The 46,530-nt window shown below is 60.0% G+C and carries 43 protein-coding genes, 4 tRNA genes, 2 pseudogenes and 1 riboswitch (1 of these 50 cut by a window edge); of the genes and pseudogenes, 17 read left to right on the forward strand and 32 right to left on the reverse strand.

The features are described 5' to 3' along the window. The 5 genes from asd to leuC all read right to left on the reverse strand — a co-directional run. Positions 1–92, reverse strand: the 5' portion of a protein-coding gene (asd, locus tag ACI77I_RS15015) for an aspartate-semialdehyde dehydrogenase (protein ID WP_094953218.1). 1,021 nt of this gene lie to the left of the window's left edge; only the first 92 of its 1,113 coding nucleotides appear in the window; its start codon is at positions 90–92; its stop codon lies off the left edge, out of view. A 64-nt stretch (positions 93–156) separates the two neighbouring features. Beyond that, positions 157–1,239: a 3-isopropylmalate dehydrogenase gene (gene leuB, locus ACI77I_RS15020; RefSeq protein ID WP_406997855.1), complete on the reverse strand. Its 1,083-nt coding sequence runs from the start codon at positions 1,237–1,239 to the stop codon at positions 157–159. Positions 1,240–1,291: 52 nt separating this feature from the next. Further along, positions 1,292–2,056 (reverse strand): class I SAM-dependent methyltransferase, encoded by a 765-nt coding sequence (locus ACI77I_RS15025; protein ID WP_094953215.1) that lies wholly within the window; start codon positions 2,054–2,056, stop codon positions 1,292–1,294. Between the two features lie 137 nt (positions 2,057–2,193). Continuing rightward, positions 2,194–2,838 carry a 3-isopropylmalate dehydratase small subunit gene (gene leuD / locus ACI77I_RS15030; RefSeq protein WP_094953214.1) on the reverse strand — a complete coding sequence of 215 codons (645 nt, stop codon included), beginning with the start codon at positions 2,836–2,838 and terminating at the stop codon, positions 2,194–2,196. A 10-nt stretch (positions 2,839–2,848) separates the two neighbouring features. Continuing rightward, positions 2,849–4,267, reverse strand: coding sequence for a 3-isopropylmalate dehydratase large subunit (gene leuC, locus ACI77I_RS15035; RefSeq protein WP_094953213.1), 1,419 nt, complete (start codon positions 4,265–4,267; stop codon positions 2,849–2,851). 147 nt (positions 4,268–4,414) lie between these two features. Here leuC and ACI77I_RS15040 point away from each other — a divergent pair, with 147 nt between their 5' ends. Both ACI77I_RS15040 and ACI77I_RS15045 read left to right on the forward strand, forming a co-directional pair. Beyond that, positions 4,415–5,305 carry a LysR family transcriptional regulator gene (locus ACI77I_RS15040; RefSeq protein WP_094953211.1) on the forward strand — a complete coding sequence of 297 codons (891 nt, stop codon included), beginning with the start codon at positions 4,415–4,417 and terminating at the stop codon, positions 5,303–5,305. Positions 5,306–5,371: 66 nt separating this feature from the next. After that, positions 5,372–8,650 (forward strand): EAL domain-containing protein, encoded by a 3,279-nt coding sequence (locus ACI77I_RS15045; RefSeq protein ID WP_406997856.1) that lies wholly within the window; start codon positions 5,372–5,374, stop codon positions 8,648–8,650. 3 nt (positions 8,651–8,653) lie between these two features. Here the strand turns inward: ACI77I_RS15045 and ACI77I_RS15050 are convergent, their stop codons facing one another. The 13 genes from ACI77I_RS15050 to uvrB form a co-directional block, all read right to left on the reverse strand. Next, positions 8,654–9,937, reverse strand: coding sequence for a hypothetical protein (locus tag ACI77I_RS15050; RefSeq protein ID WP_406997857.1), 1,284 nt, complete (start codon positions 9,935–9,937; stop codon positions 8,654–8,656). A gap of 109 nt (positions 9,938–10,046) precedes the next feature. Next, positions 10,047–11,030, reverse strand: coding sequence for a hypothetical protein (locus tag ACI77I_RS15055; RefSeq protein WP_406997858.1), 984 nt, complete (start codon positions 11,028–11,030; stop codon positions 10,047–10,049). A gap of 76 nt (positions 11,031–11,106) precedes the next feature. Next, on the reverse strand, positions 11,107–12,678 hold the full coding sequence (locus ACI77I_RS15060) for a hypothetical protein (RefSeq protein ID WP_406997859.1): 1,572 nt from the start codon (positions 12,676–12,678) through the stop codon (positions 11,107–11,109). A gap of 373 nt (positions 12,679–13,051) precedes the next feature. Further along, the gene (locus ACI77I_RS15065; RefSeq protein ID WP_242151267.1) at positions 13,052–14,011 is read right to left on the reverse strand and encodes a tRNA-dihydrouridine synthase; all 960 of its coding nucleotides are present in this window, start codon (positions 14,009–14,011) and stop codon (positions 13,052–13,054) included. A gap of 55 nt (positions 14,012–14,066) precedes the next feature. After that, a complete protein-coding gene (locus ACI77I_RS15070) occupies positions 14,067–14,501 on the reverse strand; it encodes an acyl-CoA thioesterase (protein ID WP_406997860.1) in 435 nt (144 codons plus the stop codon). A 37-nt stretch (positions 14,502–14,538) separates the two neighbouring features. Next, positions 14,539–15,372, reverse strand: coding sequence for an alpha/beta hydrolase (locus ACI77I_RS15075; RefSeq protein ID WP_406997861.1), 834 nt, complete (start codon positions 15,370–15,372; stop codon positions 14,539–14,541). A 15-nt stretch (positions 15,373–15,387) separates the two neighbouring features. Further along, a complete protein-coding gene (locus tag ACI77I_RS15080) occupies positions 15,388–15,927 on the reverse strand; it encodes a TetR/AcrR family transcriptional regulator (protein WP_094953198.1) in 540 nt (179 codons plus the stop codon). A gap of 182 nt (positions 15,928–16,109) precedes the next feature. Further along, positions 16,110–16,185, reverse strand: a tRNA-Glu gene (locus ACI77I_RS15085). A gap of 78 nt (positions 16,186–16,263) precedes the next feature. Further along, positions 16,264–16,339, reverse strand: a tRNA-Ala gene (locus ACI77I_RS15090). A gap of 50 nt (positions 16,340–16,389) precedes the next feature. Continuing rightward, positions 16,390–16,465: transfer RNA gene (locus ACI77I_RS15095), tRNA-Glu, on the reverse strand. A gap of 78 nt (positions 16,466–16,543) precedes the next feature. Next, positions 16,544–16,619: transfer RNA gene (locus ACI77I_RS15100), tRNA-Ala, on the reverse strand. 147 nt (positions 16,620–16,766) lie between these two features. Beyond that, positions 16,767–18,248 carry a glutamate--tRNA ligase gene (gltX, locus tag ACI77I_RS15105; RefSeq protein ID WP_406997862.1) on the reverse strand — a complete coding sequence of 494 codons (1,482 nt, stop codon included), beginning with the start codon at positions 18,246–18,248 and terminating at the stop codon, positions 16,767–16,769. Between the two features lie 217 nt (positions 18,249–18,465). Beyond that, a complete protein-coding gene (gene uvrB / locus ACI77I_RS15110) occupies positions 18,466–20,481 on the reverse strand; it encodes an excinuclease ABC subunit UvrB (RefSeq protein WP_406997863.1) in 2,016 nt (671 codons plus the stop codon). Between the two features lie 343 nt (positions 20,482–20,824). Between uvrB and ACI77I_RS15115 the strand changes: the two genes are divergently transcribed. Beyond that, positions 20,825–22,021: an amino acid aminotransferase gene (locus tag ACI77I_RS15115; protein WP_406997864.1), complete on the forward strand. Its 1,197-nt coding sequence runs from the start codon at positions 20,825–20,827 to the stop codon at positions 22,019–22,021. 167 nt (positions 22,022–22,188) lie between these two features. Beyond that, a complete protein-coding gene (locus ACI77I_RS15120) occupies positions 22,189–22,398 on the forward strand; it encodes a hypothetical protein (RefSeq protein ID WP_094952147.1) in 210 nt (69 codons plus the stop codon). 106 nt (positions 22,399–22,504) lie between these two features. Here ACI77I_RS15120 and ptrR read toward each other — a convergent pair whose 3' ends face one another. Continuing rightward, the gene (gene ptrR, locus ACI77I_RS15125; RefSeq protein WP_242151274.1) at positions 22,505–23,377 is read right to left on the reverse strand and encodes a putrescine utilization regulator PtrR; all 873 of its coding nucleotides are present in this window, start codon (positions 23,375–23,377) and stop codon (positions 22,505–22,507) included. A 183-nt stretch (positions 23,378–23,560) separates the two neighbouring features. Between ptrR and ACI77I_RS15130 the strand changes: the two genes are divergently transcribed. Next, the gene (locus ACI77I_RS15130; protein WP_406997865.1) at positions 23,561–24,952 is read left to right on the forward strand and encodes an aldehyde dehydrogenase family protein; all 1,392 of its coding nucleotides are present in this window, start codon (positions 23,561–23,563) and stop codon (positions 24,950–24,952) included. A 64-nt stretch (positions 24,953–25,016) separates the two neighbouring features. On the opposite strand, the gene ACI77I_RS15135 is transcribed toward ACI77I_RS15130, so the two are convergent. Genes ACI77I_RS15135 through ACI77I_RS15145 form a run of 3 tightly spaced genes read right to left on the reverse strand, consistent with a single transcriptional unit; the run spans position 25,017 to position 27,943 of the window. Then, positions 25,017–26,036: a sensor histidine kinase gene (locus ACI77I_RS15135; protein WP_406997866.1), complete on the reverse strand. Its 1,020-nt coding sequence runs from the start codon at positions 26,034–26,036 to the stop codon at positions 25,017–25,019. A 9-nt stretch (positions 26,037–26,045) separates the two neighbouring features. Then, positions 26,046–27,512, reverse strand: coding sequence for an ATPase domain-containing protein (locus ACI77I_RS15140; protein WP_094952143.1), 1,467 nt, complete (start codon positions 27,510–27,512; stop codon positions 26,046–26,048). After that, on the reverse strand, positions 27,509–27,943 hold the full coding sequence (locus ACI77I_RS15145) for a hypothetical protein (protein ID WP_263273604.1): 435 nt from the start codon (positions 27,941–27,943) through the stop codon (positions 27,509–27,511). The genes ACI77I_RS15140 and ACI77I_RS15145 overlap by 4 nt, the downstream gene beginning before the upstream one ends. A 116-nt stretch (positions 27,944–28,059) precedes the next feature. Beyond that, positions 28,060–28,254, forward strand: a riboswitch (cobalamin riboswitch). A 116-nt stretch (positions 28,255–28,370) separates the two neighbouring features. Between ACI77I_RS15145 and ACI77I_RS15150 the strand changes: the two genes are divergently transcribed. From ACI77I_RS15150 to ACI77I_RS15160, 3 genes are read left to right on the forward strand one after another with little or no spacing between them, the layout of a single operon-like run. Beyond that, positions 28,371–29,381, forward strand: coding sequence for an ABC transporter substrate-binding protein (locus ACI77I_RS15150; protein WP_242151282.1), 1,011 nt, complete (start codon positions 28,371–28,373; stop codon positions 29,379–29,381). Beyond that, a complete protein-coding gene (locus ACI77I_RS15155; RefSeq protein ID WP_406997867.1) occupies positions 29,378–30,382 on the forward strand; it encodes a FecCD family ABC transporter permease in 1,005 nt (334 codons plus the stop codon). Before ACI77I_RS15150 ends, ACI77I_RS15155 begins: the two co-directional genes overlap by 4 nt. After that, positions 30,379–31,143, forward strand: coding sequence for an ABC transporter ATP-binding protein (locus ACI77I_RS15160; RefSeq protein WP_242151285.1), 765 nt, complete (start codon positions 30,379–30,381; stop codon positions 31,141–31,143). The genes ACI77I_RS15155 and ACI77I_RS15160 overlap by 4 nt, the downstream gene beginning before the upstream one ends. Before the next feature lie 139 nt (positions 31,144–31,282). Here the strand turns inward: ACI77I_RS15160 and ACI77I_RS15165 are convergent, their stop codons facing one another. Both ACI77I_RS15165 and ACI77I_RS15170 read right to left on the reverse strand, forming a co-directional pair. Further along, entirely contained in the window at positions 31,283–31,780 is a 498-nt protein-coding gene (locus ACI77I_RS15165; protein WP_406997868.1) for a GNAT family N-acetyltransferase, read from the reverse strand. Further along, positions 31,777–32,001 carry a hypothetical protein gene (locus tag ACI77I_RS15170; protein WP_406997869.1) on the reverse strand — a complete coding sequence of 75 codons (225 nt, stop codon included), beginning with the start codon at positions 31,999–32,001 and terminating at the stop codon, positions 31,777–31,779. The genes ACI77I_RS15165 and ACI77I_RS15170 overlap by 4 nt, the downstream gene beginning before the upstream one ends. Positions 32,002–32,150: 149 nt before the next feature. Between ACI77I_RS15170 and ACI77I_RS15175 the strand changes: the two genes are divergently transcribed. Beyond that, positions 32,151–32,690, forward strand: a complete 540-nt coding sequence (locus tag ACI77I_RS15175) for a hypothetical protein (protein WP_094952137.1) — start codon at positions 32,151–32,153, stop codon at positions 32,688–32,690. A gap of 63 nt (positions 32,691–32,753) precedes the next feature. After that, positions 32,754–33,188: a DUF6678 family protein gene (locus ACI77I_RS15180; RefSeq protein ID WP_176462976.1), complete on the forward strand. Its 435-nt coding sequence runs from the start codon at positions 32,754–32,756 to the stop codon at positions 33,186–33,188. On the opposite strand, the gene ACI77I_RS15185 is transcribed toward ACI77I_RS15180, so the two are convergent. The 3 genes from ACI77I_RS15185 to ACI77I_RS15195 form a co-directional block, all read right to left on the reverse strand. Next, positions 33,164–34,117 (reverse strand): alpha/beta hydrolase, encoded by a 954-nt coding sequence (locus ACI77I_RS15185; RefSeq protein ID WP_406997870.1) that lies wholly within the window; start codon positions 34,115–34,117, stop codon positions 33,164–33,166. The two genes, ACI77I_RS15180 and ACI77I_RS15185, sit on opposite strands and share 25 nt — an antisense overlap. Beyond that, complete coding sequence (gene tspO / locus ACI77I_RS15190) at positions 34,117–34,557, reverse strand: tryptophan-rich sensory protein TspO (protein ID WP_094952134.1); 441 nt, start codon at positions 34,555–34,557, stop codon at positions 34,117–34,119. Before tspO ends, ACI77I_RS15185 begins: the two co-directional genes overlap by 1 nt. A gap of 71 nt (positions 34,558–34,628) precedes the next feature. Further along, complete coding sequence (locus ACI77I_RS15195; RefSeq protein ID WP_406997871.1) at positions 34,629–35,198, reverse strand: nucleotidyltransferase family protein; 570 nt, start codon at positions 35,196–35,198, stop codon at positions 34,629–34,631. Positions 35,199–35,322: 124 nt separating this feature from the next. Here ACI77I_RS15195 and ACI77I_RS15200 point away from each other — a divergent pair, with 124 nt between their 5' ends. Further along, a complete protein-coding gene (locus ACI77I_RS15200) occupies positions 35,323–35,928 on the forward strand; it encodes a hypothetical protein (protein WP_242151297.1) in 606 nt (201 codons plus the stop codon). 262 nt (positions 35,929–36,190) lie between these two features. After that, positions 36,191–36,462 (forward strand): annotated as a pseudogene (locus ACI77I_RS15205) (DUF6124 family protein). A gap of 79 nt (positions 36,463–36,541) precedes the next feature. On the opposite strand, the gene ACI77I_RS15210 reads toward ACI77I_RS15205, so the two are convergent. The 5 genes and pseudogenes from ACI77I_RS15210 to ACI77I_RS15230 form a co-directional block, all read right to left on the reverse strand. Beyond that, positions 36,542–36,841, reverse strand: a complete 300-nt coding sequence (locus ACI77I_RS15210) for a hypothetical protein (protein WP_263273611.1) — start codon at positions 36,839–36,841, stop codon at positions 36,542–36,544. Positions 36,842–36,927: 86 nt separating this feature from the next. Further along, positions 36,928–37,161 carry a hypothetical protein gene (locus ACI77I_RS15215; RefSeq protein ID WP_034136025.1) on the reverse strand — a complete coding sequence of 78 codons (234 nt, stop codon included), beginning with the start codon at positions 37,159–37,161 and terminating at the stop codon, positions 36,928–36,930. Positions 37,162–37,356: 195 nt separating this feature from the next. Continuing rightward, on the reverse strand, positions 37,357–42,048 hold the full coding sequence (locus ACI77I_RS15220) for a toxin (RefSeq protein ID WP_406997872.1): 4,692 nt from the start codon (positions 42,046–42,048) through the stop codon (positions 37,357–37,359). A gap of 162 nt (positions 42,049–42,210) precedes the next feature. After that, positions 42,211–43,572 (reverse strand): hypothetical protein, encoded by a 1,362-nt coding sequence (locus tag ACI77I_RS15225; protein WP_406997873.1) that lies wholly within the window; start codon positions 43,570–43,572, stop codon positions 42,211–42,213. Positions 43,573–43,681: 109 nt separating this feature from the next. Continuing rightward, positions 43,682–43,921 (reverse strand): annotated as a pseudogene (locus ACI77I_RS15230) (hypothetical protein); the annotation flags it as partial. 11 nt (positions 43,922–43,932) lie between these two features. Here ACI77I_RS15230 and ACI77I_RS15235 point away from each other — a divergent pair. From ACI77I_RS15235 to ACI77I_RS15255, 5 genes are all read left to right on the forward strand, one after another. After that, positions 43,933–44,388 carry a VOC family protein gene (locus ACI77I_RS15235; RefSeq protein ID WP_406997874.1) on the forward strand — a complete coding sequence of 152 codons (456 nt, stop codon included), beginning with the start codon at positions 43,933–43,935 and terminating at the stop codon, positions 44,386–44,388. 68 nt (positions 44,389–44,456) lie between these two features. Beyond that, a complete protein-coding gene (locus ACI77I_RS15240) occupies positions 44,457–44,822 on the forward strand; it encodes a LysE family translocator (protein WP_406997875.1) in 366 nt (121 codons plus the stop codon). 67 nt (positions 44,823–44,889) lie between these two features. Then, positions 44,890–45,300: a hypothetical protein gene (locus ACI77I_RS15245; RefSeq protein ID WP_242151317.1), complete on the forward strand. Its 411-nt coding sequence runs from the start codon at positions 44,890–44,892 to the stop codon at positions 45,298–45,300. A 17-nt stretch (positions 45,301–45,317) separates the two neighbouring features. Then, positions 45,318–46,013 carry a DUF1963 domain-containing protein gene (locus tag ACI77I_RS15250; protein WP_094952127.1) on the forward strand — a complete coding sequence of 232 codons (696 nt, stop codon included), beginning with the start codon at positions 45,318–45,320 and terminating at the stop codon, positions 46,011–46,013. A 49-nt stretch (positions 46,014–46,062) separates the two neighbouring features. After that, positions 46,063–46,413 carry a hypothetical protein gene (locus tag ACI77I_RS15255; RefSeq protein ID WP_094952126.1) on the forward strand — a complete coding sequence of 117 codons (351 nt, stop codon included), beginning with the start codon at positions 46,063–46,065 and terminating at the stop codon, positions 46,411–46,413. Positions 46,414–46,530: the final 117 nt, after the last annotated feature.

Raw genomic sequence — 46,530 nt, forward strand, 5'->3', positions numbered from 1 at the left:
TCAATAAGATCGAAATCCTGCTCTTCCAGCATCCGCTGCATGAGCACGGAACCGACCATACCGCGCCAACCGATCAGACCTACACGTTTCATCGCAACTACACCTTGTTAAAAAGTGGGCCGCCTTGCAGCAACAACTGCAAGCGGGCCGGAGAGATTACAGATTCCGCAGCGCGGCGACTACTGCGTCGCCCATTTCTTGCGTGCCGATTTTGGTGCAACCCTGTGACCAAATGTCACCGGTGCGCAAACCTTGATCCAGCACCAGGCTTACAGCCTTCTCGATGGCATCGGCCGCGTCACTCAGGTTGAAGCTGTAACGCAACATCATCGACACCGACAAAATCGTCGCCAACGGGTTGGCAATGCCATGCCCTGCGATGTCCGGCGCCGAACCGTGGCACGGCTCGTACATGCCTTTGTTGTGGGTGTCCAGGGACGCCGACGGCAGCATGCCGATAGAACCGGTGAGCATCGAGGCCTGGTCGGACAGGATGTCGCCGAACAGGTTATCGGTGACGATCACGTCGAACTGCTTGGGTGCACGCACCAGTTGCATGGCGGCGTTGTCGACGTACATGTGGCTTAGTTCGACGTCGGGGTAGTCCTTGGCGACTTCTTCGACGATTTCGCGCCACAGCTGGCTGGAGGCCAGTACGTTAGCTTTATCGACCGAGCAGACCTTTTTGCCGCGCACACGGGCCATGTCGAAACCGACACGGGCGATACGGCGGATTTCGCTCTCGCTGTACGGCAGCGTGTCGTAGGCCTGGCGCTCGCCATTCTCAAGCGTGCGCACGCCGCGTGGCGAGCCGAAGTAGATACCGCCGGTCAGTTCACGCACGATCAGGATGTCCAGGCCTGCAACCACTTCCGGCTTGAGGCTCGACGCATCGGCCAGTTGCGGATAGAGGATCGCCGGGCGCAGGTTGCCGAACAGGCCCAGTTGCGCACGGATCTTGAGCAGGCCGCGCTCAGGGCGGATGTCGCGTTCGATCTTGTCCCATTTCGGGCCGCCCACGGCGCCGAGCAGCACCGCGTCAGCCGCACGGGCGCGGTCCAGAGTCTCGTCGGCCAGCGGCACGCCGTGCTTGTCGATGGCGGCGCCGCCGATCACGTCGTGGCTCAATTCGAAGCCCAGGCTGTACTTGCTGTTGGCCAATTCCAGGACCTTGACCGCCTCGGCCATGATTTCCGGACCAATACCGTCGCCAGGAAGAATCAGAATCTGCTTGCTCATGCGTTCCTCATTTCATCAAGCGACCCGCCCGCAGGCAGGTCGGGAAAATTAATCAGCGTTCGGCAAAGACCACCAGCACGTCGGTGCTGAAGGTGCCGTCGGCTTGAATCTCGTAGTAATCGCGTACTTCCTGGCCCATCGCCTTTTGCAGCTCAAGGATTGCAGCACGCAATACCTCTGGCGTGCGCATGCGCTCGACCCACGAGGTGTATTCCAGGCGCAAACGCTGACGGCTGCTGTTGCGCACGTGCAGGCCGGCCTCGCTGAGCTGGCGCATCCACTCGCCGGCGGAATAATCGCGCACGTGGCTGGTGTCGCGCAGCACTTCGACGGTTTGCAGGTAAGTGTCCAACAGCGGGCTGCCCGGTGACAAGACATCCACAAACGCCGCCACACCGCCCGGCTTGAGTACCCGACGGACTTCACGCAGGGCCAGGCCCAGGTCGCTCCAGTGGTGGGCTGAGTAACGGCTGAACACGAAGTCGAACTCGCCATCGGCGAACGGCAAGCGTTCGGCGGCGCCGTGCACGGTGCGGATGTTGTCCAGCCCACGGTCTTTTGAAGCGGCCGCGACCACGTCGAGCATCTGCTGGGAAAGGTCGTAGGCCACCACTTCTTTCACCAGCGGTGCCACATGAAAACTCACATGCCCGGCACCGCAACCCAAATCCAGCAGGCGTGCCGCACCGGCCCCGGCCAGTTCGGCCTGCAGCAGCGCGAATTCGGTGCCTTGGGCGTGCACGGCACTGCTCAGGTAAGCCGAGGCTTGCTCGCCGAATTGTTTTTGCACGACTTGGGTGTGGGCGGTGTTGGTCATGGTGAGCTTCCTTGGGTTTTGTGGTGTTGGTACGGGCGCTATCGCAGGCAAGCCAGCTCCCACAGTTGACCGTGTTCACAGGTCAACATGTGGGAGCCGGGCTTGCCCGCGATGGGGCCCGCACGGCCTACCGCAAATCAGGCGTCGCGAAACAACCAAGGCTGGCTGGCCCGGTGCTTGGTTTCAAAGGCGGCAATCGCATCGCCGTCCTGCAAGGTCAGGCCGATATCGTCCAGGCCGTTGATCAGGCAGTGCTTACGGAACGCGTCGACTTCAAAGTGGTACACCTTGCCGTCCGGACGGGTCACCGTCTGCGCTGCCAGGTCAACCGTGAGCTGGTAGCCCACATCGGCTTCGACTTGTTTGAACAGCTCGTCCACTTCGGCGTCGCTCAAGATGATCGGCAGCAAGCCGTTCTTGAAGCTGTTGTTGAAGAAGATGTCGGCGTAGCTCGGCGCGATGATGCTGCGAAAGCCGTATTCTTCCAGGGCCCACGGCGCGTGCTCACGGCTGGAGCCGCAGCCGAAGTTTTCCCGGGCCAGCAACACGCTGGCGCCTTGGTAACGCTCGGCGTTGAGCACAAAATCCTTGTTCAACGGGCGCTTGGAGTTGTCCTGGTAGGCGTAGCCCACGTCCAGGTAGCGCCACTCGTCGAAGAGGTTTGGGCCGAAACCGGTGCGCTTGATCGACTTCAAGAACTGCTTGGGGATGATCTGGTCGGTGTCGACGTTGGCACGGTCCAACGGCGCGACTAAACCTGTGTGTTGGGTAAAAGCTCTCATCGGGTTTTCCTCAGATCAATTCGCGAACGTCGATGAAACGACCGTTGACGGCAGCGGCAGCGGCCATGGCCGGGCTGACCAAGTGGGTACGCCCACCGGCGCCCTGACGCCCTTCGAAGTTACGGTTGGAGGTGGACGCGCAATGCTCGCCCGACTCCAAACGGTCCGGGTTCATCGCCAGGCACATGGAGCAGCCCGGCTCGCGCCATTCAAAACCGGCTTCGAGGAAGATCTTGTCCAGGCCTTCGGCTTCGGCTTGAGCTTTGACCAACCCCGAACCTGGCACCACGATGGCTTGCTTAATGGTCGAGGCGACTTTGCGGCCCTTGGCGATCACCGCCGCAGCGCGCAAGTCTTCAATCCGCGAGTTGGTGCAGGAACCGATAAACACGCGATCCAACTGGATGTCGGTAATCGCCTGATTGGCTTTCAAGCCCATGTATTTCAAGGCGCGCTCGATGGAGCCACGCTTGACCAGGTCGGCTTCTTTGGCCGGGTCCGGCACGTTTTGATCAACGGCCAGAACCATCTCGGGCGAGGTGCCCCAACTGACTTGCGGCTTGATCTGGGCAGCGTCGAGCTCGACCACGGTGTCAAACACCGCATCGGCGTCGGAGACCAAGTCTTTCCAGGCTTCGACGGCGGTATCCCAATCGGCGCCTTTCGGCGCGAATGGACGGCCCTTGACGTATTCAACGGTCTTTTCGTCCGCTGCTACCATGCCTACGCGGGCACCGGCTTCGATGGACATATTGCAGATGGTCATGCGGCCTTCAATAGACAGGTCGCGAATCGCGCTCCCGGCGAACTCGATGGCATGGCCGTTACCGCCGGCGGTGCCGATCTTGCCGATCACGGCGAGCACGATGTCTTTGGCGGTCACGCCGAAGGGCAGTTGGCCTTCGACCAACACCAACATGTTCTTCATCTTTTTGGCGACCAGGCACTGGGTGGCGAACACATGCTCCACCTCGGAAGTGCCGATGCCATGGGCCAAGGCGCCGAACGCACCATGGGTGGAGGTGTGGGAGTCGCCGCAGACCACGGTCATGCCCGGCAAGGTCGCGCCCTGCTCCGGGCCGATCACGTGAACGATGCCTTGACGCACGTCATTCATCTTGAATTCGGTGATGCCATATTCATCGCAATAGTCGTCGAGGGTCTGCACCTGAAGGCGCGACACGGTGTCGACGATCGCGTCGATGCCGCCTTTACGCTCAGGCGTGGTCGGCACGTTGTGGTCCGGGGTGGCGATGATGGAGTCGACGCGCCAAGGCTTGCGCCCGGCCAGTCGCAGGCCTTCGAACGCTTGGGGCGAGGTCACTTCATGGATGATGTGACGGTCGATGTAGATCAGCGACGAGCCATCGTCGCGCCGTTTCACTTCATGGGAATCCCAAAGCTTGTCGTAAAGCGTTTTGCCGGCCATCAGTCGGTCCTCATCATCGGTCTTTCTATGCCCCGGGTCTTGAGCAATTCAATAACCCTTTGGCTTGTGAGGCTGATGGTATGGCGCTACATTAAATAACTCAAATTCATATTTTTTATGCTTTGGATTACCAACTGGAATACCACCATGGACTTGGCCAACCTCAATGCCTTTATTGCCATCGCCGAGACCGGCAGCTTCTCCGGTGCAGGTGAACGCCTGCACCTGACACAACCGGCCATCAGCAAGCGCATTGCCGGGCTGGAACAACAATTAAAGGTACGTTTATTCGACCGTCTGGGCCGTGAAGTCGGCCTGACCGAGGCCGGGCGCGCCCTGCTGCCACGTGCGTATCAGATCCTCAATGTGCTGGACGACACCCGCCGCGCCCTCACCAACCTGAGCGGCGAAGTCAGCGGTCGCCTGACATTGGCCACCAGCCATCACATCGGCCTGCATCGCCTGCCGCCGATCCTGCGCGCCTTTACGCGCGAGTACCCCAATGTGGCGCTGGATATTCAGTTCCTCGACTCGGAAGTGGCCTACGAGGAAATCCTCCACGGCCGCGCCGAAGTGGCGGTGATCACCTTGGCGCCCGACCCGCACAACCTGGTCCGTGCCACGCCGGTGTGGGACGACCCGCTGGATTTCGTGGTCGCGCCGGAACACAGCTTGACCGGCAATGGCACGGTCAACTTGGCCGATATTGCCAAGCACCCGGCGGTGTTCCCGGGCGGCAATACCTTTACCCACCATATTGTCAGGCGCTTGTTCGAAGCCCAGGGCCTGACGCCGAACATCGCGATGAGCACTAACTACTTGGAAACTATAAAAATGATGGTATCCATCGGCCTGGCCTGGAGCGTGTTGCCGCGCACCATGCTCGATGATCAGGTGGCAAGTATCGCTTTGCCGGGCATACAACTCAGTCGCCAGCTAGGCTATATCGTGCACACCGAAAGGACGCTGTCGAACGCTGCGCGGGCTTTCATGAGCCTACTGGATGCACAGGTCGATCTGCCAGCGATACCGGCATGAAGCTGTGCGGCCTCAAGGTCTGATTAAAGCCGCGCCGAACGCCCATTGAGCCAAGGCCCATTGATAATGCGCAACCCCGTCGATTCCGTGCCACCCCTGCCCCGTATTTACGCCTTGGACCCTCAAGAGGCGGAACAAAGCTGGGACAGCGCCCCGCAATTGCTGGCAGCCCTCAATGCTGCCCGCCTGGGCGCGTGGTGGTGGGAAATCGATACCGGGCGGATAAGTTGGTCACGCGGCACCCAAGCGCTGTTCGGTTTCGACCCCCGCCAACCTTTACCCACTGACCTGGACTACCTGGACCTGCTGGCACCGTCAGATCGTGCGCGAGTGGTGCGGGCCTTTCACGCCGTGCTGGCGGGCGAGCCGTTCGAGCAAGCCACGCACCACCACATCCAATGGCCGGACGGCAGCCATCATTGGCTGGAAATCAATGGCAGCCTGGCGCCGGACAAGACCGGTCGGCGCCGCATGATCGGGGTGATCCGCGAAACCACCCGCCAGCGCGAGCGCGAGCACGCCCTCAGCCACTCGGAAAAACGCTTCGCCACGTTGTTTCACCTGTGCCCCAATATGGTTCTACTGACGCGCCAATCTGATGGCCGGATCAGCGAAGCCAACCAGTATTTCGAGATGCTCTTCGGCTGGCCAGTGGCCGATGTCATCGGCCGCACCACCCTGGACCTCGGGCTGTGGCGCGACCCCGAACAGCGCGCGCTGCTGGTCAAGGCCACCCAGCGCAAGGGCGAGCCGATCACCATGGAGGTGCAGTTCTGCGCCAGTAACGGCCAGATTCACGATGGCACCCTCAGCGCGCAGAAAGTCGAGTTGGAGGGCGAGGCCTACCTGATCAGCACGTTCCTCGACACCACCGAACGTAAAAACGCCGAGCAAGCCTTGAAAGACAGCCAGGAACGCCTCGACCTGGCCCTGAACTCGGCGCAACTGGGCACCTGGGACTGGCACATCCCCACGGGCATGCTCTACGGCTCGGCCCGCGCCGCCCAACTGCATGGCCTGCCGCCGGAGCAATTCCACGAATCCTTCGACGCGTTTTTTGAGGGCATGTCCGATGAAGACCGCGAGGGCATGCGCAACGCCTATCGCAGCTTGCGTGAAGGCTCGGACGGTAACTACCAGTTGACCTACCGCGTGCTGACGGAATGCGGCAGCCCTCGCTACCTGGAAAGCCGCGCGCGCCTGTATCGTGACGAAGCCGGCAAACCTCTGCGCATGGCCGGCACCTTGCTCGACATCACCGACCAAGTGGAACGCGAACAGCGGATCACCGCGTCCGAAGAGAAATTCGCCAGCCTGTTCCAGGCCAGCCCCGACCCCATCTGCGTCACCTGCCTGGACGGCGGCACCTTTATCGAAATCAACCCGGCCTTTACCCAGACCTTTGGCTGGAGCGCCGCCGAGGTCATCAACAAGAGCGCCGAGCAGATCGGTTTATGGGACGACTCCAGCAAACGCCTGCAACGTATCGAACAGGTGATTCGCGAGCAGGCACTGAGCAACGTGGCCATCGTGGCGCGTCACAAAAACGGCCAGAGCCTGACCTGCATGATCTCTAGCCGCTTGATCAAGGTCGGCGACCAGCCATGCATCGTCACCACGCTTCGCGACATCACCCAACAGCAGCGCTCGGAGGCCGCGCTGAAGGCCAGTGAAGAGAAATTCGCCAAGGCCTTCCACTCCAGCCCCGACGCCATTTCTATCACCGAGCGCGACACCGGCCGATATGTGGAGGTCAACGACGGCTTCTGCCGCCTGACCGGTTATCGCGCCGAAGAGGCCATCGGCCTGACGCTGTACCAGATCGGCATCTGGGCCGATGAAAACCAGCGCGCCGCGCTGTTGGCCGAGCTGCAGATCAAGGGCCGCATTCATCACTTGGAAATGCTCTGGCACAACAAACGCGGCGAGTTGTTGGCCGTGGAGGTCTCGGTAGAGCCGATTACGCTGAATGAAACGCCGTGCCTGCTGCTGACCGCGCGAGACGTGAGCCTGCTGAAAAACGCCCAGGCGCAGATTCGCCACCTGGCTTATCACGACCCGTTGACCAACCTGCCCAACCGCGCCTTGCTGATGGACCGCCTGAGCCAGCAAATCGCCCTGCTCAAACGCCATAACCTGCGCGGCGCCCTGTTGTTTCTCGACCTCGACCATTTCAAGCACATCAACGACTCCCTCGGCCATCCGGTGGGCGACACCGTGCTGAAAATCGTCACCGCGCGCCTGGAAGCCAGCGTGCGCATGGAGGACACGGTGGCGCGCCTGGGTGGCGATGAGTTTGTGGTGCTACTTAGCGGCCTGGACGGTACGCGGGCGCAAGTCAGCGCCCAGGTGCAGGAACTGGCCGACACCCTGCGCGAATTGCTCTCGGAACCGATGTTTCTCGATGGCCAACGCTTGCAGGTCACGCCGAGCATTGGCGTGGCGCTGATCCCGGACCATGGCTCCACCCCGGCGGACCTGCTCAAACGCGCCGACATTGCGCTCTATCGGGCCAAGGACTCGGGGCGTAACACCACGCAGATGTTTCACAACAGCATGCAAAAAACCGCCAGCGAGCGCCTGCGCATGGAGACCGACCTGCGCCTGGCGCTGTCGCGCGGTGAGTTCAGCGTGCATTACCAACCCCAGGTGGATGCGCGTGGCAACCGTATCATCGGCGCCGAAGCCTTGGTGCGCTGGCAGCACCCGCAACTGGGCGCGCAGTCACCCACGGAATTTATCAAGGTGCTGGAGGACAGCGGCCTGATCCTGGAAGTCGGCACCTGGATTCTTGATGAAGCGTGCGGCGCATTCGCGCAGTTGATCGCCGAGGGCCTGGTGGACCCACTGAATTTCAGCTTGTGCGTGAATATCAGCCCCAGGCAGTTCCGCCAGAGCGACTTCGTGGAACGGGTGGAACACAGCCTCACACACCATAAGCTGCCCTATAACTTGCTGAAACTGGAGATCACCGAAGGCATTGTGATCCAGAACCTGGACGAAACCGTGGCTAAGATGCGCCGCCTTAAAAAGCTCGGCGTGAGTTTTGCTATGGATGATTTCGGCACCGGCTACTCGTCGCTGACCTACCTCAAGCGCCTGCCGGTGGATGCGCTGAAAATCGACCAGTCCTTTGTGCGCGATGCAACCCACGACCCCAACGACGCCGAAATCATCCGCGCCATTGTGGCCATGGCCCACAGTTTGAACCTGGAAGTGATTGCCGAAGGCGTGGAAACCCCGGAACAACTGGCGTTCCTGCAGAAGCTGGGCTGCCATTTGTACCAGGGCTATTTGCACAGTCGGCCACTGTCGATCGAGGGGTTCAGGCGCTTGCTGGGGTAAGCGTCACACCAGTTTCAATACGTGAAACCCAGTGTTCATCCAGTGCGATGACGCCAAGTCCTGCTTTTGCCCATAGTAATCAAGCGACCCGTTGACCACTGCGACTGAGTGTACGTTGTCCCCCAGCGTGCCAATCGCCCCCCTGACCAGCTCATCGAGCGTGCTGTTACGTATATAGCCAAACAACCCCAGCCGCCGAAGCGCCTCCCCTGGGGCCTCGCCGTCATTGAGGGTATCCAACGCCTTCGCAAAACTCTCCCCGGCGCGAAAGTCGTTGTTTTCCATCTGCGCACGTTTGGCACTGACCGCGTACAAGAAGATGGCGTAATTGAGCAGCTTAGGACTACTGCCATGGAAGTTCGACGCGGCGGCAGCTTGGTTCATTTCCTCATGGGTCACCTGCAGCCTGAAGGAATCCCTCATGACCACCTCAAAGCCGTCCGGGGTGACCTGAATGCGCTCGAAGATTCCCTTGGGATCCTGCCAGAACCGAATGATGGCGGCCTTGATCGCCGATACCGTAACGCAATTGTCTTTCTCGCCTTGATAAAAACCATCCCAGATCTGCGCGGGCGACATGCCGGAAACGATATCGTTGACCCGTCTGGCGTCGTCGGCAGGGCTCGGCTTGTCATCAAACAAGACATACCCGTAACCCCGATCCGCCTTACGTTGTTCGCCGTACTCATGCCTCACACCCTCCACAACCAACGCAGAGCCAAAGTTATGTGTTTCCAGGACGCCCGCCCCTCCCTTGGCCGCCATGTCACTCGACGAAACGTATTGAGAAAGGCCGTACATCCCCATGCCCTGCAGGCACCGCTGGGTGGTCTCACCCTCCAGCGTCTTTGCCAGCGCCGCTGCAAATGTCGGGTACCCCCCTATAAGTTGCTTGCGCTTTACAAAGGCCGCAAACACAAAGTTGGCGTCCTTTACCGCACCGGCATCGTTTCCATTGAAGCGTGAGGCTTGCGTGGCCTGCTCCAGTTCCTGGTGAGACAGCTGAACCTTGAACTCGTCCTTCATGGTGATGTGATACCCATCACCGACGGCGGTCAGCGTTTTGAACATGCCTGCCGGATGTTGACCCAAGGTTTGCATCATCAGCTTGATGACGGCCTCGTGGGTGCTGCTGTCAAAGTTCTCACCAAATTGCCTTTGCCCCGAGTTGAATGCCCGCGTGACATCCGCGGGCTTTTCCCCTACTTGCTTTGACGAAAACACCGAAGCCACGTAGCCCTGCCCTTTGGCGGGCGCGCCTGGATAATTACTTACTGGGATATTCATTCACTGGTTTCCTGAGACTTTACAAAGCAATAACCTGCAAAAAAAAGCCGGGCCGCGGTGAAGTGAGTCGCGCCAAAACTGCATCGCCTATGGCCCAACCCGTCGACCACTAGACAAGCGCTATCGCTTGCCCCCAAACCGGCGCCGAGCCCGGGCGCCCCCATAACTCTTCACGACCGTTGATAACCGCCACCGAATGCCTCCTGCGATTGCACATGCCCACTTGTCCACGGGCGAGATCTCTTACAGGGACGGTTCTCATGTGCTGACGCAACCCCAGTCGTAGAAACCCCTCCCCCGGCCCGTCTTCATCCTCACCATCATTCAGGCTGCGAATCGCAGCCTGATAACTCCTGCCTGCCGTGTGATCGTTGTTTTCCATCTGCGCGCGCTTGGCACTGACCGCAAATAGAAAGTGCGCATCCTTGAGCATCTCGTGGTCTCGCCCGATGAATTTCGAGCTCCGTGCAGCTTCGGCCAATTCGCTATCAGTCAAGGTGAGCTGAAAGCCATCGCGCATTACCACTCGGTAACCATCGCCCACCCTGGTCACTTGCTTGTAGATATCTGTGGGGCTTTGACCAAATCGATACATCGCCGCCTTGATCGCAGATACCGTCACGCAATTGCCATCAGGGCCCTGGCGGAATCCACTCCAGATATTGTCCGGCTTCGCGCCGCCTTGTTTGCTTGAAAGTCCCGGGATGTTGGCTGCGACGCTGGGCGTGTTGTTGGGCACTACGGGTTCGGTCACAACCAGCGGCGGAGTAACCTGCGGTGAGGGTGTGGGAGCAGGTATGACAGGCACTGGTGTAGCTTGCTTATCCGATACCAAACTGAGTAGCCGAGTAAAAAAGGAAGTAAGCAGAGCCGCCAGCGAATGAGCTGCGCCTGAGACATTGGCGACCGCCAGCGTGCTCTCCGGTACGCCGAGGAAGGGATCACGAAAATGCGGAGCAGCTTCTTTCATGAAGAGTTTTAGTTGAGGCTCTAGTTCATTACTGGGCGGACGCGAATCAATGTTTATTACCCGCCTTACATCGACGACAGGCGCAATATTATTAATTGAACAACCAGACATATGTTCCCCCATCAGCAGGCACTTCCTCGCGGGTCATAGCCGAAGAAGTACCTGCACTACTCAAGAAGTTAAAACAGAGTCGACACTATCAGCGCCTGAAATTCGGCCTGAATTTTGGCTGCCAATGGCTTAGATCAAAATGATCTTCCGCGGGGCCTGGGCTGGTGGGGGCTTCAGGCGATGGCCGTGGATTTACAACCGTAAGAGGGGTCGCGGCTGGTGGGTGGGTCTTGTCCGTAGGCGTCTGGATCAGCGGCGCGCTTGGGCGCTCGGTCTTGTCCTTAGGCGTCTGGATCAGCGGCGCGCCTGGGCGCTCGGTCTTGTCCGTAGCCGTCTGGATCAGCGGCGCGCTTGGGCGCTCGGTCTTGTCCGTAGCCGTCTGGATCAGCGGCGCGCTTGGGTGCTCGGTCTTGGCCTTAGGCGTCTGGATCAGCGGCGCGCTTGGGTGCTCGGTCTTGTCCTTAGCCGTCTGGATCAGCGGCGCGCTTGGGTGCTCGGTCTTGTCCTTAGCCGTCTGGATCAGCGGCGCGCTTGGGTGCTCGGTCTTGTCCTTAGCCGTCTGGGCCGGCGGCTGGCTTGGGAGTTCGGCCTTATCCTTAGGCGTCTGGGCCGGCGGCTGGCTTGGGAGTTCGGCCTTGCCCCTAGGCGTGATAGTGGTCGTCACGATTGGCGGGTGGTCCGTCCCGTGCGCAGGCGTAACGGTGGTCGAAACCTCAGGCTTGGGCCTTGGACCGTTATCCGACAACGCCTTCGCATCAGGACAGTGGCAAGAATTGACGTTAACGTTCAAATGGACGTTTGTCCTGGCATCATTGGTTACGGTGACATCAGGGCTCGGTGCTGGCGGGTAGGATGTCGTCAAGTGCTGCGTGCGTGCATCCGGCACATTCGTACGCTTACCTGCTGGAGGATTCACCGGTGCGTCCGCCTGCTTATCGGCATCCGCTTTCACCAGTACAATCGCCTTCTTGCCGGCTTCAGGATTCAACGGCAAATCCGTCTTCTTGCCCGCTTCAGGATTCAACGGCAAATCCGTCTTCTTGCCGGCTTCAGCATTCACCGGCACATTCGCCTTCTTGCCCGCTTCAGGATTCAACGGCAAATCCGTCTTCTTGCCGGCTTCAGCATTCACCGGCACATTCGCCTGCTTGCCCGCTTCAGGATTCAACGGCAAATCCGTCTTCTTGCCGGCTTCAGCATTCACCGGCACATTCGCCTGCTTGCCTGCTTCAGCATTCAACGGCACATTTGCCTGCTTACCTGTTTCAGAATTCCCCAGTAACCTGCCCGCACCCGGCATATTCGTCTGCCTGACTGCATCAGCATTCGCCGGCAAACCGAGCACCTGCGGCTTACCGTTCGGCAATTGACCTGACCCGGTCAAAGTGTCGGGCGTCAGGTTTTTCCCGTAAACCATCTCCCGCATGGCTTTGAAGACCATTTCAAGCATGTCAAACAACTTGGTGAGCGCTGCGCCAGGGATCATGACTTCATTGGGCGAGAACCGTGAACTGTCATTGTGCAGTGGTGTGATGTTGGCATTTGAACTCGGGGCCTGGGTGTTATCTCCCCCGCCAACTTTAGAGGCCGAGACAGCGTTCCGATCGAGAGAAGGGACATCAATCTTTACAAGCGACGGGTTATTAACCGATAGAGACATTAGTAGTTCCTTATTCAACAAAGCCCGACCGTATTAACGGATCAGAACATCAATAGTTTATTCGCTGGAAACAACAGCGCTGCTTCACAGTCCTGACATAGGTGGAAAGTTAGGCTATCGAGTTCCGAAATTCGGCGTTCATATAAGGAAACCAATGGGCATTATCAGACTTTGCCCCATGGACTTTTCTGACAAGGCCGCGATTTAAGCCGCTCTTGACGACGAGGAAGCGTCACACGCGTTAATACACTGAAAAAGCGCAACTAAACGACAATAATAAAACACCTATTCGCCAAACTTTTGTGCTAACTCGCGAGCGAAAAAAAGGGCGCCAGTGGCGCCCTTTTCAGGTGAAATAAGAAAACTTAACGCCTCAGACCGCGATGGGGTGCGGCATGCCGAGCAGACGGCTGACCTGCTCCAACTCGGTTTCCCGGCGCATCGCGGTAAACAGCTCCACCGCCTCGGGGTAATTGCGCGTCAGCATCGCCAACCACTGCTTCAAACGGCCCGGCGCCTGCTTTTCCGTCAGTTGCGCCACCGATTGGCGCCAGAACTCGTGGAGCATCGGCTGCATCTGCGCCCAAGTCATTTCCACCACCTCTTCGCCCGCCCGCGCCGCCGCGATCTGCCGCGCCAGGTCAGGGCGTGCCACCAGACCACGGCCGAGCATGATGTCTTCGACGCCACTGATTTCACGGCAGCGCCTCCAGTCTTCGACGCTCCAGATATCGCCATTGGCGAATACCGGCACCTTAACCACGTCCTGCACCCGTGGGATCCACTCCCAATGCGCCGGCGGCTTGTAGCCATCGGCCTTGGTGCGCGCATGCACCACGATGTGCGCTGCGCCGCCTTCGGCCAGGGCCGTGGCGCACACCAGCGCACCGTCGGGGCTATCGAAGCCCAGGCGCATCTTGGCGGTCACCGGGATATGCGCCGGGACGGCACGCCGCACATGCTCGACGATCTGGTTAAGCAGCTCCGGTTCCTTGAGCAATACTGCGCCGCCACGGGACTTGTTGACGGTCTTGGCCGGGCAACCGAAGTTGAGGTCGATCACTTGTGACCCCAACTCACAAGCCAGCGCGGCGTTTTCCGCCAGGCACACCGGGTCGGAGCCCAGCAACTGCACGCGCAGCGGCACGCCCGCTGCGGTATGGGCACCGTGCAGCAGTTCCGGGGCGAGCTTGTGGAAATAGGCAGGGGTGAGCAGGCGGTCGTTGACGCGAATGAACTCGGTCACGCACCAGTCAATACCGCCCACGCGGGTCAGCACATCGCGCAGGATGTTGTCGACCAACCCCTCCATGGGCGCCAAAGCAATTTGCATGGAAAACACTCAACAAAAATCGTGGCGCAGTTTACTGGGTTTCCCACAGTAAACGTTAACCCCCCGTCAGCGCAGGGCCATAGCCGTCGAGAAATTCGGCCGGCATACGCTTGGGCTTACCCGTGGACAGCTCGATGCAGACAAAAGTAGTTTGCGCGCGCAGCAATGTCGCGCCGTCGCGAGGGCGTACCAACTGGAAGCGACGCGTCATTTTCAAACGCTGATCCCAGTCGACGATCCAGGTGGCCAGTTGCAACTCATCGCCCTCGTAACCCGCCGCCAGGTAGTCGATCTCATGGCGAACGACGGCCATGGCGCGGTCGAGGCGGCGGTACTCGGCAAGGTCCAACCCCAGGCGCTGAGAATGGCGCCAGGCGCAACGCTCCAACCAGGACACGTACACCGCGTTATTGGCGTGCCCCAGGCCGTCGATGTTTTCAGCGCCGACCTGCAGGTCGATGATAAACGGCGTTGCCAAATCCCAGCCCATGCCTTGCTCCCGTCGCTTAATGTCGACGGGAAGTGTATCAGGCGGTCTGCCGCTCCTGTAAACGGCGGCCCGCCAGCAGCGCCAACACGGCATCGATCACCCGAGGGTCAGCCAGGACTCGTTGGTGGCCACCCTGCTCCAAGCGCAGCAGGCGGCTGTCGAACCAAGCGTCATGGATGGCTTGCGAGGCCTTGACCGGAACGAAGGTGTCGTCTTCGGCGTGCACGATCAGGCCGGGGATATTCATCTGGTAGTGCGCCACATCCAAGTGCTTAAGCGGGATACCAAGGGTCAACTCGACCTCTTGGATGAACGCCGAGCGCGCCCGTGGCGGCAAACCGACCATGCCGGCAAAACCACGCAGCACATCGAGGACGCGCGACGGCGCGGCAATACTCACCAAGGCCTCGGTACGCAGCCCCAGTTGCAGCGCCAGCATCGCACTGGCGCCGCCCATGGAATGCCCCACCACCGCGCGCAACGACGGCAGCTCAGCGGCGGCTTCGAGCATAGCGCGTGCGAACAGCAGCACATGTGCTTCACGCCCCGGCGAACGACCATGAGCCGGGCCATCCAAGGCAATCACTGAATAACCGTTATCCACCAACGCTGTAATCAGGCTGGCGAACTGCGTGGGACGCCCTTCCCAGCCGTGCATCAGCAGCACCGCAGGGCCTTGGCCCCAACGCAACGCCGACAACCCAAAGCGCAGGGTGATGCGCTCCGATTGCGCCAGCGACGACAGCTCCCACTCACGCAGCGGCAGGTTACGAGGCGTCATGAAGGTACCGCGCAACTTGTTGGCCACCATGCGCGGCGCCAAGCGGCCGACGGTGCCATTAAAGCCACGGATCCAGGTTAATGCGCCCATCATGCGCCTCCTTTTTCAGCGCACCGCCGACTTGGCAGCACGCAATACACGGTCGGACAACTCACACGGCCCAAGGGCGCGGGCCAAGGCTAGGCCACCGATCATCAACGCCATGTCGGCCAGGGCCTTGTCGGTGTCTTCGGGGCTGGCAGCCAACTGGGCAGCCATCAACTCCGTATGCTCGTTGAGTGCCTGGCGAAACTCATCCGGCAGGCGGCTCATCTCGCCCACAGTGGCCGGTATCGGGCAGGCTTGATCCGTAGAGTCACGGTGCTTGCGCGACAGGTAAAACGCCGCCACCAGGCCTCTGCGCTCCTCACCGGTCAGTTGCGCGTCCATGTCGTCGACGGACGCGCGCCGCCGAGCCAATAATTGGGTGAAGGCCTCCAGCATCAACGCGTCCTTGCTTTCAAAGTGCGCGTAGAAACCACCGACCGTAAGCCCTGCCGCGCCCATGACTTCGCCGACACTCGGCTCGGCCGGGCCGCGCTGGATCAACGCCGCGCTGGCGGCCCGCAAAATGCGTTCGCGGGTTTGCGCTTTTTTATCGCTCATGGTTGCCTCCGTCTCTCATGGGTTGAATATTATTACCATAATAATATTTAGCAAGCGACAGGCATGACCACTGGTCAGGACAGAAAATTGGAATTGAGGAGAGGATTGGCCAAACGCCAGACAAACAAAAGGGCCATTCAATAATTGAATGACCCTTAAAAATCCCGCAGAGCGGGTAATCGTGGCGTCCCCTAGGGGACTCGAACCCCTGTTACCGCCGTGAAAGGGCGGTGTCCTAGGCCACTAGACGAAGGGGACACAAACCTTCTATACACTGACCAGGCTGAGACTGGTCGATCCAAGGACGGTGTGGCCGGAACCTTGAACCTGTAAAATTGGTGGAGCTAAACGGGATCGAACCGTTGACCTCTTGCATGCCATGCAAGCGCTCTCCCAGCTGAGCTATAGCCCCAGATTTTTCGTCTCGCGACGCAGCAGACCTTTCGAGCTGCTTGTTGAAACTGGCGTCCCCTAGGGGACTCGAACCCCTGTTACCGCCGTGAAAGGGCGGTGTCCTAGGCCACTAGACGAAGGGGACAAAACCTTCTGTACAACCGATCAGAGCTGAGACCTGATCAATTCAAGGACGGTGTGGCCAGACCTTGAACCTGTAAATTGGTGGAGCTAAACGGGATCGAACCGTTGACCTCTTGCATGCCATGCAAGCGCTCTCCCAGCTGAGCTATAGCCCCTCATCGGTGAGGACGGGGCGAATCTTAATGGCGGTTTGAAAGGCTGTCAAATTTATTTTCAACAATTTCCAAAATTTTTTGCCGGGATAACAATCACTTACCGTTAAAACCCCGGAAAACCGGGGTTTTATCGTTACCGCAGGTTGCTTAGGCGATAGCACCCAGCAGCTTTTCCCACTCTTTGTTTTCTTTCTTCGACACACCACCAAGCAAATCAAGGGCTTGGCGCAGACGGAAACGCGTCAGGTCCGGGCCGAGAATTTCCATCGCATCGAGTACCGACACCGAACTGGCCTGCCCGGTGATCGCAGCAAACATCAGCGGCATGGCATCGCGCAATTTCAGTTCCAGGGACTCGACCACCGCCTGAATCGTCGCGGTGATCGCATCCTTCTCCCACTGACGCAGGCTTTCGAGCTTCCACAGGATCAACTGCATCAACTGGCGAACCTGATCGCCCGAGAGCTTCTTGGATTCAAACAGCTTGGCGTCCGGGTTCACGCCACCGGCAAAGAAGAAGCTGGCCAACGGCGCGACCTGGCTGAACGTCTCCACCCTGCCCTGCACCAACGGTGCAATCTTCATCATGTACTCGGGGTTCAACGCCCACTGCTGCACGCGGCTGGCGAATTCTTCCACCGGCAGGTCACGCAGCCATTGGCCGTTGAGCCACGACAGCTTCTCGACGTCGAAAATCGGCCCGCCGAGGGAGACGCGGGACAAGTCGAAGTTATCGACCATTTCCTGCAGCGAGAACTTCTCGCGCTCGTCCGGCATCGACCAGCCCATGCGGCCCAAGTAGTTGAGCATCGCTTCGGGCATAAAGCCCATGCGCTCGTAGAAGGTTACCGAGGTCGGGTTCTTGCGCTTGGACAGCTTGCTCTTGTCCGGGTTACGCAGCAGCGGCATGTAGCACAACTGCGGCTGTTCCCAGCCAAAGTACTCATAAAGCAGGATCAGTTTCGGCGCCGACGGCAGCCATTCTTCGCCGCGCAGGACGTGGGTGATGCCCATCAGGTGGTCGTCGACCACGTTGGCCAGGAAGTACGTCGGCAGGCCATCGGTCTTCATCAGCACCTGCATGTCCATGCGGTCCCACGGGATCTCGACGTCACCGCGCAGCATGTCCGGCACCACGCACACGCCTTCACTCGGCACTTTCATGCGGATAACGTGGGGCTCGCCGGCGGCCAGGCGCTGGGCCACTTCTTCTTTGGACAGCAGCAGCGCGCGGCCGTCGTAGCGCGGGGTTTCGCCACGCGCCTGTTGCTCGGCGCGCATCTGGTCCAGTTCTTCCGCGGTGCAGAAGCACGGGAAGGCATGGCCCATGTCGACCAATTGCTGGGTGTATTGCTTGTAGATGTCGCTGCGCTCGCTCTGGCGATACGGGCCGTGCGGGCCACCAACGTCCGGGCCTTCTGCCCAGGTAATGCCCAACCAGCGCAACGCATCGAAAATCTGCTGTTCCGACTCACGGGTCGAACGCACTTGATCGGTGTCTTCGATCCGCAGGATGAATTCACCGCCGTGCTGCTTGGCGAAGCAGTAGTTGAACAAGGCGATGTAGGCAGTGCCGACGTGGGGATCCCCAGTAGGCGATGGCGCAATGCGCGTGCGGACGGTGGTCATGGCAGGTCTCGAGTGGGCGATAAAGCTGAAAATTGAAACAAGGGGCGAATGGTAACAGCCTGGGGTGCTTGGGCTCCAGCGTGGGTGATTCTGGTGGACCGCGGCGCTGCCATTCGCGAGCAAGCCCGCTCCCACATTTGACCGATTTCCAACATGAGAATGCGGTCGAATGTGGGAGCGGAATTGCTCGCGAAGAAGCCATCACAGCCTCTACATATCAAACAGCCAACAACCGCTCCCGCAGCTTGCCGATCTCATCGCGCGTCTGCGCCGCCGCTTCAAACTCAAGATCGCGCGCCAACTGGTACATCTTCTCTTCCAACTGCCGGATGCGCTTGGTGATCTCACTTGGCGAGCGCAATTCGTTCTCGTACTTGGCGCTTTCTTCGGCCGCCTTGGCCATGCCCTTGCGCTTCTTGCTGCGCGAGCCGGGCACGGTGGCGCCTTCCATGATGTCGGCGACATCCTTGAAGACACCTTTGGGGATGATGCCGTTCTCCAGGTTGTAGGCAATCTGCTTGTCACGGCGGCGCTCGGTCTCGCCAATCGCCCGCTCCATGGAGCCGGTGATGCGGTCCGCGTACAGAATCGCGCGACCATTGAGGTTACGTGCCGCACGGCCGATGGTCTGGATCAGCGAGCGCTCGGAACGCAGGAAGCCTTCCTTGTCGGCATCTAGGATCGCCACCAGCGACACTTCCGGCATGTCCAGGCCTTCGCGCAGCAGGTTGATCCCCACCAGCACATCAAAGGTGCCCAGGCGCAGGTCACGGATAATTTCCACACGTTCCACAGTGTCAATGTCCGAGTGCAAATAGCGCACGCGCACGCCGTGGTCGGCCAGGTAGTCAGTCAAGTCTTCGGACATGCGCTTGGTCAGCGTGGTGACCAGCACCCGCTCCTCCAAAGCCACGCGCTTGGTGATTTCCGAAAGCAAGTCATCGACCTGGGTCAGTGCCGGGCGGATTTCGATTTGCGGGTCCACCAGGCCGGTCGGGCGCACCAGTTGCTCAATCACGCGCCCCGCGTGTTCGGCTTCGTAGTTACCCGGCGTGGCGGAGACAAAAATCGTCTGCGGGCTGATGCTTTCAAACTCGTCAAAACGCATCGGCCGGTTATCCAGCGCCGACGGCAGGCGGAAGCCGTACTCCACCAAGGTTTCTTTACGCGAGCGGTCACCTTTGTACATCGCACCGACCTGCGGCACGCTGACGTGGGATTCGTCGATCACCAGCAAAGCGTCGTCCGGCAGGTAATCAAAAAGAGTGGGCGGCGCCTGCCCGGATTCGCGGCCCGAAAGGTAGCGCGAGTAGTTTTCGATGCCGTTACAGTAGCCCAGCTCCAGGATCATCTCCAGGTCGAAACGCGTGCGCTGCTCCAGGCGCTGGGCTTCCACCAGCTTGTTGTTGGCGCGCAAATACTCTAGGCGCTCAACCAACTCGCCCTTGATGCCTTCAATGGCGCCCATCAGGGTTGCGCGCGGGGTCACGTAGTGGCTTTTCGGGTAGAAGGTGAAGCGCGGCAGCTTGCGGATCACCTCACCGGTCAACGGGTCGAAGGCCGACAGGCTCTCGACTTCATCGTCAAACAGCTCGATGCGGATCGCTTCCAGGTCGGATTCGGCAGGGTAGATGTCGATAACGTCGCCGCGCACACGGAAGGTGGCGCGTGCGAAGTCCATGTCATTGCGGGTGTACTGCAAGCTCGTCAGGCGACGCAACAGCTCGCGCTGGTCGAGTTTATCGCCGCGATCAACGTGTAACACCATCTTCAAATAGGCTTCGGGGCTACCCAGACCGTAGATGCACGACACCGTGGTGACGATGATCGCGTCCTTACGCTCCAGCAGCGCCTTGGTCGCTGACAGCCGCATCTGCTCGATATGGTCGTTGATCGACGCATCCTTCTCGATGAAGGTATCGGACGACGGCACGTAGGCTTCGGGCTGGTAGTAGTCGTAGTAGGAAACGAAGTACTCCACCGCGTTGTTCGGGAAGAACGCCTTGAACTCGCCGTACAGCTGCGCGGCCAGGGTTTTGTTCGGCGCCAGCACCAAGGTCGGACGATTGATCTGCGCAATCACGTTGGCGATGCTGAAGGTCTTGCCTGAACCGGTCACCCCGAGCAACGTCTGGTGCGCCAGGCCGGCCTCGATGCCTTCAACCATCAGGCGAATAGCTTCGGGTTGATCGCCGGCGGGTTCAAAGCGGGTGACGAGCTGGAAATCCGACATAACGTACCTCGTGAAGTCACCCCAGACTCGAAACCGCCAGGGACGAAAAAGCTCAGCAACCCGCGAATAGTCATCGCAGGTTGCAGGAAAAAACCATGATAGCTGTAGAAGTGGTGCCGAATGTCACGGGTTTCAAGGTAATCGTCCTACCTGCCGTCGTGGCCCCATGTTGCAATAAGACTAATGGTCGGCAAATAAACCGAAAAACTTGGCCGAAAAGCCGTTTCGGCTGTCGCCCTCAGCCTGGATGGCCTCTATACTAGCTCCCCGTTTGTGCACCGCTCTAGTGCATTCGGCTGGAGCGCGACACGTCCCTCCATTCCCCCATAGAGCTGCCGCAAAAATGAGCCTGTTCTCCGCTGTCGAAATGGCACCACGCGATCCAATCCTGGGCCTCAACGAAGCATTCAACGCCGATACACGAACCACCAAGGTCAACCTTGGCGTGGGCGTTTACTGCAACGAAGAGGGGAAGATTCCACTCTTGCGTGCCGTTGCCGAAGCGGAAGCCATTCGCGTGGCGCAACACGCCGCCCGTGGCTACTTGCCGATCGACGGGATCGTCGCCTACGACCAGGCCGTGCAAAAGCTGCTGTTTGGCGCTGACTCGCCGCTGCTGAGCGCCGGCCGTGTCATCACCGCACAAGCGGTCGGCGGCACCGGCGCGCTGAAAATCGGCGCTGACTTCCTCAAGCAACTGCTGCCCAATGCCGTGGTTGCCATCAGCGACCCAAGCTGGGAAAACCACCAGGCACTGTTCGAAAAAGCCGGCTTCCCGGTGCAGACCTACCGCTACTACGACGCCGCCACCCACGACGTAAACCGTGCCGGCCTGCTCGAAGACCTCAACGCCCTGCCGCCACAGTCCATCGTGGTACTGCACGCCTGCTGCCATAACCCGACCGGCGTCGACCTGAGCCCAGCCGACTGGCAACAAGTGCTGGACGTGGTCAAGGCGAAAAACCTGGTGCCATTCCTCGACATGGCCTACCAGGGCTTTGGCGACGGCATCCACGAAGACGCCGCCGCAGTAAGCCTGTTCGCCGAGTCGGGCCTGACCTTCTTTGTGTCCAGCTCGTTCTCCAAGTCGTTCTCGCTGTACGGCGAACGCGTGGGCGCGCTGTCGATCGTCAGCGAATCCAAGGAAGAAAGCGCGCGCATCCTGTCCCAGGTCAAGCGTGTGATCCGCACCAACTACTCCAACCCGCCGACCCACGGCGCAGCAATCGTGGCTGCCGTGCTGAACAACCCTGAGCTGCGCGCCCAGTGGGAAGCGGAACTGGCCGAAATGCGCCTGCGCATCCGTGGCATGCGTGAGCAGATGGTGGCGGAACTGGCCAAGGCAGCCCCGGGCCACGACTTCAGCTTCGTCGGCCGCCAGCGCGGGATGTTCTCCTACTCCGGCCTGACCGTTGAGCAAGTCACCCGCCTGCGCACTGAGTTTGGTATCTACGCACTCGACACCGGCCGCATCTGCGTGGCGGCGCTGAACCAGGCGAACATTGGTGCCGTGACAAAGGCGATTGTTCAGGTGCTGTAAGCCTGTAATGGTTGTGATGAAGGGGAAGCCATTTAGTGGCTTCCCCTTTTTTGTGGCGAGCGGGCTTGTCGATTCGACAAGCCCGCTCGCCACAGGAAGAAAACCTCGCTGCTTGCCGCAACCAGCCCTAGACTGAACCCCGACTGCCCCTTTGCTGTGAGAGCCCTATGAGAAACGACGACCTGGACCTGCGCGCTGACCGCGACGAACTGCATGACTACACCCCGCGCGCCCCGCAAGCCAAGCGCGAGAAAAGCCTGGTGCTGCAAGTGGCCCTCGGCGTGTTCCTCGGTGGACTGGCCTTGTGGCTGGTGCAGTTGGGTGCGACGGCGATCATGGCCAAATTGGCGATGGGCACCTTCCAGTTCGGCGGTTAACAAAGATCAACGGTGGGAGCTGGCTTGCCTGCGATAGCGTCAGGCCTGCTGATACCGCTATCACTGATACACCGTTATCGCAGGCAAGCCAGCTCCCACACGGGATCTACTTCGCCTGCAGAACGCTCTCCTCCAACAACTTCACAAAACTGTTCAAACTCTGCGACACCGTGCCCCGGCGCCAGATCAGCCAGGTATTCAGGATGCGGAACGCGTCGCTCAACGGCCACACACTCACCGCGGTAAACCCCGGCATGCTCTCCAGCATGCTGCGCGGCATCAGCGCCAGGCCGGCCCCGGCGCTGACGCAGGCGAGCATGCCGTGGTAGGACTCCATCTCGAAGATCTTGCCCGGCACCGCGCCGTCCTGTGAGAACCAGCGTTCGAAGTGATGCCGATACGAGCAGTTCGAGCGAAAGGTGTAGATGCTCTCCCCCGCCACATCCTGCCCGCGCGTGATCGGCGCGTGGTGCAGCGGTGCGATCACCACCATCTCTTCCTCAAACACTGCCACGCCCTCCAGCGTCGCATGCAGCACCGGCCCATCGACAAACGCCGCCGCCAGGCGCCCGGACAACACGCCCTCGATCATCGTGCCCGACGGCCCGGTGCTCAGGTCCAGCTCGACCTTGGTGTGCTTCTGGTTGTACGCCGCAAGCAACGCGGGGATACGCACCGCCGCCGTGCTCTCCAGCGACCCCAGGGCAAAAGCGCCCTGGGGCTCCTCCCCCGCCACCGTGGCGCGGGCTTCTTGCACCAAATCAAGAATACGCCGCGTATAGCCGAGGAAATTCCACCCGGCCGGTGACAAGCGCAGGCGGCTCTTCTCGCGGATAAACAGCTCTACGCCCAGGTCCTGCTCCAGCTGCTTGATGCGCGTGGTCAGGTTCGACGGCACGCGATGAATCAACTGCGCGGCCGCGCTGATGCTGCCTTGCTCGGCAACGGCCTTGAAGATTTCCAGCTGCACCAAGTCCAAGTCATTCTCCCATCGTGAAGGTGATCGTTCGCACGCTCTGCGTGGGAATAGAGCCCGGAGCGCTGCGTCCCAACCCAAACATCATTCTCAATTTGAGAACGAACCCCTCGATATTATTCAGTTTCCAGAAAACATACATCCCCGTAGGCTCAATCCATTCCACTCATTCAGCCGGACGGTGCCATGAACGCTATCACTCACCAGACCCACGCCTTGTCGATCAACCCCGCCAACGGCGAAACAGTCGCCAGCTACTCCTATGAAACCGAGGCGCAACTGGACGCCGCGCTCAACCGCGCCACCGCTGCCTTCCGCACCTGGCGCCGCCAGCCGGTGAGCCAACGCGCCGAATGGCTGATGGCCTTGGCCGCTGCCCTGCGTGATCAAGCCGAGGACATGGCGCAGATGATCACCCTGGAAATGGGCAAACCCATCGCCCAGGCGCGTGCCGAAATCGAAAAATGCGCGCAACTCGCCGAGTGGTATGCCGCCCAAGGCCCGGCCATGCTGGCGCCAGAACCGACGTTGGTGGACAACGGCAGCGCGCAGATCGAATACCGCCCGCTGGGCCCGATCTTCGCCGTAATGCCGTGGAACTTCCCGGTGTGGCAAGTGCTGCGCGGTGCCGTGCCGACCTTGCTGGCCGGCAATACCTACGTGCTCAAACATGCACCCAACGTGATGGGCAGCGCCTACCTGATCCAGCAAGCGTTCCAGAAAGCCGGTTTCGCCGAAGGCATTTTTGAAGTGGTCAACGTGACGAACAACGGCGTCTCCCAGGCCATCGCCGACCCACGCATCGCCGCCGTCACCCTCACCGGCAGCGTACGCGCCGGCATCGCCATCGGCTCACAGGCTGGCGCGGCGCTGAAGAAATGTGTGCTGGAACTGGGCGGCTCCGACCCGTTCATCGTGCTCAATGACGCCGACCTCGACGCCGCCGTGCAGGCCGCTGTGATCGGGCGCTTCCAGAACAGCGGCCAAGTCTGCGCCGCCGCCAAGCGCCTGATCATCGAAGAAGGCGTGGTGGACGCCTTCACCGCCAAATTCCTCGAAGCCAGCCGCGCGCTGGTGATGGGCGACCCGACTGCGACCAGCACCTACGTCGGCCCAATGGCCCGCTTCGACCTGCGCGACGAGCTGCATGGCCAGGTCCAGGCCACCTTGGAAGAAGGCGCGACCCTGTTGCTGGGCGGCAACAAAGTCCCCGGCGCCGGCAACTACTATGAGCCGACCGTGCTGGCCAACGTCACCGACCAAATGACCTCGTTCAAACAGGAACTGTTCGGCCCCGTGGCCTCGATCATCACCGCCCGCGATGCCGACCACGCCGTGGCCCTGGCCAACGACAGCGAGTTCGGCCTGACCGCCAGCATCTTCACCACCGACTCGGCCAAGGCACGGGATATCGCCGACCAGCTGGAAACCGGCGGGATCTTCGTCAACGCCTTCAGCGTGTCCGACCCTCGGGTGGCGTTTGGCGGTGTGAAAAAGAGTGGGTTCGGGCGGGAGTTGTCGCACTTTGGCGTGCGGGAATTCTGCAATGCACAGACGGTTTGGTTGGATCGCAAGTGAGTCAAATCCTTCTGTGGCGAGCGGATTGTTGTGGCAAGCCCGCTCGCCAAAAGGATGGCGCTAATCAGGCATTCAACAACGGCAACGTCACCACAAACTCACTGCCACAGCCCTTGCCCTCGCTGATGGCGGTGACCTTGCCGCCATGCGCCTCCACCAGCTCGCGAACCACCGTCAAGCCAATCCCCAAGCCAGAGCCGTTAAAGCCGATGGCGTGCTCATCCTGCACATAAGGATCAAAGATAAACGGTAGCGCCTTGGCCGACACACCAATGCCGTTGTCAGCAATGCTGATCCTCAACTCATCCGCCACGCTGACAGACATCACAATGGTACCGCCCACCGCCGTGTATTTGGCTGCATTCGCCAGCAGGTTATGCAGAATTTGCGCAAGGCGCCCCGCGTCACCCATGAGCATCAAGCTGCCGTCAGGCAGGTGGGCATCGAACCGCTGATTTTTCGCGCGCATCACCGGGCCGCACGCATCAATGGCGCTTCTCAGAATCTGCAGCATGTCGACCTCCCTGCGTTCGATGTGCAGCTTGCCCGTGCTGACGCGGGACACGTCCAGCAAATCGTCCACCAGTTGTGAAATATGCTGCACCTGGCCTTCGATCAGCTCACGCATGCGCGGCAGCTGGTCGCTGGGCAGCCGGACCATGCGCTCGGCGATCATGCTGATCGGTGTTAACGGGTTACGCAGCTCATGCGCGACCATCGCCAGGATGCTTTTCTGCTGGCCCAGCGCACGCTCGGCGGTCGCCTGCAGGTCTTGGGCGCTGAGTGCCGCGATCACCAATTGCGCATTCGCCTCGCGAAGCTCCTGGTACAGGCGCTGCTCCTCCACACGCGGCAGATTGACCGCGTCTGACTGCGCGAGAAGAATCGCCAGCACCAATTGCTGATTGGCCTCGATCACCTGCTCGACGTGCTGGGTATCCACCAGACGGCTGCTGGCGTCAGTCAATTGCTGTTGCAGGGCGGCGAGTACGGCGCGCGCCTCCACGGTTTTTTGCCCAAGCAGGAACAGTTCGTGAGCAGCATTCTTCAGCTCACTGTCATTCTTACGGCCGCCGTCACTCATGAGTCGGGCTCACACATGTTTGGCTCCCGTCGAAATTTTCTTGGTCGGCCGCCCGCCCAGCAACCCTTCCTGCTCGGGCAGCATGTCGCGGATCTGCAGGCCGTTATCGTCGATGTGGTACTGGCGCAGTTGATCGGAATGGGCACTGGCGCGCACCTTGACCACCGCCATGATGCGCAGTAAACGGCTCTCGACTTCGATATAGCGCTGCACAATGATCGCGTCGGTCAGGAACGCGGTGCCGTAAGGGCTGAAACGCAGGTCGGTGTAGCGGTCTTCCAGCTCCGAGGTCATCAATACACTGACCCCCACAGCGGTCAGCGCAGTCACCATGCGTGACAGCGACTCGCGAAAGTCCGCGCGAAAGGTCGGCGCCAGCGCCAGTTCAAAGCCCGACAGCGAGTCGATGACGACGCGGGTGGCGTTCAAACGGCTGATTTCGCCGAGCAGCAATTGCACGATTTCGTCGATGGACAGGTCCGGCGAGCGGCTGTCCACCAAGCCAATCTTGTCGCGCTTGATCAACTCGGCCAATTTAGGGTTTTGCGAATGGTTGGGCCGTTGCTCAAACACCGCAATCACCCCGGTTTCGCCGTTGCGCGCGCCTTCGGCCAGGAAGGTCGCCGCCAGGATGCTCTTGCCCGAGCCTGATGGCCCGGCCACCAACAGCGAATACCCGCGAGGCAGGCCGCCGCCGAGCATCTCATCGAGTGCCGGCACGCCCATTTTCAGGCGGGTGATCGGGAACGTCGATGGCGCGTCAACTGCGCGATTGATAGCAGCCGGCGGGAACACCTTGACGCCCGAAGTGGCAATACGGAAGGTGTGCAGCCCCGGCAAGGTCGGTTGGCCACGCATCTTCATAATTTCCATCTTGCGCACCATCGAGTTGCGCTCGACGCTCTGGCGCAGCCAGATCAGACCGTCGGCCACGGTGAAAATCGGGTTGGTGTCGGTTTCGGTGAAGTATTCGCCGATCAGGAAGGTCGTCGCCTGCCACGTGGTCATCAACATGCCCAGTTGCTGGATGAACTGCGGCAGGTTGTTGTTCGGGTTGTGCTGGGTCTGGCTGGCCAGCACCACGGAGCGAAACGAGTCAACAAACACCAGCGACGGCGAATGCGCCTCGACCTCGCTGACGATGCGCCGCAACACTTCGTCCAGGTCGCCGGCCAAGGTGTCGTCGGCCAGATTGATGTAGCGAATCGACTGGTTGATCGCTTCGCTGTCGAAAAAATCGAATTGCTGCTGATAACGCAGCATCTTCAGCGGCGGCTCCCCGAGGACGGTAAAGAACAGCGCTGGGCGCTCTGGTGTGGCCAGGGCAAACATCATCTGGTGCGCCAGGGTGGTTTTGCCACACCCAGGAGGGCCTGCGATCAAGTTGAACGAAAACTCCGGCAGGCCTCCGCCCAGGACCTCGTCCAGTCCTGGCACACCCGTGGCCAGACGGTTGATAGTCACTTTGGTGCTCATGGCGAAATTTCCTGCGAAGAGGTGTCGCTCGAAGAAGGCTTCCACACGTCAACCAGCAGACGTGCGGTGAGTGAAGGCCCGATCAGCGTGGTCAGAAGCTCGTAGAGGGTTGTCAGCAACACCTCACCGAAAAACAGCGCATCGGTTTCGTTCTGCTCGACGAGTACGGATTTGAGGGCAATCAGGTCCATCGCGGCCGGCACGCTGTCATAGGTGCCGGCCAGGCGTGGACGGGTCGAGACGCACAGATGGAAGCTGCGGCGGTACAGCGCGGCGACGCCTTGCTGGCCGATAATGGGCGCCAGTGCTGCGCCCATATCCTGCAAAATGGAAACAATCGCCGTGGCGATGCTTGCAGTGTCAGCGTGCGGACCAACACGGTGCGCCAGAGAAGCTACGATCCGGCGGCTCTCTTCGCTATGCGTGGGCATGTCTGACTAATATCTGATGAACAGAGACTGATGGTACACCCTATGCCAAGGGATAGAGACCCCAGTGGCTGCAACAGGCCAATTGCGCGGATCAGGCTCCCCCTCGTTGCCATGATCGACTACCATACCGCGCCGGTTCCCAAACGGGACTAATAGGGAATTCGAAGCGCAGCCCATCGCGCCAATCGAAACTGCCCCCGCAACTGTAGGTGCTGAGCCTGCTCCACATCGCCACTGGGCATTGCCCGGGAAGGCCGGAGCGAGGCGACGACGCATCAGTCAGGAGACCTGCCGGCCCAGCTACATCACTGACCGGCGGGGTGTCCGGGAAGGCCATCCGTGCCCTGCAAAACCTGCAGCGTCCGTGGGTGTATTTCCGAGCCGTACCTCCCCTGTTGTCACGTACGGTTCTCCCGGAGATTGCCCCATGCTGCCACGCGTTACCGCCCTGATCACCGGCCTCGCCTTCTGTGGCCTGGCCCACGCCACACCGACTGCTTACCCGCTGACGGTGCAGAACTGCGGCAGCACCCTCACCTTTCAGCAAGCGCCCGCGCGCAGCGTGACCATCGGCCAGGCCGCCACCGAGATGCTCTATGCCTTGGGCGTCGCCGACACCGTGGTTGGCACTTCACTGTGGTTCAACAGCGTATTGCCGCAATTCAAGGCTCAGAACGACAACATCGAGCGCCTGGCCGACAACGAGCCGAGCTTCGAAGCGGTGATCGCCAAGCGCCCGCAACTGGTGGCCGCAGAGCTGGAATGGGTGGTCGGCCCGCAGGGCGTGGTCGGCACCCGCGAGCAATTCCACGAATTGAAAATCCCCACTTACCTGCTGCCCTCCGACTGCGAAGGCAAGGACAACCTCGTCGGCGCCGACGGCACGCGGCTGGAGCCGTTTCGCATCGACACTGTCTATAAGAGCATCAGCCAACTGGCCGAGATCTTCGACGTACAAGCGCGCGGCCAGCAGTTGAACGACGCACTCAAGGCGCGCCTGGCCAAGTCCGTCGCCACAGCCCAAGGCAAAGGCCTCAAGCAGGCCAGCGCGCTGGTATGGTTCTCCAGCGCCGAAATGGCCAGCGACCCGTACGTGGCTGGTCACAAGGGCATTCCCGAATTCATGCTGCAAACCCTCGGTCTGCGCAACGTCGTACAGTCCGATGAAGAGTGGCCAGCCGTCGGCTGGGAAACCCTCGCCAAGGCCAACCCGACCTTCCTGGTGATCGCCCGCATGGACCGCCGCCGCTACCCGGCCGACGACCATGAAAAGAAACTCGCCTTCCTGCGCAGCGACCCCGTCACGCGCAACATGGACGCGGTGAAAAACAACCGCATCATCATTATTGACGCCCTGGCGCTGCAAGCCAGCATTCGCATGTTCGACGGCCTGGAACAACTGGCCGGCGCCATCGACGGCTACGACCTGCACAAATGATCCGCTCCCTACTCGCCCTGACACTGCTGTTGCTCGCCGTACTCGCCGGCGTGGCCATCGGCGAAACCGCCATCGAGCCGCAGGTGGTGTTGCAAGTACTCGCCAATAAACTGCTGGCCGCCGGCTACGTGCTGGACCCGATCGACGAAGGCGTGGTGTGGAACTACCGCCTGACCCGCACCCTGGTCGCCGCCGCGTGCGGTGCGGGGTTGGCCACCTGCGGGGTGATCTTGCAATCGTTGCTGCGTAACCCGCTGGCCGACCCTTACTTGCTGGGCATCAGCGCCGGCGCCTCGACCGGCGCGGTCTTGGTGGCACTGATCGGCGTGGGCGGCGGGCTGATTTCACTCTCGGCAGGTGCCTTTGTCGGGGCGATGGCGGCGTTTGCACTGGTGATTTTGCTGGCGAGCGCCAGCGGTTCTTCCAGCGGCACCGGCCAGATCATCCTCGCGGGCATCGCCGGCTCGCAGCTGTTCAATGCCCTCACCGCGTTCCTGATCACCAAGTCGGCCAGCTCCGAACAGGCGCGCGGCATTCTGTTCTGGCTGCTGGGCAACCTCAGCGGCGTGCGCTGGCCGTCGGTGTGGCTGGCGGTGCCGGTGGCGGTCGCAGGCTTGGCGGTATGCCTGTGGCACCGCCGCGCGCTGGATGCGTTCACTTTCGGCACCGACTCGGCAGCGTCGCTGGGCATTCCAGTGCGCCGCGTGCAGTTTGTACTGGTGGGCTGCGCGGCGCTGGTGACGGCGGTGATGGTGTCGCTGGTCGGCTCTATCGGCTTTGTCGGGCTGGTGATCCCCCACGCCGTACGCCTGCTGGTCGGCACCGGGCATTCGCGGTTGCTGCCGGCCAGCGCCTTGGGCGGCGCGTTGTTTTTGATTGCCGCCGATGTGCTGTCGCGCACCTTGATCAAGGGCCAGGTGATTCCGGTCGGCGTGGTCACGGCATTGGTCGGCGCGCCGGTGTTTGCGTTGATCCTGATCGGCCGGAGGAATGCGCGATGACGGTACTCAGTTGCACGGGCCTGGGTTTTAAGGTGCGCGACGCCGAGTTACTGCGTGATGTTCACCTGGACGTGGCCTTAGGCGAAACCCTCGGCATCGTCGGCCCAAACGGCTCCGGCAAATCCACCCTGCTCAAACTGCTGGCCGGGTTACGCACGCCTGGCAGCGGCGAAGTGCGCCTGGGCGGCCAACGCCTGGGCGACCTGTCCCGGCGCGCCATTGCACGACAGCTGGCGGTGGTGGAACAACAGGCCGACACCGACGACGCCATCCGCGTGTTCGACGCCGTGGCGTTGGGCCGCACGCCCTGGCTGTCGGCGCTGAGCCCTTGGGCCGGCGCAGACGACGCCATCGTCAACCAGGCCCTGCATGACGTGGACGCCACCCACCTGAGCCACCGCGCCTGGCGCAGCCTCTCCGGCGGCGAACGCCAACGCGTGCACATCGCCCGCGCCCTGGCGCAACGCCCGCAGATTCTGCTGCTGGATGAGCCGACCAATCACTTGGATATCCAGCATCAACTGGCGATCTTGAAAGGCGTGCAGGCGCTGCCGGTGACCACCCTGATTGCGCTGCATGACCTGAACCAGGCGCTCACGTGTGATCGGCTGGCGGTGCTGGATCGCGGGCGGTTGGTGGCACTGGGCAAGCCGTTGGAAGTGCTGACGCCGCAGCGTTTGCAAGACACGTTTGGCGTGCAGGCGCATTACCTGACAGACCCGTTTGATGGGGCGCAGATCTTGCGGCTGCGCTCGAACTGATGAGCTAACAGCGGACCTCAAAACAACACAGTTGAACTGTGGGAGCTGGCTTGCCGGCGATAGCGGTGGATCAGTGCCATATCCTTAGCTGACACACCGCCACCGCCGGCAAGCCAGCTCCCACATCAGGTCTTCGGCGCTATAGATACCGCTGCATATGCGTCGTCTGCCACACCGGATCGGCTTCGACATCGACAATCTCAAACCCCTGCCGCAGCCAAAAATCAATCGCCCCAGGAAGAAACGGATGGGTATGCAGGTAAACCACCTCCACTCCATCCGCCCGCGCCTTGGCCTCCAGTGCGCGGTATAACTCGCCTGCCAGACCAGAACGGCGAAACGCTGGAAGTACGAACAGGCGCACCACCTCCACCGTCTTGAGGCCTTGGTAATCCAACTGCGGAAAACGGCCGTCGTAGGGCAAGTAGCCAATGGCTGCGACCATCTGGCCCTCGGCGCGAGCGATCAGGAACTGGCCGTCGCCTTGAAGGTAGGTCGCATCAAACCGTGCCAGGTCGTCCGGCATTCCCGTGGCGCTGAGCTTGGGGAAAAGCTCGGCGCGGGCCTCCAGCACGAAGGCCAGCACCGCAGTACTGTCCGCGGCAGTGACTGCCTGGAGGACGGGCCGTTGGTTCATAAAACCTTGATCTGGGTGATCCCCACCACCTCTGCCTGCTCCAGAATCTCCTCGGGCGTCGCATCCGCAGGCGGCAGGATCAGTCCATTCTCCGCATCGCCAAAATGCAATTGCAACACATGCATCGCCGCCTCATGCAATGGCAGTTCAGGCTGTTTGAGTTCAAACACGTGGGTACGGGGCTCGCCGTTGAACAGGTAGTTCAGGGTGTATTCGCGCATGGTGACATCCTTGTGAGGGGAGAGAAGCAGCTGCTTATCCTGACTTATTGATCAGGTTTTAAGTTCAACCACTTCACAAATCCGTCAGCGGGCAAGCCAATGTTTAGTCTAATGTACCGTTCCATGCCATTCGCAGAAAAGGCCCCCCTATGGTTAACCGTCATACCCGCTCTCGCGAGAGAATCGGCCAGGACCTAAGCCATGCACGCTTGCTGGTCGGCCAACGGCTTCGCGAGCTTTCGCATGACCAGTATTACTTCAACGATGAGAAAAGCGTCGACGACATAGGTTCGCTCGAGTGGCGATGCGACGACCTTGCGCACGTTACGATGTACCTGCTAAGCGATGGCGAAAGTGTCGGGGCGGATCTATCTGCGCTGGAAATAGCTGAGGCCTTTGAGCTTGATGACGCGAGCAGTTGCTCGTGGCGTAGGGAAAACCTGTTTGCCAGCTTATCCGTGCCGTCTCTGGTGGGTAAGGTCATCACCGAGGTTCACGGGGTTATCGATGTAGCAAGGGACCAGACAGCCTCGCTTGTTGGGTTCAACATCACCTTTGAGACGGGTGATTACCTGACCTATCTGAATCAGGGTGACGATGCAGCCGTACTGATCAACGAACCGCCAAAGTGCCTAGTTGGTATGGAAACCAGATGGGTGACTTCATTCGACGCCAGGCAGCACGACTAATGCCCTGCGGCGGCTGGGCGCTAAGATAGCCGCCCCGATGCACAGGGGCCAAAAGGGCTGAATATGCACGAACTGCCAATGGCAGACGCAGGCCAGAATGATAAAAAACGCAAGCAAATACAGGCCGCTGTCGCGGCAAGAAACCTGGCAAGCGCGGCTAACAACACCAAGTGGAATGAACTGATTAACCACTTTCGCCAGCTTGAGGGGTGGCGGCCATCCTTTCGATCCAAATCCGTCACAGGCTATATTTCGGGCTGGGATACCGAGTGGTTTTACCACCTGCCGTTTCCATTTGCTTACGTCGAGTGGTTCGATATCGGCCTGCGGAGCATTGCACCCGCCAAGGGAATGCTGCGCCCGGACACGCTCATTGACCACACGGAAGAAATATCCCAGGCCGTTGCACACATCGGGTTCGAGTTTGAAGTTCGGGCTGACGTACTCAGAATTTGGGGCTACCTGCCAAAATCCTACGAAGACTTTCCACCTGTGTAGCGGCCATTGATCTGTTGAGTGATCCACGCCCTGCTGTAGACCAGCACACTATTCGCCAGCGCCACCGGAAAATGAATAAACCCATGGGCAGCTTCCGGCAGCAAGTGCGCCTCAACCTGCGCCACCGCCCCCCACCGCTCAGCCAGCAACAGCGTGTCATCCTTCAGCGGGTCCAGCTCGCCGACAAACATCAACGCCGGCGGCAACCCCGTAAAGTCGCCATACAACGGTGACAACGGCGGCTGCCGCCTTTGCTCATCACTCAACCCCGGCGTGAGCATACGCAAGGCCTCGACCATCCCCGGACCGTCCAACAACAGCGTGTCCGGCCCGGCTGCGCGTACGCTCGGCGTACCGGTCAAATCATAAACCCCGTAATACAACACCGCCCCGCTCACCCGCGCGAGCAACTGCGGCCATTGCTTGAGCGCCAGTAACGTCGCCGCCGCCAGATGGCCGCCCGCTGATTCACCAACAATGATCACCGGCAGGTCGGCAAACTCAGGACAGTCGCCCAACAGCCAGCGAGCGGCGGCCAAGCAGTCTTCCATCAACCCCTCGACCGGCGTATCGACCGCCAGCCGATAATCCACCGACACCACCGCCACGCCGCACGCCTGCACCATGCCCAGGTTCAGGTCATCGTCCATCTGCGCATTGCCGATCACCCAGCCACCGCCGTGGATATCCAGCACCACGCCCTTGGGTTTACCCGTCGGCCGCAGGATGCGCACGGGTACCGAGCCCACCAGATGGGTTTGCGCCGCCGGGGCCTTCTTGAGCGTTTGACTGACGCGCAGCAGCGCCTGGATCACACGCGGCGTCATGCGGTTGCGGATTTTAAAGCGCGGCAACCAGGCGAGCTTTTTATTAAAGCCGCGCATCTCGGCCAGCTCCGGCTCGCTGGCAGGCCAGGGGGTGTGCGCCATCAGCGGTTATTGCGAAGAATCGAGAAATTCAACGCCGCCGCCACACTCAGCCACGCCAGGTAGGGGAACAGGATCAGCCCGGTGATCACGTCCAAACGCAACGCCATCACCACCAGCGCCGCCACCACCAGCCACAGCAGCACTATCACCACCATCGCGGCGAAGATGCGATGCGCGCCGAAAAACACCGGCGTCCACAGCGTATTCAACGCAATCTGCGCGGCCCACAAGCCCAAAGCCAGTTGGCTGCCGGGGATCATGGTCAAGCGGTAACCGGCCCAGGCGAGCAGCAGATAGATGACCGTCCAGGCCACCGGGAACAGCCAGTTAGGCGGTGTGAAGCTGGGCTTGACCAGGGCTTCGTACCACTGGCCGGGTTTGAAAATGATGCCGGTGCTGGCGGCGGCGCCGCAGGCGATGAGGAAAATAAGCAAGATCATGAGCTGTCCTTGGCTGGTGTCAGCGGTCAGGGTTCATTTCAGGATAAGACGCCTGTGGAGTGGGTAAAAGTTCACACAGAATCAGGCGCCACAATCTTCAGCCACGGCCAGCGCGCCTGATAACTCTTGGCCTTGGCCGCAAACAACTCCGGCTCGCGGTGATGAGGATTAATCCGCAGCACACCCTGCGCCACATCCTCCAACCCATACGGCGCATACACTTCACCCGTTTCAATCTCCAGCCCGATGCACGTGCCCGCCACCAAGTAGCGATCAACGCCTTGTTTAGCCGTGTGCAACTGCGGATAAGGCCGACCAAAGCGCTCGCCGTACCAAAGGTGCACCCGCGCCTGGTTCTTGACCTCGACGTTGACGCCCAAATCCTGAAACAACTGCTCGGCCGAGCGGATGACTCTGTCCTCAGCCTCGTAGGACAGGTCCGTATCGAAGTAGAAAACGTCGTAGTCCTTTACGCCTTGGTCGGCGGGAAGGTTCGACTGATGATTCCACACCGCCTGGAACAGGCAGCCGGCCGTGAGCATGCACTGGTCAACGCCGAGGGCGGGCAGGCGCGCTGTGATTTCGGCGTTGATGGGGTTGGCCATGGCCAGTTCGAGGAGGGTTTTGACGGTCAATGTCATGAGCGTTCCTGTGTATTCAGCGCCGTTAGAACCTCCGACGCTACACCACGTGTGGAGTGGGTTTCGTTACTGCAATGTTTCTATACAATTTGCTCGCCTGCAACCAATCGTCAAGGATAAAACGATGCGCATCAGAGAAATGGCCCTCATCACCACCAGCGCCTTGCTGCTCACGGCCTGCAGCGACAGCCCTTCCGACACCGACATTCAAGCGGTGCTGCAACCCCGACTGGAAGGAGCCTCCTGCGTCACCGCGCCCATGTTCAGCAACTTCCCCATCACCCTGAGCGACAGCTTCAGCAGCGGCACCTCCAGCGCCAACCAGCCCGCCTTCGACGCCCTGACCGACGCCGGCCTGCTTGCCAAAAACGATAAAACCTACACCCTCTCCGAGCCCGGCCGCGCCGCCTACGTGCAGGAAAAATCCGGGTTCTGCTACGCCCAAGGTTATGCAATCACCAAGATCCAGAACACCGCCGCTAATACTCACCCAATGGGCGCCGCCGTCGAAAAATCCTGGGTGGTGACCGTGGACATCCGCCAGCAACCCATCGCCCCGTGGGCCAAAACCCCGGCGATTGAGAAACTGGCGCGTAACCCGGAACACCTTTCCGAAGTGCCCAAGACCTATCACGTGGTGGTGGGACGCTTGAAGGGAGAACAAACGTTGAAGCTGCTCGACCCACGGTTTTCGATCATGCGTGGGGTGGGTGTAAACCAAGCCTTTTAAGCACCGCCGCCGCCCTTTGTGGTGCACAGAGAAAATCTGTGGCCCGCAAGCCATTGTGGCGAGCGGGCTTGCCCTAATGCCGTTCAGTTAAGCGAACGCAATGCTCAGAGCAGCGAAGATTAAATGTGGGAGCCGCGGTGCGACGACTCGACTTGCCCGCGATGACGTCGGCCCAGCAAACATTGATGTTGACTGACCCACCGCTTTCGCGGGCAAGCCCGCTCCCACAGGGGAATGCGCTGGAGTGGCCGTCTCAAGGCTGATCGGGTTTAGTAGCGATGGGGTTGTAGCCCAAGCAAGGAACTTAACGACGGTTAACGTCACACAGGATTCAACCACCCTCTTCACCGTCGTCCCCGACGCCAGCCCAACAGCTACGAAACCTTCACCTGCGTCAGCACACTACTGCTCGACCTGTCCGAAGACCTGTGCGGCAAACACCGCGCCATCGCACTGGCTATCCACCCACTGAGCGAACTGGGCGTACTGCTCACGGCCAGACTTCTGGACCGCGAAGCGCCCTGCCCTGGCTGATTATCAGCCCTTCAACGCACCCGCCCAATTTTGCTTTTTGGAGAGCTGTGTGAGCGCCAGCGCGCTGATGGCGCTGCCTTCAATTAGCGCCAGGGTAGTGATCCACGTACTGAATGGTGAAGTCGGGGTAGTGATCGACGATCTGGATCTTGTAGTCCGGGTAGTGATCGACCATTTTCCATTTGCCGGCTGAGTCAGGGTAATGATCTACCCGCTGTACCTTGAGGTCAGGGTAGTGGTCAACAACCTTAACCTTGTAGTCGGGATAGTGATCGACGAACTGGATGTTGCCGTAAATTTTCGACACATCGACACCCGAAGCCGCCGAAGCGCAGAAGGTGCAGGTCAGCAGCAGTGACGCCAGAGCAACTTTAAACATGACAGCCTCATCCTGAGAAATCAAAGGTGCCCAGTCTAACGACCTGCGCGCAAATTGCACCGCAAAACGCCCTATCTAGCTAATGCTCAACCCTTCAACTCACCCGCCCGATTACTCGCCGCGTCGTCGTAAGCCACATACAGCGACTCAGCGATCTGGCTTTTGATGGCCTTAGTGGATTCCAGCCCCAACACAAAACCTTCGGCTTTGCCGCCTGCGCGGTTGAGTTCTTCATGGGTGGAGGCGCCGGTGATGGCGTCGAGGAGCTTGGCCGCGTGAGGGCCTACGCCTTTGGGGAGGGAGATTTGGTCGATGGACATCAGCGATACCTTTGAGAAGAGAGGTCGGTAGTGCGTGGAACCACTACCGGGCCCCCATGGTAGACCGGTATGCACATCGACGGGCTGTTTTCAGCTCAACGCCTCAGTTGCTTATCAAACAGACAGCGCCACATCGACGGTTAAAAAGCCCTGCCCGCACAAGATGCAGGGCCAGGGCCAAAGTGGGTCAAGCGATTAGAAGGCGGGTAACATGCCCTTTCCTGCCTTGAGGGCGAAGATCAATTGCCCAAGGGTATCGAAACGTCTGGTTTTCAAATCATCCCAACGATCAATAAACAAACGCCCATCGACATCAACTTGAATAGGCGTGGAGACAATTCCCCCCGTCCTGGCTCGGTGGAGCAGATTAGTGTGCGCCGCAGAAGGCCGCTCAATCAGAAAGTCGCCGCTCTCCCTCAACCGTGAGCGCAACGACGTCGTCGAGGGGACGGCTGTCATGTTCAGTTCGGTTTTGAGTGCTTGAACCACGTCCTCCATCAACAAGTAACGTTGCTCGTTCAACCGTGGAAAGTTCTCAATATAGAACTGCCCCACATTGTCCATTTTTATCGGATGAGAAATGATTTCTCGGTTTTCGGAAAGACGCATCAGCGTGGCCTGGTTCACTGCAGGCCGTTCAATCAGGAAGTCGCCGATATTTTTCAGCCGTGCGCCTGGCTGGGTCTTAGTAGAGGCGGCGGTCAAACGCGTGTGTGCCTTGAGGGCCTCGTTCACGTGTTCAAACATGAAGAAACGTTGATCCTTCAACTGCGGCCAACGCTCAACAAAAAACTGGCCCTTATCGTCAATTTGAATGGGGGTGGAAACAATCTCTCCGTTGTCGGCACGGTGGAGCACATTGGCCTCGCCTAATGACGGCCGCTTGATCAGGAAGTCGTCAATATTTCTCAGCCACGTGCGATCCGTTTGGGCCGGGGGCAGCGGTGGAGAGCTGCCGGCAATCGCGACGTCTATCTTGAAGTCACTGCGCACGGCTACGCTGCCGGAGCTGCCTATCCCGCCTTCGAGGATTTCCCATCCGCCCCGGTGCAACGGGCGTGCGTTGCTGGGGGCGACATCGCGTACCGTCAAGCTGACCGCATCCTGCAATTGCGCGATACCCGGTACACCATGGACGCTATCGAGGTGGCCGCTGCCCATGAGCGCTACCCACTTATGGGGGCCCACTGCAGCCTGGTCAGCCTTGATCACCTCATTGGCGAAATAGCTGAAAACGTTATAGCGGCCGTGAACCGCCTCCATACCTCGGGTGTGATAACTGGCTGTGCAATCGAGTGCTCGGACGCGCACTCCGGCCTTGTTAGCGGCCTTGACCACATGGGTATACGTGTTGTCACCCCGATAACGGCCCATATGGCCAGCATCTTGTGCGCTCAGATAACGCTGCAGGTTTTTCGGCATTTTCGCCGTTTTATAAAAGGTGTCCAACTCGGCCTGATGCAGATCGGTCAGCAGGTGCTCCATGTACAGGGTTTTGACGCCCTGCGCTTTGAACCGCTGCATGTGTTTGATCAGGGCCTGTTTGCTCGATTGATGAGCGTGGCCTTCGCCGATGACAAGGCCCAACTTTTGTTTATACAGTTTCTCGATAAACGCCTCTTCAGTGGTCGCCGTGGCGAGGTCGGTGAAATCGGCGCGTACCGGTGGGGTGTAAGCGGCAAATGCGTCTCTGGCGGTTTTATCCAAGCGATTGCGAGTGCTCCTGAAAGCGCCGAACGCCAATACATCTGGGCTTTCGGCAGTGAAGCCATATCGGGTATCCAGGGCGTTTTGCGAGTAGACCATTTCGTCCAAGTTGGGTTTATGGATCGCGGGCAGATCAAACGCCGTGTAGTGGGACGGGGCAAGCGGCACCGGCACTGCCGTTGAGGGGCCGGCCGTCGGCACCGTTTGTGACGCTGCTGCCATTGTCAGCTTGTAGTCACCCCGGGCCAGCTGGGCGGCAGAACTATCGGGCAGGACGCCCACGGCCTGGCCCGGGGCAACGTCATCAACACGCAGGACGACGACATTTTGCAAGTCGCCCAGCCCCGGCAGTTCGTCGACACTCCCTACGCGGTTGTGATCGACCAGGGCGATCCAACCTTCATCGGCTTTTTGGGTCGCAAGGGCTTTGTGCGAATAAAAATTTCTGAGTTTGCCACTGCGCGGGATAAATCGTTGTGCATCAGAGAGCGCCAACACATGCTCCATATGATAGGAACTCGACGCGTCCACACCCTCGATGGCGACTTTGTGCTTGTGCGCTTCCAGCATCAGTTTGCGGAAGGTAAAGGGGGCATCTGCCTCCCAGCCTAGCGCCTTGTCGACCCGTGCCAGGTGGTCCTCGACGGTACTCAACGCGTGCGCAAGTTTGCCTTTGACTTCCCCGTTGATAATTCTAAGTTTGCTGCGAAAAACATCAGCCGGCAGGTTCTCGATGTACAAGCGTTTGAGCCCTAGCGCAGCCAATGCCTGAATGTCTTCGATCAGTAATTGCTTGCTGGCGACGCTGGCGTTGGGTGCGCCAATAATCAGCCCCTTCTTGAGGGAGAACAGGGCGGCAAGCACGCTGGAGGGGCTGGAATCTGGCGCCAGTACCGGCAAACCGGTGCGGGTCGGGCGTGCTGGCGGCGAGGCGTAGAATGCGTCTGCGTCCTGAACCAGCTGTTTCACTTGGTTGGGATAGCTGTCGCGTAGCGCCTGAAACGCCTCATAGGCCTCCACTCGTGCGCCTGTCGCAAGCACTTCGTCAGGATAGTCGACGAGGCTTTTGCGGAAATCCGGGTCGAGTGCCACTCTGAAATTTTTGCCTTGTACCGATGAAATCTCGTATTTGGCCAGGGGCTGCTCAGCGTCCTCATGAAGGGCCTGATACTTCCTGCGCCCTCCTCCCACCTCCCCAAAACGTACCCAACGCCCCTCGGCATTTTGGTTGACCAGACGCGAGGTTGAATGCATTTGCCCGGTAAGCGAATCGTAGCGATACAGCAGATGACGACCGATGGAATCCGGTGTGCTCTTTACCCAGAACGCCTTGGCGTCAAAGAGCACGGGGTTCATATCCCCAGGAATGCGAGGGTCGGACGCCTTAACCAGCGTGGCCAGTTTTGCCGCTTTAAGCGCCGGCCTGATCGACAATGCGTTAAACGGGCCTTTGAAGGCCGGGCGGACGTCGAACACCACCGCGCCGCCCAGGTTTGCCAGGTAGCCGATGAAGTGTTGCAGCGCGCCATCCTTGTCGCCCAGGTGGTAGGCGTTGATAGCAAGCATGGCGTCCTTGAACGCCAGCAGGCCACCCAGGCCCAGGCTCAAGGCAGGAAATGGGAGGGTGGCGATGGCGGTGACCTGCTCTACACACGTCCAGAGAACCCCCATGATCATGTCCGTGCGGTTGACCGTGGTGGCAACCACATCATCTATTTTGCGCTGCAAGACCATGTTGTACAGCTCGTGTCGCAGGTCTGCCAGGGGCGTGACAAGGGCTATCGGGTCATGACGTGCGGGGCTTGAGGTCGTGCGATCTATCGTCTCGGGCAACCCATCGCGGGCAGCCTTCAGAAAACTGCCGATCCGGGTCCTGGCTTTGACCGTCACTCGACCATGGAGATAGTCCGATACACCGTCGACTTTTTTCAGCCAGTAGTTGAACAGCTTAGCCTCACGCACGTCGATGCCATCGGGGGCGTTGGGGGTGTACAGCAGAACCGGGTTGTCAGCATGGCTGAACAGGTAATTGCCGATGACCCATTCGCCGTCAATCACCAGCCGATGGACCTTATAGGTATTGCGGGTCGCAACCGTGGTATCGCCAAGGCTGTCGATGGCGTGTTCCAGCCAGGTCAGGTCGACCCGGGCGATATGGCCGCGCAGGCAGCAGTCCAACGCCGCGTATTTCATCTGCAGTTGGTTAATCGCCAGGGTAGCGTTGCGCCGCTCGGTGTAACCGGGGCTGGTTGCGCTTTGCAACTTGTCGCGAACTTCTTCGGTATAACGCTGACCGATCCACACACCGGTCACCGCGCGGGAAACCTTTTGCGGAGTCAGGAGGCTAATGTCGAGCCCTTTCGGCCCGCTGAAGGTGGCCGAGGTCGAGAATTTAGGGTCAATGAAGCCGACGTTGTCCTTGTAGCCGTCTCTGTATAACTGGGTATAGGACATAGGCGCCGGCAGGCCGCCCACCAACGGCCAAGGCGCCGAAACGTACACGGTGTCCGGGTCAATATCATTCTCGCTACGGCCCAATAGCGTGTTCAGGCTGAGTTTGGCTTGCTCGTGCAGATAGGCGTTGAAGGTAATGAAGTTCGCTTCTGAATCCGGCCGGCTGTTATAGGCGTGCAAGGCACCCGCAGCATCCTCGCCAAGGCTGGTCAACCGGGTACGGTCTGGCGCCGAGGCAGAGCGGTACCACAGCGGGGTGCTGTATTCGTAGTCATCCAGCGCTGCGCTTTGCGAATGAACAACCATGGCCTCCAGGCAGACTGTATGGGTGCACAGAGTGCCGAATGTCACTTCCTCGTGTTCCTTCGCGTCGGGCTTGAAGCCCAGCCCGGCGAGGAACGTGCCCATCTTCGGGCGAAAACGCAGCGGGCATTGCGCAAGCAAGTAGTCGCTCATGGTCTGGCCGTTGTACCGGGTTTTGTCATCGGCCCAGTCGATGATATGGGTCTGGCATTCGCGCTCGCTCGTGAAGGCAAGGAACTGTTGCTCACGTGGCGAGCCGGGGGTGCACAACAGCAAGCGCTGGGGTTGGCCATCGGCATCCTCCTCACGCAATAACCACAGGTCTTTGAGTTGCGCGCCATGCAGCAGCACGGTCTGCGCACGCAAACGCGGGTTTGTGCCGGCTCGCAGGTCCTCGAACAACAGGTAGTTCGCCGGGTTCAAGTCGCCTCGTAACTTGGCGACATAAGCGAGCAACACCAGGCGTTGATCGAACAGGTGTAGGGCAGCCTGTTTGAATTCAGGTTTGCGCTGCATGGCTTTTTGCAGCGCCGCAAAGTCCAGGCGCGGTTGCAGGTCCGGTTCGCGAAGTATATCCAGCAGGCTTTACGCATTCAGCTCAGCATGACGGCCCTGCAGTGGTGCGCCCGCGTAGGTCAGGGCAGTGCTGGCCAGAAAGTCCGAGGCAGGCCGCTCATCACCGGTATGCAGCCCCGAATAGCTCAGCTGCGCCAGGTTGCGCTGCTGCTCGTAGATGCCGACGTAGGCAACGTTACGGCGGGTCGTGACTTGCAGGTTTTGCAGATCCAGGTCATGAATCTCCAGCTCCTCGTCCAGGTACTCGGTCAACTGATAAAGCGCCAAGGCCTGGGGCGAAGCGGCAGGCCCCAGCAGATCGATAAAGGTATTTCGGGCCTGGTTGTAACCTTGTATGAAACCACTCAGGGTTTGCTGGCTGATCGCGTCAGCGCTGCGATACCAATCAGGCAGGCTGTTGTACAAGCTTCGTTCCAACAGTTGTTGCTGCCTGAATGCCAGGCGTAACGACAAATCCGGGAGCGCAGCCTTTACCGCGTTGTCCAGTGCCAATTTGAGCAGCGCTGCGTCGTGCAACGGGTTGTCGACCAGGCTCAAGGCCAGGTCGACGTCCTGGCGGCGCTTATCGAGCATCGCGTTGTAGGTATGTTCGAACAGTGGCTCGCCTTCAATGGGCAGCAATTGCAGGGGCCAAATACCCGCTACGTCCAGCGCTTGGTAACGCACCGGCAAATAGCGGCAAAACTCTGCGTGGCCCGCCAGCAGCCCCAGGCTCGCCTTGAGACACTGGTCGAGCTCTGCCAGAGAATCGAAAGCCTCCAGGCCTCGGTTTGGGGTAAATAACAGGACCTGGCCAAGGTCCTCACCCGACGTCAGGTTATCCACCACAGGGCTGGATTTGCGCGTGAGCACAAAGGCCCCCGCAAATGTCACGATCGCGTCCTGGTAGCTGAAATTGAGCGAGTACATGCCGGGGCGAAAGGTCGGGCCTCGGGAGCAGTCTTCAATCATGCGTTGTTCGGTGGGAGACAGCAGATGGTCACGCACATCCAGCGTGGCCTGCTGTTCCAGCGCGCTGAGGCCGGCCGTGGAGGTCATGTAGCTCTTGCGGCCCAGACCGTCCACGGTGCTGGCTTCGTCAAGGCCTTGCAGGTGTGTGTTCAAATCGGTTTTGAGCGTGGCGAGCAGCGTCTGGCCGGCTGCCTGGGTGAGATCTGCCTGCGTCAATGCCTGGAACAAACTGCGTGATCGGTTCAACAGGACGTCGTTGGCGGTGATCAAGGTGGTGTTGAGCTTTTCCAACGCCAACAGTTCGGCTGGCAACTCCACGGGAAGCTTGGTTTGGGTACGCAACCCAGGGTCGATTTCAAGCAGGTGAGTGCGTATTTCTTGAAGCGTTGGTACCGCTGCAAGCGTGTTAGGCGTGCTCATGGGCACTGTCCTCAGGGTGATGGAATGAGCCATCAGCTTGAGGCGGGCTTTGGAGGTCACGGCGGTAGATATTCAATCTGCCGGTTAAAACCAACCCGACAGGCGTGCCCTACCGCTCAGCACTGCGTATCAGCGATCCAAAAAGCTCACCCTGCGGCATCTTGTGCAACGCAATACCCGCATTCTCAAACCACCCCTGCGCCACCACATCGCCGTTGCGATCCGTCGCAATGGTTGTATAAGGTGAAGCCGGGTCAGCTTCAGGGAAGTACGGCCCATCCTGATAAAACACGCTGTCAGGCTTGCCACCCCCCCGCACCGCCGCATCAGCAATACCCGCCACTCGCCAGGAGCCCTGCAATGGATTTAAAGTTCAGCCACGTCGACGTCTTGGTCGAGAACCTCGAAGAGGTGTGCGCCTACTACGCAAAGATTCTCAACGCCAAAATTTCCAAAACCCAGGTCTGGAATCGCGGCGGCCTGCAGGTACGTTTTGCGATTGCACTGATGGGCCAGGAGCGTTTCATGCTGGTTCAGCCATTGACGGGCAACTTGCGCGAGCTGTTGGACGCACACGGCGAAGGGATGATCTACCGGCATTGCTACACCACACCGGACATCGAAACGGCCTACGCCGAATTGATCGCCACCGGGGTGCAACCGGAGGATGAAAACGGCAAGCCGTTGACCCTTGAGGACCTGCGGTCGCCGGATGGGAAACGCATCATCTGGTTGCCCAAGCGCTTCGGGCATTTCTCTATCGAGATTCTGGAGGAGAAGGCGTTGGAGGCGTTTATCGAAGACGCATTCGCCTGAAACGGCGTTGCATTGAGCGCCGACATGGGGATTACTGTAAGCCGCGGCCTGTTCCGAGATAGCCCGCCATGTTTGAACTCGCCTCCCTCCTCACCTATGTCGCCGTGGTGATCGGTCTGTTCCTGATCCCCGGCCCTCGGTATTGCTGGTACTCACTCGCACGCTGCAAGGCGAGCGTAAGGTCGGCATCGCCACCGGGTTGGGGGGTGGCAACAGGCGACCTGATTCATACGCTGTGCGCGGCACTGGGTTTGTCGGCGATCTTGATGACCTCGGCGGCGGCGTTTAACGCAGTGAAGTGGGTGGGCGCGTCGTACCTGATTTATTTAGGCGTGCGGGCGTTTATGGCCAAAACCGGCACACACGCGTGGCTTGAACTGCCTGCGGTCACGCCACGCCAGGCGTTCTTCCAGGCTGCGTCGCTGGGAAGGTAAAATCATCGGCACGCTGTTTATGGGGCTGGGGCTGAAAGTGGCGTTTCAACAGCGATAGGACGGCACGATGAAGTTTCATGGTTTCGCACTCGGGCATATAGAAGTTGAGGTCGAGGGTCGGGCATGCGACCTGCACAATTTTTATGTTGCCCGCGCCATCCATTACGCCTTGGAAAAGCGCACGCTGTCACTGCGGTTTACGCGGCGAACCGAGGACTGGGTGCCGCCCGAAGAACCTCGGGAAATCACCGTCATGTTCCATGAAGTGAGTTACTTCTCGGCGACCGGGCGCCACGACAGCCCGCTCGAGGATGACACAGTGCTGCATGCGATCGGCATTGTGGCGCCCGATGCCGAGACGCAAGCGTTCTACCTCTCGGATACCTTTCCGGCAGACCATCATATTGTCGTGTGCTTCGCATCGGGCCTGACCTTACGGCTGCACGCCGTTGAGGCGCGGTGTGATATCCAGTGCTAAAGGAGTTTCACATCACCATGGAGATCAAAGACATCCAGCAGCGCCTGGCCCGACCTGCCCTCAAACTGATTGCCGGAGGTTTTCGCCCCTGCGGTGACGATGAAGAAAGCTGGCTTGGGAAGGTGTTTCTGTTCGCGCCTGACGAAGGGGTGCCGACCAACGACGCCGGGGAGCAGCTACTCCCCTATGCGCAGTTTTACTTGCCCGGCCTGCCCTTCCACTGCGCGGCGCTTGAAGGGGTTCGCGTACTGACGCTGTTTATGTCGGACCCATTTCCCGAGCACTTTGAGCCCATGGGAAACAACTGGCTGATCCGCGAATATAGCGCTGACGATGTGCTGGTGCGCAAGCCGCTACCGGTTGCGCACTCCTTCCTGAAACCCTTCCCATTGAAGGCGGAAGCTGTGCCGAAGGATTTTCCTTTGTGGGATGGCGGCGGCGTACCTGCTGATCTGGAGGATGAAATACTCAAGCTGGAACGAGCCGGCGAGATTCAAAGCTATTACGACGTGGTCACCCATACCTACGAACATAAAATCGGCGGCTACCCTTCGTTTTGCCAGTCGGGCGTCGACCCGGGCGCGGGCTTTGAGTTTGTGTTCCAGCTATCGTCTGACGCGAAAATAAACCTCAACGTCGTGGACAGCGGGAGCTTGATGTTCTGGAAGAACGTCGTCACTGGCGAATGGGCGCTTTACTATGACTTTTATTAAAAACACCCAAAAAACAGATGATTAAGCGCTAACTTATTGGAACCCCTTAATGCCTTCCCCAAAACGCGACATCGCCCGCCTCGAACGCCGCCTGGTCGCCACACTCACCGAAGCCTGTGAAACCGCCAAAGCCGAAATTCCAGGCTTCGACTGGCTGACCCACACCGTCGACTACGCCGCCTTCCCCCAAAGCCTGCGGGTGACCTGGGTGTTCGATACCCGCGCCAATCAGGACCACGCCCTGGCAACTGGCGCCGACCAACGCATGCGTGAGCTGACTGCGGCGGCGCTGCACGAGGCCGAGGTGACGGCGGTGAACATTGATCGCTGCGTGCGCTTCGACTCCGAGCAAGCATGCAGCGCCCAGCATGGCGGCGATTGGCGCCGACGCCTCGGTTGAGGGACGCGACGCTGTTCAACTGTGGGAGCTGGCTTGCTTTCGTGGCGAGCGGGCTTGCCGTAATGCCGTTCAGTTAAGCGCAGATCCCCTGTGGGAGCGGCGGTGCGACGATTCGAC

The organism is Pseudomonas sp. D47 (genome assembly GCF_045447305.1).
Lineage (GTDB): Bacteria > Pseudomonadota > Gammaproteobacteria > Pseudomonadales > Pseudomonadaceae > Aquipseudomonas.

Coding starts and splice junctions, on each gene's coding strand:
- ACI77I_RS15025 (WP_094953215.1), bottom strand. CDS start 2,056: ATGACCAACACCGCCCACACCCAAGTCGTGCAAAAACAATTCGGCGAG.
- ACI77I_RS15075 (WP_406997861.1), bottom strand. CDS start 15,372: ATGGGCGCATTAACCTGGATCCGTGGCTTTAATGGCACCGTCGGCCGC.
- ACI77I_RS15240 (WP_406997875.1), top strand. CDS start 44,457: ATGTTTGAACTCGCCTCCCTCCTCACCTATGTCGCCGTGGTGATCGGT.
- ACI77I_RS15080 (WP_094953198.1), bottom strand. CDS start 15,927: ATGAGCGATAAAAAAGCGCAAACCCGCGAACGCATTTTGCGGGCCGCC.
- ACI77I_RS15120 (WP_094952147.1), top strand. CDS start 22,189: ATGAGAAACGACGACCTGGACCTGCGCGCTGACCGCGACGAACTGCAT.
- ACI77I_RS15170 (WP_406997869.1), bottom strand. CDS start 32,001: ATGCGCGAATACACCCTGAACTACCTGTTCAACGGCGAGCCCCGTACC.
- ACI77I_RS15160 (WP_242151285.1), top strand. CDS start 30,379: ATGACGGTACTCAGTTGCACGGGCCTGGGTTTTAAGGTGCGCGACGCC.
- ACI77I_RS15145 (WP_263273604.1), bottom strand. CDS start 27,943: ATGCCCACGCATAGCGAAGAGAGCCGCCGGATCGTAGCTTCTCTGGCG.
- ACI77I_RS15180 (WP_176462976.1), top strand. CDS start 32,754: ATGCACGAACTGCCAATGGCAGACGCAGGCCAGAATGATAAAAAACGC.
- ACI77I_RS15165 (WP_406997868.1), bottom strand. CDS start 31,780: ATGAACCAACGGCCCGTCCTCCAGGCAGTCACTGCCGCGGACAGTACT.
- ACI77I_RS15175 (WP_094952137.1), top strand. CDS start 32,151: ATGGTTAACCGTCATACCCGCTCTCGCGAGAGAATCGGCCAGGACCTA.
- ACI77I_RS15055 (WP_406997858.1), bottom strand. CDS start 11,030: ATGGGGGAACATATGTCTGGTTGTTCAATTAATAATATTGCGCCTGTC.
- ACI77I_RS15040 (WP_094953211.1), top strand. CDS start 4,415: ATGGACTTGGCCAACCTCAATGCCTTTATTGCCATCGCCGAGACCGGC.
- ACI77I_RS15060 (WP_406997859.1), bottom strand. CDS start 12,678: ATGTCTCTATCGGTTAATAACCCGTCGCTTGTAAAGATTGATGTCCCT.
- ACI77I_RS15045 (WP_406997856.1), top strand. CDS start 5,372: ATGCGCAACCCCGTCGATTCCGTGCCACCCCTGCCCCGTATTTACGCC.
- ACI77I_RS15065 (WP_242151267.1), bottom strand. CDS start 14,011: ATGCAAATTGCTTTGGCGCCCATGGAGGGGTTGGTCGACAACATCCTG.
- ACI77I_RS15250 (WP_094952127.1), top strand. CDS start 45,318: ATGGAGATCAAAGACATCCAGCAGCGCCTGGCCCGACCTGCCCTCAAA.
- ACI77I_RS15255 (WP_094952126.1), top strand. CDS start 46,063: ATGCCTTCCCCAAAACGCGACATCGCCCGCCTCGAACGCCGCCTGGTC.
- leuB (WP_406997855.1), bottom strand. CDS start 1,239: ATGAGCAAGCAGATTCTGATTCTTCCTGGCGACGGTATTGGTCCGGAA.
- ACI77I_RS15140 (WP_094952143.1), bottom strand. CDS start 27,512: ATGAGCACCAAAGTGACTATCAACCGTCTGGCCACGGGTGTGCCAGGA.
- ACI77I_RS15155 (WP_406997867.1), top strand. CDS start 29,378: ATGATCCGCTCCCTACTCGCCCTGACACTGCTGTTGCTCGCCGTACTC.
- ACI77I_RS15130 (WP_406997865.1), top strand. CDS start 23,561: ATGAACGCTATCACTCACCAGACCCACGCCTTGTCGATCAACCCCGCC.
- ACI77I_RS15135 (WP_406997866.1), bottom strand. CDS start 26,036: ATGAGTGACGGCGGCCGTAAGAATGACAGTGAGCTGAAGAATGCTGCT.
- leuC (WP_094953213.1), bottom strand. CDS start 4,267: ATGGCCGGCAAAACGCTTTACGACAAGCTTTGGGATTCCCATGAAGTG.
- ACI77I_RS15185 (WP_406997870.1), bottom strand. CDS start 34,117: ATGGCGCACACCCCCTGGCCTGCCAGCGAGCCGGAGCTGGCCGAGATG.
- ACI77I_RS15235 (WP_406997874.1), top strand. CDS start 43,933: ATGGATTTAAAGTTCAGCCACGTCGACGTCTTGGTCGAGAACCTCGAA.
- ACI77I_RS15195 (WP_406997871.1), bottom strand. CDS start 35,198: ATGACATTGACCGTCAAAACCCTCCTCGAACTGGCCATGGCCAACCCC.
- ACI77I_RS15225 (WP_406997873.1), bottom strand. CDS start 43,572: ATGAGCACGCCTAACACGCTTGCAGCGGTACCAACGCTTCAAGAAATA.
- ACI77I_RS15070 (WP_406997860.1), bottom strand. CDS start 14,501: ATGGGCTGGGATTTGGCAACGCCGTTTATCATCGACCTGCAGGTCGGC.
- ACI77I_RS15245 (WP_242151317.1), top strand. CDS start 44,890: ATGAAGTTTCATGGTTTCGCACTCGGGCATATAGAAGTTGAGGTCGAG.
- ACI77I_RS15200 (WP_242151297.1), top strand. CDS start 35,323: ATGCGCATCAGAGAAATGGCCCTCATCACCACCAGCGCCTTGCTGCTC.
- ACI77I_RS15150 (WP_242151282.1), top strand. CDS start 28,371: ATGCTGCCACGCGTTACCGCCCTGATCACCGGCCTCGCCTTCTGTGGC.
- ACI77I_RS15050 (WP_406997857.1), bottom strand. CDS start 9,937: ATGAATATCCCAGTAAGTAATTATCCAGGCGCGCCCGCCAAAGGGCAG.
- ACI77I_RS15210 (WP_263273611.1), bottom strand. CDS start 36,841: ATGTTTAAAGTTGCTCTGGCGTCACTGCTGCTGACCTGCACCTTCTGC.
- tspO (WP_094952134.1), bottom strand. CDS start 34,557: ATGATCTTGCTTATTTTCCTCATCGCCTGCGGCGCCGCCGCCAGCACC.
- uvrB (WP_406997863.1), bottom strand. CDS start 20,481: ATGTCGGATTTCCAGCTCGTCACCCGCTTTGAACCCGCCGGCGATCAA.
- leuD (WP_094953214.1), bottom strand. CDS start 2,838: ATGAGAGCTTTTACCCAACACACAGGTTTAGTCGCGCCGTTGGACCGT.
- ACI77I_RS15215 (WP_034136025.1), bottom strand. CDS start 37,161: ATGTCCATCGACCAAATCTCCCTCCCCAAAGGCGTAGGCCCTCACGCG.
- gltX (WP_406997862.1), bottom strand. CDS start 18,248: ATGACCACCGTCCGCACGCGCATTGCGCCATCGCCTACTGGGGATCCC.
- ACI77I_RS15115 (WP_406997864.1), top strand. CDS start 20,825: ATGAGCCTGTTCTCCGCTGTCGAAATGGCACCACGCGATCCAATCCTG.